At 35.6% G+C, this 57671-nt stretch carries 54 protein-coding genes and 1 tRNA gene (2 of these 55 running past the window's edge); 19 read left to right on the forward strand and 36 right to left on the reverse strand.

Annotation, left to right across the window (positions count from 1 at the left end):
- Positions 1-2946 carry the 5' portion of a hypothetical protein gene (locus tag VUJ46_RS01980; RefSeq protein WP_326983339.1) on the reverse strand. The gene continues 252 nt to the left of window position 1, outside the view, so only the first 2946 of its 3198 coding nucleotides appear in the window; it begins with the start codon at positions 2944-2946; its stop codon lies beyond the left edge, outside the window.
- Positions 2947-2964: 18 nt separating this feature from the next.
- Positions 2965-3672 (reverse strand): hypothetical protein, encoded by a 708-nt coding sequence (locus VUJ46_RS01985; protein WP_326983340.1) that lies wholly within the window; start codon positions 3670-3672, stop codon positions 2965-2967.
- Between the two features lie 1172 nt (positions 3673-4844).
- Here VUJ46_RS01985 and VUJ46_RS01990 point away from each other — a divergent pair.
- Both VUJ46_RS01990 and VUJ46_RS01995 read left to right on the forward strand, forming a co-directional pair.
- Positions 4845-5156, forward strand: coding sequence for a hypothetical protein (locus VUJ46_RS01990; RefSeq protein ID WP_326983341.1), 312 nt, complete (start codon positions 4845-4847; stop codon positions 5154-5156).
- 39 nt (positions 5157-5195) lie between these two features.
- Entirely contained in the window at positions 5196-5492 is a 297-nt protein-coding gene (locus VUJ46_RS01995; RefSeq protein ID WP_326983342.1) for a transposase, read from the forward strand.
- Positions 5493-6020: 528 nt separating this feature from the next.
- On the opposite strand, the gene VUJ46_RS02000 is transcribed toward VUJ46_RS01995, so the two are convergent.
- Positions 6021-6440, reverse strand: a complete 420-nt coding sequence (locus VUJ46_RS02000; protein WP_326983343.1) for a VOC family protein — start codon at positions 6438-6440, stop codon at positions 6021-6023.
- 79 nt (positions 6441-6519) lie between these two features.
- Positions 6520-7029 (reverse strand): GNAT family N-acetyltransferase, encoded by a 510-nt coding sequence (locus VUJ46_RS02005; RefSeq protein ID WP_326983344.1) that lies wholly within the window; start codon positions 7027-7029, stop codon positions 6520-6522.
- 113 nt (positions 7030-7142) lie between these two features.
- Here VUJ46_RS02005 and VUJ46_RS02010 point away from each other — a divergent pair, with 113 nt between their 5' ends.
- Positions 7143-8579: an aminotransferase-like domain-containing protein gene (locus VUJ46_RS02010; protein ID WP_326983345.1), complete on the forward strand. Its 1437-nt coding sequence runs from the start codon at positions 7143-7145 to the stop codon at positions 8577-8579.
- A gap of 261 nt (positions 8580-8840) precedes the next feature.
- Here VUJ46_RS02010 and bglX read toward each other — a convergent pair whose 3' ends face one another.
- The 4 genes from bglX to VUJ46_RS02030 all read right to left on the reverse strand — a co-directional run bounded on the left by bglX (position 8841) and on the right by VUJ46_RS02030 (position 15067).
- On the reverse strand, positions 8841-11135 hold the full coding sequence (gene bglX, locus VUJ46_RS02015) for a beta-glucosidase BglX (RefSeq protein ID WP_326983346.1): 2295 nt from the start codon (positions 11133-11135) through the stop codon (positions 8841-8843).
- A 272-nt stretch (positions 11136-11407) separates the two neighbouring features.
- A complete protein-coding gene (locus tag VUJ46_RS02020) occupies positions 11408-11893 on the reverse strand; it encodes a RidA family protein (RefSeq protein WP_326983347.1) in 486 nt (161 codons plus the stop codon).
- A gap of 134 nt (positions 11894-12027) precedes the next feature.
- Positions 12028-13656, reverse strand: a complete 1629-nt coding sequence (locus VUJ46_RS02025) for a DUF6377 domain-containing protein (RefSeq protein ID WP_326983348.1) — start codon at positions 13654-13656, stop codon at positions 12028-12030.
- 232 nt (positions 13657-13888) lie between these two features.
- Positions 13889-15067, reverse strand: a complete 1179-nt coding sequence (locus tag VUJ46_RS02030; RefSeq protein ID WP_326983349.1) for an aminotransferase class I/II-fold pyridoxal phosphate-dependent enzyme — start codon at positions 15065-15067, stop codon at positions 13889-13891.
- Between the two features lie 224 nt (positions 15068-15291).
- Here VUJ46_RS02030 and VUJ46_RS02035 point away from each other — a divergent pair, with 224 nt between their 5' ends.
- The 6 genes from VUJ46_RS02035 to VUJ46_RS02060 all read left to right on the forward strand — a co-directional run bounded on the left by VUJ46_RS02035 (position 15292) and on the right by VUJ46_RS02060 (position 19242).
- Positions 15292-15456 carry a hypothetical protein gene (locus VUJ46_RS02035; RefSeq protein ID WP_326983350.1) on the forward strand — a complete coding sequence of 55 codons (165 nt, stop codon included), beginning with the start codon at positions 15292-15294 and terminating at the stop codon, positions 15454-15456.
- Between the two features lie 126 nt (positions 15457-15582).
- Entirely contained in the window at positions 15583-16101 is a 519-nt protein-coding gene (locus tag VUJ46_RS02040; protein ID WP_326983351.1) for a hypothetical protein, read from the forward strand.
- Between the two features lie 82 nt (positions 16102-16183).
- Positions 16184-17236 (forward strand): M28 family metallopeptidase, encoded by a 1053-nt coding sequence (locus tag VUJ46_RS02045; protein WP_326983352.1) that lies wholly within the window; start codon positions 16184-16186, stop codon positions 17234-17236.
- Between the two features lie 95 nt (positions 17237-17331).
- The gene (locus VUJ46_RS02050) at positions 17332-17697 is read left to right on the forward strand and encodes a glyoxalase (protein WP_326983353.1); all 366 of its coding nucleotides are present in this window, start codon (positions 17332-17334) and stop codon (positions 17695-17697) included.
- A gap of 40 nt (positions 17698-17737) precedes the next feature.
- Positions 17738-18238, forward strand: coding sequence for an endonuclease V (locus tag VUJ46_RS02055; protein WP_326983354.1), 501 nt, complete (start codon positions 17738-17740; stop codon positions 18236-18238).
- 206 nt (positions 18239-18444) lie between these two features.
- Positions 18445-19242, forward strand: coding sequence for a T9SS type A sorting domain-containing protein (locus VUJ46_RS02060; RefSeq protein WP_326983355.1), 798 nt, complete (start codon positions 18445-18447; stop codon positions 19240-19242).
- Between the two features lie 93 nt (positions 19243-19335).
- Here the strand turns inward: VUJ46_RS02060 and VUJ46_RS02065 are convergent, their stop codons facing one another.
- Both VUJ46_RS02065 and VUJ46_RS02070 read right to left on the reverse strand, forming a co-directional pair.
- The gene (locus VUJ46_RS02065; protein ID WP_326983356.1) at positions 19336-20283 is read right to left on the reverse strand and encodes a 3',5'-cyclic-nucleotide phosphodiesterase; all 948 of its coding nucleotides are present in this window, start codon (positions 20281-20283) and stop codon (positions 19336-19338) included.
- A gap of 135 nt (positions 20284-20418) precedes the next feature.
- A complete protein-coding gene (locus VUJ46_RS02070; RefSeq protein ID WP_326983357.1) occupies positions 20419-20817 on the reverse strand; it encodes a VOC family protein in 399 nt (132 codons plus the stop codon).
- Between the two features lie 142 nt (positions 20818-20959).
- Here VUJ46_RS02070 and VUJ46_RS02075 point away from each other — a divergent pair, with 142 nt between their 5' ends.
- Both VUJ46_RS02075 and VUJ46_RS02080 read left to right on the forward strand, forming a co-directional pair.
- Positions 20960-21757, forward strand: a complete 798-nt coding sequence (locus tag VUJ46_RS02075) for an SDR family oxidoreductase (protein WP_326983358.1) — start codon at positions 20960-20962, stop codon at positions 21755-21757.
- Positions 21758-21914: 157 nt separating this feature from the next.
- Positions 21915-22829 (forward strand): helix-turn-helix domain-containing protein, encoded by a 915-nt coding sequence (locus VUJ46_RS02080; protein ID WP_326983359.1) that lies wholly within the window; start codon positions 21915-21917, stop codon positions 22827-22829.
- On the opposite strand, the gene VUJ46_RS02085 is transcribed toward VUJ46_RS02080, so the two are convergent.
- From VUJ46_RS02085 to uvrA, 8 genes are all read right to left on the reverse strand, one after another.
- Positions 22826-23740 carry a hypothetical protein gene (locus VUJ46_RS02085; RefSeq protein ID WP_326983360.1) on the reverse strand — a complete coding sequence of 305 codons (915 nt, stop codon included), beginning with the start codon at positions 23738-23740 and terminating at the stop codon, positions 22826-22828. The genes VUJ46_RS02080 and VUJ46_RS02085 overlap by 4 nt on opposite strands.
- Before the next feature lie 143 nt (positions 23741-23883).
- The gene (locus VUJ46_RS02090; protein WP_326983361.1) at positions 23884-24201 is read right to left on the reverse strand and encodes a hypothetical protein; all 318 of its coding nucleotides are present in this window, start codon (positions 24199-24201) and stop codon (positions 23884-23886) included.
- 13 nt (positions 24202-24214) lie between these two features.
- Positions 24215-24973 (reverse strand): hypothetical protein, encoded by a 759-nt coding sequence (locus VUJ46_RS02095; RefSeq protein WP_326983362.1) that lies wholly within the window; start codon positions 24971-24973, stop codon positions 24215-24217.
- Between the two features lie 26 nt (positions 24974-24999).
- Positions 25000-26004: a hypothetical protein gene (locus VUJ46_RS02100; RefSeq protein WP_326983363.1), complete on the reverse strand. Its 1005-nt coding sequence runs from the start codon at positions 26002-26004 to the stop codon at positions 25000-25002.
- A gap of 80 nt (positions 26005-26084) precedes the next feature.
- Positions 26085-26156: transfer RNA gene (locus VUJ46_RS02105), tRNA-Arg, on the reverse strand.
- 36 nt (positions 26157-26192) lie between these two features.
- The gene (locus tag VUJ46_RS02110; RefSeq protein WP_326983364.1) at positions 26193-27626 is read right to left on the reverse strand and encodes a S41 family peptidase; all 1434 of its coding nucleotides are present in this window, start codon (positions 27624-27626) and stop codon (positions 26193-26195) included.
- 1632 nt (positions 27627-29258) lie between these two features.
- A complete protein-coding gene (locus VUJ46_RS02115; RefSeq protein WP_326983365.1) occupies positions 29259-30023 on the reverse strand; it encodes an alpha/beta hydrolase in 765 nt (254 codons plus the stop codon).
- Between the two features lie 68 nt (positions 30024-30091).
- Positions 30092-32884, reverse strand: a complete 2793-nt coding sequence (gene uvrA, locus VUJ46_RS02120; RefSeq protein ID WP_326983366.1) for an excinuclease ABC subunit UvrA — start codon at positions 32882-32884, stop codon at positions 30092-30094.
- Between the two features lie 510 nt (positions 32885-33394).
- On the opposite strand from uvrA, the gene VUJ46_RS22960 reads away from it, so the two are divergent.
- The 3 genes from VUJ46_RS22960 to VUJ46_RS02130 all read left to right on the forward strand — a co-directional run bounded on the left by VUJ46_RS22960 (position 33395) and on the right by VUJ46_RS02130 (position 36124).
- Positions 33395-33511: a hypothetical protein gene (locus VUJ46_RS22960; RefSeq protein ID WP_442784948.1), complete on the forward strand. Its 117-nt coding sequence runs from the start codon at positions 33395-33397 to the stop codon at positions 33509-33511.
- An 11-nt stretch (positions 33512-33522) separates the two neighbouring features.
- The gene (locus VUJ46_RS02125; protein ID WP_326983367.1) at positions 33523-35331 is read left to right on the forward strand and encodes a TonB-dependent receptor plug domain-containing protein; all 1809 of its coding nucleotides are present in this window, start codon (positions 33523-33525) and stop codon (positions 35329-35331) included.
- A gap of 76 nt (positions 35332-35407) precedes the next feature.
- Positions 35408-36124, forward strand: coding sequence for a DUF2490 domain-containing protein (locus VUJ46_RS02130; RefSeq protein WP_326983368.1), 717 nt, complete (start codon positions 35408-35410; stop codon positions 36122-36124).
- Here the strand turns inward: VUJ46_RS02130 and VUJ46_RS02135 are convergent.
- From VUJ46_RS02135 to VUJ46_RS02190, 12 genes are all read right to left on the reverse strand, one after another.
- Positions 36121-36567, reverse strand: coding sequence for a phosphohydrolase (locus tag VUJ46_RS02135; protein ID WP_326983369.1), 447 nt, complete (start codon positions 36565-36567; stop codon positions 36121-36123). The two genes, VUJ46_RS02130 and VUJ46_RS02135, sit on opposite strands and share 4 nt — an antisense overlap.
- Positions 36568-36774: 207 nt before the next feature.
- Entirely contained in the window at positions 36775-37110 is a 336-nt protein-coding gene (locus tag VUJ46_RS02140; RefSeq protein WP_326983370.1) for a YegP family protein, read from the reverse strand.
- Positions 37111-37543: 433 nt separating this feature from the next.
- The gene (locus tag VUJ46_RS02145; RefSeq protein WP_326983371.1) at positions 37544-39322 is read right to left on the reverse strand and encodes an acyl-CoA dehydrogenase family protein; all 1779 of its coding nucleotides are present in this window, start codon (positions 39320-39322) and stop codon (positions 37544-37546) included.
- Positions 39323-39444: 122 nt separating this feature from the next.
- Positions 39445-39819 carry a four helix bundle protein gene (locus VUJ46_RS02150; protein ID WP_326985066.1) on the reverse strand — a complete coding sequence of 125 codons (375 nt, stop codon included), beginning with the start codon at positions 39817-39819 and terminating at the stop codon, positions 39445-39447.
- A gap of 53 nt (positions 39820-39872) precedes the next feature.
- Positions 39873-41051, reverse strand: coding sequence for a thiolase family protein (locus VUJ46_RS02155; protein ID WP_326983372.1), 1179 nt, complete (start codon positions 41049-41051; stop codon positions 39873-39875).
- Between the two features lie 48 nt (positions 41052-41099).
- Entirely contained in the window at positions 41100-41453 is a 354-nt protein-coding gene (locus VUJ46_RS02160; RefSeq protein WP_326983373.1) for a four helix bundle protein, read from the reverse strand.
- A gap of 39 nt (positions 41454-41492) precedes the next feature.
- A complete protein-coding gene (locus VUJ46_RS02165; protein ID WP_326983374.1) occupies positions 41493-43886 on the reverse strand; it encodes a 3-hydroxyacyl-CoA dehydrogenase/enoyl-CoA hydratase family protein in 2394 nt (797 codons plus the stop codon).
- Between the two features lie 91 nt (positions 43887-43977).
- Entirely contained in the window at positions 43978-44427 is a 450-nt protein-coding gene (locus tag VUJ46_RS02170; RefSeq protein WP_326983375.1) for a MarR family winged helix-turn-helix transcriptional regulator, read from the reverse strand.
- 167 nt (positions 44428-44594) lie between these two features.
- Positions 44595-45518 carry an ABC transporter ATP-binding protein gene (locus VUJ46_RS02175; protein WP_326983376.1) on the reverse strand — a complete coding sequence of 308 codons (924 nt, stop codon included), beginning with the start codon at positions 45516-45518 and terminating at the stop codon, positions 44595-44597.
- Between the two features lie 405 nt (positions 45519-45923).
- Positions 45924-46301, reverse strand: a complete 378-nt coding sequence (locus tag VUJ46_RS02180; RefSeq protein WP_326983377.1) for a GxxExxY protein — start codon at positions 46299-46301, stop codon at positions 45924-45926.
- 137 nt (positions 46302-46438) lie between these two features.
- Positions 46439-47410 (reverse strand): iron ABC transporter permease, encoded by a 972-nt coding sequence (locus VUJ46_RS02185; RefSeq protein ID WP_326983378.1) that lies wholly within the window; start codon positions 47408-47410, stop codon positions 46439-46441.
- Positions 47411-47426: 16 nt separating this feature from the next.
- A complete protein-coding gene (locus VUJ46_RS02190; RefSeq protein WP_326983379.1) occupies positions 47427-47987 on the reverse strand; it encodes a TlpA family protein disulfide reductase in 561 nt (186 codons plus the stop codon).
- A 32-nt stretch (positions 47988-48019) separates the two neighbouring features.
- On the opposite strand from VUJ46_RS02190, the gene VUJ46_RS02195 reads away from it, so the two are divergent.
- Both VUJ46_RS02195 and VUJ46_RS02200 read left to right on the forward strand, forming a co-directional pair.
- The gene (locus VUJ46_RS02195; protein WP_326983380.1) at positions 48020-49144 is read left to right on the forward strand and encodes a ferredoxin--NADP reductase; all 1125 of its coding nucleotides are present in this window, start codon (positions 48020-48022) and stop codon (positions 49142-49144) included.
- A 2-nt stretch (positions 49145-49146) separates the two neighbouring features.
- Positions 49147-49758 carry a SanA/YdcF family protein gene (locus tag VUJ46_RS02200; RefSeq protein WP_442784949.1) on the forward strand — a complete coding sequence of 204 codons (612 nt, stop codon included), beginning with the start codon at positions 49147-49149 and terminating at the stop codon, positions 49756-49758.
- Between the two features lie 2 nt (positions 49759-49760).
- Here the strand turns inward: VUJ46_RS02200 and tamL are convergent, their stop codons facing one another.
- The gene (gene tamL, locus VUJ46_RS02205; RefSeq protein ID WP_326983382.1) at positions 49761-52361 is read right to left on the reverse strand and encodes a translocation and assembly module lipoprotein TamL; all 2601 of its coding nucleotides are present in this window, start codon (positions 52359-52361) and stop codon (positions 49761-49763) included.
- Here tamL and VUJ46_RS02210 point away from each other — a divergent pair.
- Entirely contained in the window at positions 52347-53069 is a 723-nt protein-coding gene (locus tag VUJ46_RS02210; RefSeq protein ID WP_326983383.1) for a TrmH family RNA methyltransferase, read from the forward strand. The two genes, tamL and VUJ46_RS02210, sit on opposite strands and share 15 nt — an antisense overlap.
- Before the next feature lie 92 nt (positions 53070-53161).
- Here VUJ46_RS02210 and VUJ46_RS02215 read toward each other — a convergent pair whose 3' ends face one another.
- The 5 genes from VUJ46_RS02215 to porQ all read right to left on the reverse strand — a co-directional run bounded on the left by VUJ46_RS02215 (position 53162) and on the right by porQ (position 56259).
- Complete coding sequence (locus VUJ46_RS02215) at positions 53162-53659, reverse strand: phosphoribosyl-ATP pyrophosphatase (RefSeq protein ID WP_326983384.1); 498 nt, start codon at positions 53657-53659, stop codon at positions 53162-53164.
- 3 nt (positions 53660-53662) lie between these two features.
- Positions 53663-53971: a phage holin family protein gene (locus VUJ46_RS02220; RefSeq protein WP_326983385.1), complete on the reverse strand. Its 309-nt coding sequence runs from the start codon at positions 53969-53971 to the stop codon at positions 53663-53665.
- Positions 53972-54050: 79 nt separating this feature from the next.
- A complete protein-coding gene (locus VUJ46_RS02225) occupies positions 54051-54401 on the reverse strand; it encodes a YtxH domain-containing protein (RefSeq protein WP_326983386.1) in 351 nt (116 codons plus the stop codon).
- Between the two features lie 95 nt (positions 54402-54496).
- Positions 54497-55171 carry a (d)CMP kinase gene (gene cmk, locus VUJ46_RS02230; RefSeq protein WP_326983387.1) on the reverse strand — a complete coding sequence of 225 codons (675 nt, stop codon included), beginning with the start codon at positions 55169-55171 and terminating at the stop codon, positions 54497-54499.
- A gap of 95 nt (positions 55172-55266) precedes the next feature.
- On the reverse strand, positions 55267-56259 hold the full coding sequence (porQ, locus tag VUJ46_RS02235; protein ID WP_326983388.1) for a type IX secretion system protein PorQ: 993 nt from the start codon (positions 56257-56259) through the stop codon (positions 55267-55269).
- A gap of 407 nt (positions 56260-56666) precedes the next feature.
- Here porQ and pyrH point away from each other — a divergent pair, with 407 nt between their 5' ends.
- Positions 56667-57374, forward strand: coding sequence for a UMP kinase (pyrH, locus tag VUJ46_RS02240; protein ID WP_326983389.1), 708 nt, complete (start codon positions 56667-56669; stop codon positions 57372-57374).
- A gap of 143 nt (positions 57375-57517) precedes the next feature.
- Positions 57518-57671, forward strand: partial view of a ribosome recycling factor gene (frr, locus tag VUJ46_RS02245; RefSeq protein ID WP_326983390.1) — the beginning only. Its footprint extends 401 nt past the window's final position; the window shows 154 of its 555 coding nt (coding positions 1-154); it begins with the start codon at positions 57518-57520; its stop codon lies beyond the right edge, outside the window.

The raw sequence follows: 57671 nt of genomic DNA on the forward strand, positions 1-57671 counted from the left end.
GGCATCTTTTTCTGCATAAGCGAATGAAAGGTGATAAGCCGTGCATGGTTCAAGTACATTCACAGAAAGGGGAGATGACAGACACAGCGATTGCTCATCCTGTACCACATCGAAATAAGGGATTACAGAAACATCATAGACATAGGTTTTATTACCCAGCAGATTGGCAGAAACCACATTGTTAAGACGCAATTCCACGCGGTCAAATGTTGCTCCGATTCCATCGAGTATTACTGCTGTCTTCTGAGCTGCCTGATTGGCGATGAGTTTAAGCAGATCCAGCTTAATGATCTGCGAGTCTGAAGCGCGGATTTCGTCCCCTACAGGTACATTTCCCAAATATCGCTGAATGGTGAATCCTCCCAATACATTAACATCAAGAATGGAGATTCCTTCCGAACTCATGACAATTCTCACTTTATCTCCGGGTCTTGCCACATCTTTAAACTTAACGGTCAGCACCTGCTTATTCAGTACGCTTACGGAGGTATTAAAGATAGCTGCGGTGTCATAATTCGGCGTTCCGTGTAGAGGGGAGGAACTGTTATTAACGGCATCTGCTGCCAAATAAGGGTATAAAACACCTGAAAGAGAAGTGGCAACACCGAGTCCCGCATCCTGAACTCCGTAAAGCACATCTTTGGCCGAATGATTCAGAAGAACTGGTGCGCTTGCGTTTCCTGGAATTTCAGCACTACTCACTGAAAGATTGGCCTCACAAGCCTGTGCCTGTGTCAGAGGAATTCTGTCATCGATATACATTCCATATATCCTTGCAGAGTTAAAAAGCCCTAAAACACTTCCTATTAATACTCTTACCCCACCATATTCGATCGCATTTCCTGAAGCGTCTCTAGGGATAAATGAAACATCGATGGTATTGCTTCCTACCAATAAATTCAGAAGATCGAGTTCGCCGATAGATCGTACCGGACCCACGGGGGTTCCGTTTTTATCAAGCGTCTGAAGGGTAATGCCTCCAAGCAGCTGTAAAACCCCGTAATCCTGACCTAATTTAATCGTCATGGGAGTCCCGGCCGGAATCGGACTTGTTAAAGCTCCCGCAAAGCCGAGATCAAGCCATGAATTTCCTATTCCTGCCAGAGAAAGAGCATTAAAAATTGTTCCGTAGGTAGATAGATCATTATCTATTGCTTTTTCCGTATTGGTACTTCCTCCGGTTAAGACAGCACCGGCACTTTTCAGGTTAGCCATACGCTGAACGTATCGGTACTCACATTCTTGTTTATCATATACGTATACCGTAATTCTCTTGACAATGTCACAGTTTCCTGCAGAATTTACTGCTTTGGCGTAATAATTATAGGTCCCTATTTTGGGAAAATGAACGGTCTGTCCGGTTACGTCAAGATTGGTCAGCTCGTCATAAATCCTTACTGCGGTACTTCCCGGTAGCTGGCTCAGATAATGAGAGGCACTGAATACAGTGGATGCATCTGCAATGCCATCAAAATTAGCATCCAGAGGCATGCTTATGCTTGCTGCTCCGGTGATCTGATACTGCTTATCTTCCACAGCCATAAATGCAATGTATTCTCCGGAACAATAATTGGGGTCGCTGATTCCTTTTATATAATAGGTGCCAAGCGGCTGCCATCTGTTAGCTTGCTTTTCAGCGGCTGTTTTGAATGGAATTTCCTTCTGGTTGCTGTCTACGATAATATATCCGTCAGATGCAGCATTATAATTCGGGATCAACTGTGTAATGTCAAATTTTCTTGTTCTGATGTTATTGTTTAAAAACTCCAGAGAGCATACCTTTCTCTGATCAGGAGCGTCGTCCACAAAGGCTACATCATATACCCTGATGTCCTCCGCATTGACCAGATTAACAGAAAGAGGTTTGAAAATACGGATGCCCACCTTGTCAAAAGGGAGTATTTTTCCGTTGGCATCCCTTGGGGCAGCAAGAAAACTGAAATCTGCATTGTTCTGATTCAAAAGCCCAAGAAGATCAAGACCCAGAACACTGGAGTCCAGCTTCACTGATGAAACTTCTGCTCCGTCTTTATAAAAAACAATGGAAGACTGGCTGGCCACATCCAGCTTTAAAAGACCTGAAGGCATGCGTAGCTTAAACCGTACTGCTTTTTCCTGTGAAGCTTTGGGTAAGTGGAAAAGCTGTTCCACCGTACCTGAAGCATTTAAATTCAGCAGTGAAGTTATTCCAATCCTTGAATAGGTGGTGAGATCATTGTCTATGGCCAAGTGAGAATTGGAAACCGGCTCAGAATTGATAAGACTCAAAAGTCCTCCTGCTGCAGTATAGGAGGTAAGCAGAGAAACATTGCAGTCTGATAGATTATCTTTAAAATAATAAGAATCATAAACTTTGAAATTATTAACCCCTCCGAACAAGAGTGAAAAAGTAGTTTTGTCATTTACTTCAATGGTTTTCACAGCCTGCTTAGGATAGAAGACGGCATAATAATTCTGGGATGCATCTTTAGCAATGGTAATTTTATCCTGATTGACATTTGAGTTTGTCGTGGATACAGCGATTACATTACCTCCGGCCTCGTTTTTCAGCGTGAAAGAAGTCACGTGTTCGCCCCCGATAACAACACCCAGTACTCCTTTGAGCAGATTTCCCAAACTTCCTCCAAGTAGTGCGTCAAGAAGTCCGGTTTCATTGGAATTTACTTTTAAATAAAACTTGGAATTGGCAGGTATATAATCACTGCTGTTGCTGTATCCCATTGTTAAAGTTCCTGAATAACCCAACAGTCCAAGCGCTGTACCTCCGTAACTGTTGACCTGTGCAAAGGTGTTTACATCCGTATCATTGGCATTGCCGGGAGCCGTTACATTAGGTCCTGACGAGGTGTTGGGACGTATCTTAACCGCTGTTGTCTGGCTAAATAGCGCATTGGCCGAAAACAGACAGGTGAAGAGAAGAAGTCCTCTTTTTATTGTATTTCTCATATTCTTATGTTGCATCCGTTACTTCATCACAAAAACAATGTTCACAAAAGAATAATCGGTTCCGTTGCCGATAACATCGTAGGTAAGAATACCATTTTCATCAATACTTAAATTAGCCATTGAGGTCGTGTCATAATCCGTTACATAGTAATACAGCTGGTTGGCATTCGGAATCACGGTAATGGTTTCGGGAGCGTTGGTGCTTTTTACAAAAGTCGTTCTGGGCTCCGTCCCGATGCTACCTCCTGTGGTAGAATTGCTGACAAATTTTTTATTGGTAAACTGAGCCCTGTATTCCGCATAAAGATTTCTTTTCAAACCTGTCCCCGTGGCGGAAGTATTGAATACGATCGAAGGCATATAAAAAAAACGTATAGGACTGTCCAGACTTGTCTGTACTTTCACCCATTTCCCATTAGTATCCAGTGAGGGTTCAAAATAGTAATACCCCGGAGACTTGATATCTGCAGTCTTACCTTCTGCAGCGGAGGTAACGCCTGATGTAATATAAACCAGAGTAGCCAGCTGATTATTTGTATACACCTGATCTTTTGCTTTCAGTTCATCACCTGTCAATCTTGGCGGGATAACCCCGTCGACTTTAGTAGATACGCCTGATTCTTTCACGTGAAGAGTGGCTTGAGGATTGGGTGTATTAATCCCTACTTGAGCTGTCAAAGCGGCGGAAGTAAGTAATCCAACGAATACAAAATACGTTTTGTTCATAACTTTATTGATTTTTAAAAATAATTTCAATGGTTTACAAACGACAGTTTCCATGATCTCCAACTTTTTCAATAAATTAACAATTAATAAATCTCATTGCAGTGATAAAAATACAGCTGTTTTGCGTGTTGTTTTATCGTTCTGTCAAATTTTTTGATTTAATAATTGGAATAGCATATGCCGCACGGAAGAGTTCACAGCATAAAATAGCGGGACGATTTTCTTGTTTGAACAAAAAATATCAGAACTCATCTTAAGTCGTTTCATGGTATTCTGTTAGTTTTCGGCGCTAAGATAAGGATTTTTATGAAAAAAAATGTGTTTTATCCATTTTTTATAGGAAATTTTTAACTTTTTTAATAGATTTTGTGATTTAAGTATATGAAGTCATTTAAACTTTTAATATAAAACGGCTTCTTTATTTTTGTGTTGCGAAACATAAAAAACAAATCAAGCCGATGTTGTACCAAGTACTAGACAAAGATATAATAGAAAATGAAGTAGTACTTAATCTTCCCAAGCCAAAACGAGGATTTTTTCCCAAAGCCCCCTCTTGCTGAAATCGTAAATTGCATATTATGGATCCGTTTCAAAACTTGGGGAGAAATTGTTTAGATGTATTTTTAGCTACAAATGCACGAATATTTTTATTTCCCGCAGATTGCAGAGATTTTCACAGATGCTGCTGTCTTTGTTGGTTGTTCGCAAGGACGCAAAGATATTTTTTAATACTCTATGTTTTTAAGTCGCAAGGATTTTATCAAAGATAAAATTGAGGGCTGCATATTATCGCCACGAATGCACGAATTTTATTCCCCGCAGATCACAGATTCAGAACACGTCAGTGAAAAATCAAAGATTTTCCACAGATGATATCGTTGATTTTCTTTGCATCACCTTTCCTTCAGGTTTTTTATCAATAGAACGGCCTGGTGAGACTTAAAACGGGAGTTGTCAAAAAACTTGGTGGGGCTTCGTGTTCAATATGTAAAGTGTAAGGAAAAGAATCCGCTTCATTTGCAAAATCTGCGAGAGCAAAAAATTTCATCTTACATGATCTAAACTTTTTTGCCTGGCCCCCAACTTTTGTACTTGATTGCATATTATACAAACTGAAAACAGTTGTCCAATGGGCTTATTTACCTGTAAAAAGTCTTTTTGAAGAGACTGTTTTGAGCTATCAAAGTGTTTTCTGTCATTTTCGTAAATGGTGTGTAAAAAATATTTGGCAAGATTGCTGGATACAGCTATTATCAAAAAATAAATCGAAATTAGATTTATCCAGTGCAGATTTAGACGGGAGTCATACATCGGCATTACGGGGAGGAGAAGAGCTCGCTTATCAAGGGCGAAAAAATAGAAAGACCAGTACTTCGCTTTATTTTACGGATAGAGAGGGACTTTCTTTAGCCATGTCAGCCCCTATTGCAGGAAATCATAATGATCTGTATCATATTGAAATTTATTTTGATCAAATCACTTAAACATTAGAAAAGGCAGATATTGCTGTACAGGAATTATTTATGAATGCTGACGCAGGATTTGATGCTCAAAACTTCAGAAAGCATTGTGAAAATAAAGATATTATAGCTAATATTGCTTTCAATAAGCGTAATGGCGCAGATACAGACGAGATTTATTTTGATGAGCTTTTATACCATCAAAGATATACTATAGAAAGAACAAATGCTTGGTTAGACAGCTTTAGATCATTGCTCAATAGGTTTGATACTACTGTATCTAGTTGGAAATCTTTTAATTATTTAGCATTTATGGTCATTGCACTAAGAAAGTTTTATAGCACAAAAAAGTTTAAATGACTTCTATTATTGTTTATTAAGCGGTATCACTATACGTTGAATGGGTTGGGGGTAAAGTGCTGGAAGCAGAATGTTTTTTCCGGTTGATAAGAGGGAAGCGGTTTATTTATGACACTGTAAAAAGAAACTCCGGATTAAGAATCATGATTTCCTGACAGCCTCTTTTGACACACATACTTCCACTAAACTTAATCCATTGAAACAAAATACCACTAACCTGAGTTCGATCCATAAAATATTTTACCAGATCAATAGGGACGGGCTTCAGCCCGTCTAAAAAAGATGAGATTCCTAGAGGCCTTAGCCGAAATTTATATTCAATTTGTACCAAAGCCCCTATTTGATTTGGGATTTTATCATTGGGCTGAAGTTACGCTATTGGCGTGTGTTAATGGTCTTGAAATCACTGTTTTAAATCATTTATTTTAATCTAACTCAGGTTAGGACTCATTGGGGAGTAATAAAAAGCCCCGTGAAACCATTCGGTCACAGAGCTTATAAGGAGTATACCCGTTTTTATCAAGGCTGTTAATTTTCGTTCATTTTGGCACTAAACTTTTCAACCGCTTCTTTTGAAACAGGAGTAAAGAAATTAATAAGATTTCCATCGGGATCTCTGAAAAGCATTGATTTATTCCCCCATGGCATAACCGTAGGTTCCTGAACCACGGAACTTGAAAGATAATCTTTCAGCCTCTTAAATTCCAGATCTACATCATGGACCAAAAACTCAGTAATTGTACTTTGGTTAGAGGCGGCCCGCGCAATATGATCTCCACCAAAAAGTGCTAGGGTTGCAGTGCTCCCGATCGCAATGGAGCTGTTCGCGGTTTGAAGCTCTGCAAAATCCGGTGTATATCGAGTAGCCTTAAAACCTGTAATTTTTTCGTAAAAGACGATCAGGGTATCGACCTTAGTCGTAATAATTCTTGTGGATACAATAGTCATTTTAAAAATTTTTAACAGAACAAAGGTAATCCGGTATCAGGACAACAGTCTGTCAGTAGTATTGAAAATGTTTTCTTTGCTATTTTATTTTTACAAAAGACATGAGGTAACATGGGAGCGAGAAAGGTTCAGCTGTCGTGTCCTGTAGTATCTCAAAACCTGACTTTTCAAAAAAAGCAACCAGAGGATCATGTTTTAAAATGTTAATCCATATCATATCTGTAAAAGAAGAAGCCTGAATGGTCTTTTTTAAAAGGGACTCCGCTACTTCAGAGGAACGGTATTCCGGAAGAACGGCAAAAGAGATCTGTGTTGCCCTCTTTTCGGGATGTAAAGGATGTACAGAGCCACTTTTCAGGATGCTGTAACCCAAAGGCTTTTCGTTTTCATAAGCGATAATAAGCTGAGTGGAAAGATCGTTTAAGTCGTTAATTTTCTGGCGGTGATCAAAATGGTCTTCCATATACCGCTCAAGAACTTCTGCTGTGGCGAATTCCTGATGAAGGGCGATAAAGGAAGGTTCTTCCACTGCAAAATAATCATTAACACCTTGATCTGAACCTACCGTAAATTTTGAGATGATTTCCATGAATTTTTTTTTCAAAGCTAAGCCGATTCAGTGATTAAATAACGGTACAGTTTGAAAATATTAATCAGTACAGATTTGTATTTTGTACATTTGGAGAATACAGCCAGTAAGCCATGCAGCAATACAGATATGAAATATTCACTTCGGTGATTGAAAAACAAATTAAAAGCGGGATTTTGAAATATGGTGACCGCCTGCCATCTGTTCGGGAGATGAAAGAAAAGTACGGATTGAGTAGAACTTCAGTTCAGAGCGGATATGAATATCTTATCATGAAAGGATGGGTTCACAGCAGCCCGCGTTCCGGCTATTTCGTGGCCTATAGAAATGATAGGATGTTACCTTCTGATCAGCGTACTGCGATTGTCAAAGATCCGGTGTTCACTGAAAATATGATATTGACTTCAGCAAGAAATAAACCTTCAGCTTTTTCTTCATTTAATAATACGGCGCCGGGAGATCCCCTCATTCCTCAAAAGCTTATCCTCAAAACTATGCAGCAGGTAATCCGGAAAAAAGGTGCCTCACTTCTGCGGTATTATCCGGTTGCCGGCTCAGAGGAACTCCGTCATTTAATTGCAGAACGTATGACCGGCTATGGTACACCTATGAGCCGGGATGAACTGATTATTACAGACGGTGCCCTGCAGTCCTTATTTATTGCCTTACATGCGGTCGTTAAAGAAGGTGATTGTATTGCCGTTGAGAGCCCTTGTGTTTTTTCTGTGCTCGAAGTTATTACCAGCCTGAAATGTAAGGTTATTGAAATTCCGGTTCATTTCAGCAGAGGCTTTGATCTTGAATCTTTTCGGAAACTCTGTGAAGTTCATTATATAAGATGTCTGGTTGTAACGGCAAACTTTCATAACCCCACGGGAACTTTGATGTCGGATGAGGTCAAAGAAGCCTTGGCCGACCTTGCGGGAGATCTTAGAATTCCGGTTATAGAAAATGATATCTATGGAGATATTTTTTTTTCTGATACGAGACCACGCTGTATAAAATCCTTTGACAAAAAGGGTTTCGTGATGACTGTCTCTTCATTTTCAAAAACCCTGAGCCCCGGAATCCGGTTAGGCTGGCTGAATACAGGCAGATTTTATGCCAAGGTTGAAATGTCACGATTTTCACTGGGACGTACCGTTGCCCCCATTTACCAGGAGCTAATGATTGAACTGTTGAAAAAAAATAGCTACGACCGACATTTAAGGTCTTTCAGAAAAAATATTCATCAGCAGTCAGTGCTTATAATAAATGCCTTAAGAAGCGCTTTCCCCCAATCTTCATGTTTTCATCAGCCGGAAGGGGGATACAGTATCTGGGCAGAGATGCCTGAGAATCTGGATATGGACAGGTTTTATAATTATTGTGAGGAACACCGGATTTTATTTACGCCCGGAGCTACTTTTTCTTTAACCAGAAATTATCAAAAATGTTTCAGAATCGTTTTTGCCGAATATATGACTCCGGAAAGTATTAACCTGATAGAAAAAGCCGGAAGAAAGGCCGTAGAGCTGCTCACTGAGCACTTTAACCGTAAACAGATATAAAAGTAATACACTCATTCATCCTGCAGAACAGGCCGGTCTTTGCACGGAATTTACGGTGGAAAGCGATGGGTTTCTTTTGAATTGTCCTATGTCCAATAAAATGAGACGCAAAATAAATCCAAGAGAAAAAATACCTAACTAACTGTATCGCCCCAGATTTTTGCGTCTCAAAAAACAACTGTATAAAAATGTTGCTTTTGTGATAGCCGATAAAAAAAAACGGTTATTCACGAAGCAACTATATAATTGAAGAAATTATATCTATTGTAAAGTGAACTTCGCCTTTTTTACATCCTGACTGTTCGTTCCGATCATCACATCGAAGTCTCCGGGCTCTGTCACAAATTCCAAATCGTAGTTGTAGAATTTTAAAAGTTCAGGAGTGATTTTGAAAGTTACGGTTTTTGTTTCACCTGGTTTTAAAGCAATTTTTTCAAAACCTTTCAATTCTTTTACAGGGCGAGTAATGCTTCCTACAGTATCACGAATGTATAATTGAACGACTTCCTGACCTTGTAAAGAACCTTTGTTGGTTACGTCAATACTTGCGGTAATTGTTCCGTTTTGATCGATTTTATTGGAACTTAATTTAATATTTCCATATTCAAATTTCGTATAACTCAAACCATAACCGAAAGGATAAAGCGGATCGTTGCTCACATCAATATAATTCGATCTGAATTTCTCAAACCATTTTCCGTCAGCTAATGGTCTTCCGGTATTTTTATGATTATAATAAATCGGGATTTGTCCGACATTCTGAGGAAAGGTCATCGGTAATTTTCCGCTTGGGTTTACGTCTCCAAACAAAACATCTGCAATCGCTGGACCGGCTTCGGAACCTCCAAACCAAACATTCAGAATCGCCGGAACATTTTTTTGCTCCCAGTTTAAAGTTAAAGGTCTTCCGTCAAATACCACCAAAACAACAGGCTTTCCTGTTTTTACTAATTCGGCTAACAATTTCTGCTGAACCTCAGGAATATTAAGATCTGTTCTGCTGCTGGATTCCCCGCTAAATTCCGAAGATTCTCCCAAAGCAGCCACGATAACATCTGATTTTGAAGCGATGTCAAGTGCTTCTTTAATCATCTCTTCATCACTGCGCTTTTCATTTTCTCTTCCCAAACCACGTTCAAACATCGTTGCTCTTTTTTCAAGATCAGCATCAGCAGTCAAATGACTTCCTTTTGCATAAAGAACTTTCACGTTTTTCCCTGCAACCGACTGAATTCCTTCAACCAAAGTCGATGGTTTTTTCAAATCTACAGAAACGCTCCATGTTCCTGGCATATTGGATCGTGTATTAGCCAATGGACCGACAACTGCTATGGTTCCTTGTTTTTTTAATGGAAGAACATTGTCATTTTTCAGCAAAACGAAACTTTCTGCAGCAATTTTTCTAGCAAATTCTCTGTTTTCAGGCGTGTAAATGTCTTTTGCGGGTCGTTTTGTATCAATATATTTATAAGGATTGCTGAATAATCCCATTTTATATTTCGCTTCCAGAATGTAACGGCACGATTTATCGATGTCGGCTGTACTTACTTTTCCTTCGTCAAAAGATTTTTTTAAAGTGGCTAAATAACTTTCGCTTACCATATCCAGATCAACTCCCGCTTTCAGAGCTCTAGCAGAAACAGTTTGCAAATCTCCGATTCCGTGATCTACCATTTCACTCACTCCGGTATAATCGGTCATAATAAAGCCTGTGAAGCCCCACTGTTTTCTCAATACATCATCCAGAAGCCATTTGTTGGCAGAAGCAGGAATTCCATCAATATCATTAAATGAAGTCATTACACTTCCTACCCCCGCATCAACCGCCGCTTTGTATGGATACATATATTCATTGAACATTCTCTGGCGGCTCATATCCACCGTATTATAATCTCTTCCCGCCTCACTGGCACCATATAAAGCGTAATGCTTCACATTCGCCATAATCTGGGAGTTGGTTTTATACGTGTTGTCGCCCTGATAACCTTTTACTAACGCTTTGGCAATTTCACCGCCTAAAAACGGATCTTCACCATTTCCTTCAGAAACTCGTCCCCAACGTGGATCTCTCGAAACATCAACCATCGGACTGAAAGTTAAGCTAATTCCGTCTGCGCTTACTTCTTTTGCTGCGATTCTAGCAGACTGTTCGATCGCTTTTGGATTCCACGTTGCTGCCAATCCTAAAGGTATCGGGAAGCCTGTTTCGTAACCGTGAATAACATCCAGCGCAAAAAACAACGGAATTTTCAAACGGCTTTCTTCCACCGCCACTTTCTGGATTTCCTTAATTTTTTCAACACCTTTCAGATTAAGAATAGCCCCTACATTTCCTTTTCTTACCTTATCTGCAATGTTGCTGTTTTTAGCCTGTCCCGTCGTTACATCTCCGCCGCCCGGAAAATTAAGCTGACCAATTTTCTCTTCAATCGTCATTTTACTCATCAGTTCGGTGATGAATTTATCCATTTTTACCTTTTCAGATGGAGCAATAGTCTGAGCATCTACTTTGAATATACTTGCCGCAATACAAGCCGCGATAACAACCCTTTTCATTATTAAAAAAATATAAATTAAATGTTAAGTGAACCGTTCAGGGCAAAACTAAAATTTATAACAAACGAAATCGGGATGGAAAGCTAAAAAGTAGTGGTTTTAAAATTTAAATATTTGAAAATTAATTAGTTGTTTAAATTTATAAGATTGAAAATGTAGCGGTTTTATAAAAAAACAGATTGAATTGAAGTCATTTTTTCGATGATTTTATCTCTTTTTTGAACCAATTTTCTGACTGAGTTCCTAAATTTTCACTAAAATGGAAAGCCCGGTTATTTTTTCAAAAAAGCGATAGCATCCACTTCGATCATCATTCCGTCCAAAGCCAATCTTGGAACAGGAATTAATGTGCTTGCCGGGAAATTATTATTTTTCCAGGTATTGCGCATTTCTTCAGACCAGATTTTTAGTTTTTCCTGATCGTGGTCAACGATTAAAATCGTGATCTTAAGAACGTCTTTTACGCCAAGTCCATATTCTTTAAGGACAGCTTCGAGATTTTTTAACGAATATTTTACCTGCGTTCTGAAATCGGAGGAAAGATGATGATCCAGATCTTCACCACCGCTTTGCCCGGAAATGAAAACATATTGACCTTCCGTATTATTTGTAGTAGAATGCGAAAAAGCAAAAGGGGTAGGATCAAAAAGAGCAGTCGGATTTTTATTAGAAATTGAACTCGTTTTTGCAGTTTTATTTTTTTGTGAAAAAGCAAGAATTCCCAGGCAGAGAAATGATAATTGGAATAGTTTGTTCATTGTCTTATGTAAATATAAGCGCAAATGTAGGTGGGTATTATTTTGAAAAAATATACATATGTTGAGAGATTTTATTTTTATCAATGCTATATTTCCCGAATTCTATCATCTCATTTGAATTTTTATGAGTCAAATTATTTAGAAGCGATTTCTCCAATATTAGAAACCTCATTTTCAAACTGATCTCGCGATACCGCCGCCTTATTTCTGGTTTTGGTTCTGTAATTGTAAATCGTACTTAATGAATATCTGAGGAAAGCCGCGATTTTTACACTGTCGGTAATCCCTAATCGGATAAGCGCGAAAATCCTGAGTTCGGTATTTAAAAGTTCACCTTTTTTCAGAATAATTTTTTCTTCAGGAACGAGCAAAGAATTAAAATCATTAACAAAACTAGGATAAAGATTCAGGAAAATCTGATCGAAGTTTCTATACAGTTCTTCCAGTTCGTTTTCGATAATTGTATTCGATTTTAATGCTTTAAAAAGATCATCTAACTGGTTTTCTTTTGCTTTTTTATTTAAATTTTTACGATAATCTTCAATTTTATTGATGTAAGTGGAGCAGGTATCGAAAAAATACGCAATATATTCTTCTTTAATATGATTAGACTCTGACAATTGCTGATTCAGTTGCTGCAACTGATTATTGGTGTTGGTAATTTCAGCATTGGAAAGTGCTAGTTGATCGGTCGTTTCGGAGAGTTGTTCTTTGATCTTCGTTACTTTTTTCATCTGTCGGTAAATATAAACGATCAAAAAAGCAAGAATCAGAGTCAATAAACTGATCAGAATAAGATAGAGTTTCAACTGACTTTTAGACTCCGTTTCCTTGTCAACATATGCCTTATTGATGATGGAGTACATTTCCGAAATATTCAGCGTTCTGAATTTTACATTACAAAAAATAGCATCCTCAATAGCAGATTTTGTGAGGCGATAAGCGTTGTCGATATCTCCATTGTGATAAAAAATTAGGGCTAAGTTTTGATAAGAAGCATTGTCTTTTATCGCATTTTGAGTATCGGTAATGGCTGAAATAAGATAATATTTTAATTCATCATCCTGTTTGTTGTTCAGTTTGTAAACGTCACCTAAAAGATAAGCCGACATGGCGTAATCCAGGTTTTTTTTCTTGGATTCATTGATTAAATTATGAAGGGTTTTTTCAGCATCATCTAATTTTCCTTCATGAATAAATTTTTGAGAAAGATTGATTTTATACTGAACAGAAGACTTTGGAAGTACCATCAAAAGTGAATCGCGATACAATTCAATATTTTTTATTCCGTTAACATCATGAATATTGGTAGTATAATGCTCGAAAAATTTACTGTAAGTATCGTAATAATTTGCCTCCGTACTTTTATCTAATTTTTTTTTATTGATGCTTTTCAACAGATTTTCAGACTCTTTGTATTTTCCTAAAGTAGAGTAGAGATGAGCGAGCTGAAGACTCGATTCTGCTTTCATTTTAGAATTGTCAAGCTGTTCTGAAAGATCTATGTTTTTTTTAACATAATGGACCGCGGAATCAATTTGATATTGCTTGTACAGCTTATAAATATTCTCATTATTACGATACTGCTGTTCTGCATTCTGAAAATTATTTCTTTTTAGCCGGTCAATGGCTTCCTCTTTTTTTTTACTGTAGACTTCTTTCCTGCTGATTTCCAGATCGAGGGTTTTCAAAAGTTCCTGATTGGTTTGAGAAAAAACGGCAGTATAAGTGACGAAGCAAAGAAAAATTGAAATAACTTTCATGAAGATAAGATTTACACTGGTTTTGACATCAGCAACTGCAAAATTAGCTATTATTTTGGAAATGAAAAGATAGAGCTTTGATGAAGAAGAGGTGTGAGGTGAAACGGAAAATGACAATGGATACAGAATTATTGTAAAATGCTGGGAAGAATCTCTGTTGTTGGTTTGCTGGCGAAAGGTTGGCAGTCAGTATTTTAACTCTGATTGTGCATAAGAGCTCATTGAAATGTTTTCACAGTACATTTCGTAAATGTTCAAGTGCGCGGATGATCATCTCATCCTTACGGGCAAAGCTAAATCTCAGGTAGTCAGAATTAGTGGCTCCTTTGTAGAAAGCAGAAAGAGGAAGGCAGGCTACCTTTTTTTCGGTGGTGAGCCATCTTGAAAATTCAATATCAGATTTTATTTTGGATACAGCTCTGAAGTTAACGACCTGAAAGATACTACCCTCGGAGGTCTGTTCCACAAACAGAGGGGTATCTTTAAGCATCTGGTTAAAAATATCTCTTTTTTTCTGCATTAATTTCTGATTTTCAGAGGGATCAAATATTTCCAGGTATTTGGCAACAGCATATTGTCCGGGGGTATTGGCACCATAGGAAATATATTGCTGGTAGCATCTGAATCTCTGCGTCAATTCTTCTGAGGCTAACAAATAACTTACTTTCCAGCCGGTGGTATGAAACATTTTTCCAAATGAAAAAATACAGAATGTCCTTTTTCGTAGCTCAGGGTGAAGAAACGAACTATAATGCGAAGCCCCGTCGAAACAATAAATATCATAAATTTCCTCCGAAATAAGATAGATTTCCCGATCCTTAATTAATTCATACAATTTTTCCCAATCTTGTTTTGTCCATATTTTTCCTGTCGGATTTTGAGGTGAATTGACGATAATGGCTTTCGTTTTTTCAGATAGACAATTTTCAAGAAGATCCCAGTGCACGGTAAAATCACTTTCGAGATTATAATAAACAGGAGTGCCGCCATTCATCACGATGCAGGGTGCATAGGTATAGTAAGAAGGCTGGATGATAATAACTTCATCTCCTTGATTTAAAATGCATTTAAGTGAGGTATGTAAAGCAAAAGTAGAACATGGCAGAATCGTGATTTCATTTTCTTGAATGGATAAGCTGTTTTTTCTTTTAATATTATATTCAATAATATTTGTAACCAGGAGAGGATTTCCTGCGAGTGGTTCGTAATGGTGATGGTTTAGAGCAGCGGCTTCCTTAAGATATTCTTTCAAACGGTCATCAATGTCAAAATCGGGAAGACCTAACGAGAGATCAAAACTTTGGTGTTTAAATGCCAGTTCCGACATTTCGGTGAAAAACGTATATTGATTAAACTGATTCATATTTTCCATATCTCCTGCAATTATTTCAAATATAATAAAAATTGACATTCCATGTTTTTTTAAAAAATTTATATCATTTGTTTAATGATATTCGGTGGAATGGACTGGAATTTTGTTGAAATGTTAAATGGATCGTGTGTCCCTGAAAAAAATATTATGTACCACATTTTAATTTTCAGCCCCGGACTGGTATGCTTTTCGTTAGGATATTTTTAAGTTTTATTAAATAAACCTTAAATAGATTCACCATACAATCACCAAAATATTATATTATGAAAGTATCTACACCCTCAGAAAACATCACTTCGTATTTCAATAGGGAAATCGAGCGTCAGAAGGCAATTAAGGCATTGGAAAAGGCTAAAACAATCAAACGGAAAGTCGTTTTCCTGCCGATGGGAGCCACCGGAAATTTAAATATCAGAGAAGTCTTTTAGTTCGTTATTATCTCGTAAAATAAGCTGCTTTCGGGCAGCTTATTTTCATGTAGTCATGTTACTAAGTTTTAATATCTTTATACCGTCAATCATTAATACGATATTATGAAAATTAAACCGGCTAGGATGTTGTTAATTGCAAGTTTTCAATTATTAAGTATTTCTGTTTTCTCACAGAATAATGCCAATTTAAGCACTTTACTGGATAAAAATTCAGAATTTATTTTACCACAAACACAGGAAAATATTTCAAAAGTTTTAAAAATAAAACCTGAAATTTCTGTAGATGCCAATGAGGAAAAGTATGCTTCCTGGCGTACAAAATCAGGCCTCGAACTGTACAGCAGTTTAGGAAACGGTAAGATAAACGAAATATTTTTTGATATTCCTGATGATCAATTTATTATTGTAAGTGGGTTGCCATACCAACTGACCATCAATAAAACAACTGCTCAGGAGGTCAAGGCTACGTTTGCCAAATACAATCCTAAAAGTGAAAAATTGGGTGAGGACAGTTCGTTTTCGGGAGGTTCAAAATTAACGGTAAAAAAAGGAAAAAATTATCTGACCTTGCTTTTTGACCGTAAAAATCTTTTAAAATCTCTCAGCATCACGGAAAGCATTATTGATCCGGCAGCAAATTAATCGATCATGCGGAAAGATCCGTTAACTATCCCTCAATGTGATCTTTCTAAAATTGTTACTTTTAAATAAAATTTAATTAATAATGAAAAAAATACTCATACCACTATTTTCGGTTGCTGTGATGGTAAGTTGCGGAACTGCAAATGTTTCAAACGACGGAAATACCTCACAAAATTCTACTTCAACAAAAGTTCAAGGTGATAAAGCATTTCTATCTGCATATAAGGAGATTAAGGCTGATGACTTAAAGAAGAATTTATATGTAATTGCTTCGGATGAAATGGAAGGTAGAGATACGGGAAGTCCGGGACAGAAGAAGGCTGGTGAGTATATGATTAATTATTATAAAAACTTGGGAATTTCTTATCCGAAAGCCTTGGGATCGTATTATCAGAAGGTTCCTGCTGATTTTATGAAGAAAAGAGGTGGCGGAAATTTACCAGACTCTGAAAATATTTTAGCTTTTATTGAAGGAAGCGAAAAACCTAACGAAATTGTTGTTGTATCTGCGCATTACGATCACGTAGGAACTAAAAACGGAGTGGTTTATAATGGAGCAGACGACGATGGAAGCGGAACGGTTGCTGTGATGGAAATTGCCAAAGCTTTTCAAAGTGCTAAAAAAGCTGGGAAAGGTCCGAAAAGATCAATTCTTTTTCTTCACGTGACGGGAGAGGAGCATGGCTTATTCGGTTCTGAGTTTTATACCGATAATCCGGTTTTTCCGCTTGCCAATACAGTTGTTGATTTGAATATCGATATGATTGGTCGTGATGATCCTGAGAATAGAGGGAAACAGTATGTGTATGTTATTGGTTCTGAAATGTTAAGCTCTGAATTGAAGGTGATTAACGAAGCTGCCAATAAAAAAACAAACAATCTTGAACTGAATTATAAATACGACGATCCTAAGGATCCTGAGCAATTGTATTATCGTTCAGATCACTATAATTTTGCTAAAAATAATGTGCCTGTAGCATTTTTCTTTGACGGAATTCACGAAGATTACCACAAGCCAACGGATGATGTAGAGAAGATTGATTATCCGTTATTGCAAAAGAGAACACAATTGGTTTTCGCGACTGCTTGGGAAATTGCCAACAGAGAAGCCCGAATTGTTGTTGATAAAAAATAAAGGAATGAAAATGTTTAAGATTTAAACACGCTCTAAAATATAATAATAAAGCCCATGAGGGAATATCTTCTGTGCTTTTAATACAATCAGACAGCATGCAAAATGTAAAATCAATCCGTCCTTTCATCGGTTCACAAAACTTTGAAGAAAGCCGGAATTTTTATAAAGATCTCGGTTTTGAAGAAATTATTTTAGAACCAAAACTATCATTATTTACATGGCAAAGTATCAATTTTTATCTTCAGGATGCCTACGTGCAAGATTGGGTAGATAATACGATGCTTTTTATTGAAGTAGAAAATACAGACGATTTTTGGGAACATCTTTTAAGTTTAAATCTTACCGAAAAATATAAAAATGTAAAGCTAACTCCCGCTCGTACAATGCCTTGGGGAAAAGAATGTTTCGTTCACGATCCTGCGGGAATTTTGTGGCATTTTGGAGAGTTTTTCAAACAATAATTAAAATTTTACAAACTAATAACTATCACTATAATCTACAATGATTTACGCTTTCGACACTTACTATTACGATGATTACGCCAATACAATCTGTATTGCTTTTAAAGACTGGAATTCTGAACAGGAAACAGAAATTTTCACTGAAAAAACGCCCATCACTTCTGATTATGAAAGTGGTGCTTTTTACAAGCGAGAATTGCCTTGCATTTTAAGTTTATTAAATAAAATCAATCTTGAAAGTAATGACATTATCATCGTTGATGGATACGTTACTTTGAATGATGAAGGTAAAATAGGATTGGGAGGTTATCTTTATGAAGCTTTAGAACAAAAGTATCCAATTGTGGGGATTGCCAAAAATGGTTTTGCATCACCTGATGCCCAGAGAAGGGAAATTTTTCGTGGAGAAAGTAAAACCCCCTTATTCCTTACAGCTAAAGGAGCTGATGTTGATGAAATCAAACCTAAAGTAGAGCAGATGGACGGTGATTTCCGTATTCCGACCTTGTTAAAAAAGCTTGATCAGTTAACAAGGCTGTAATTTAATATTCTTACAAAGGATTTATTATCGCTTAAAAGCATCAATTCGATGAAATATGGATTACAGTTTCATCGAATTTATTTTATAACATTCTCATAAACAGATCTATTCTTTTAAATGTTATTTTACTGATAAATATCATAAGTTTCTTATTTTTATTAATTCTAAATAAATATAAATTTGTCATCAGTAAAAACAAAGTATTCATGAAGGAATTATCTCTACTGTTTTCATTGGGCTTTTGTGTGGCGATGCATGCACAAGGTCAGTATTGCCAGCCAACCTTTCAGTATGGTTCGGATAGCAATATGATAACTCAGGTTACATTTGGATCTATCAGTAAAACCTCTCCGTTTCAGTCGGGAAGTACGCCGGTATATGAAGATTTTACCAGTCTTTCGGCAGATGTAGTGACAGGAAATAGTTATGAGATTGCTGTTAAAGGACCTTCGAGCAGTTTTCCAAGTGACGTGACGGTTTTTATAGACTTTAATCAGAACGGAAGCTTCGATGATGCCGGTGAAAGCTTTTATATAGGGCGTTTAGCATCTGCTAATCCTGCGAATGCATTTACGGTAACTGGGCAGATTGCAATTCCTGCGGATGCTGTGGCGGGAACCACGAGAATGAGAGTTCTTAAGAATTCAAATGTCGCAGCGTATTCAGATGCCAATGCAGCCAGTACAATCACCAGTGCGTGTCAGAGTTTAAGATCGGGGCAGGCGGAAGATTATACCATAAACATTGCATTAGGGGCACTGTCAACTGTTGAAACTCAAAGGAACAGTGGTCTGAAAATATATCCTAATCCAACAAAGGATATTGTGTATATTCAGACCTCAGAAAGACCGGAGAGATACGAGGTATACAATTTGGCAGGTCAAAAAATTTCGGAAGGAAAAGATCATTGGATCGACATGAATAATTTTTCAGCAGGAACTTATTTAATTAAAATTCAGACTAAAAACCATAAAATCATTACAGAAAAAGTGATCAAAAAGTAAAAACACATATCTAATCATATCCATATCAATTTTTGTTTTTTTCAAACCGGCGAGCCATATTCGCCGGTTTATTTTTATGTTTAAATCTAGATATTACAATACAATTTTTTCTCCCTGAACCGGAAAAATATAGTTTGCATTTGGGTTTTTCTGATCTTTTAATTGCTGTTTCATTTTTTCAATATTATCATCCACAGGTTTCATGTGAGTGATGATGACAGGTACCTGCTTCAACTTTTCGGGCTTACAGAAAGTATTTAACGTATTTAATTCTTCTTGCAGTAATTTTGGAGTTAAATGACCAAACAAAGCTTTTTCAGGCTGTTCATTCGGAAATGAAACTTCGATTAAAATTCCTTTCAACTGATTAGAATTGATAAGCGGAGCCACCTGTTTCCACAAATTTTGAAGTTTGTCGCTTTGCTCTACGCGGTCACTGCCTGTATCTCCAAGATAAAGCAAATACTCTTTTCCGTGACGAAGCAGAAAGGCGGTGCTTTCATAAGGTTTTACATGACTTAAAGGAAAAGCTGTAACCTCCATTTCTGTATTGGTAACAGGTATTTCTGTCCCTGATGTAAGGGTAACCAAACTGTATTTATTAAGACGGGGAGCGTCTCCGGCATTGGTGAAATTCGCCCAGGTTCTCCACGAAAAATGATCCTCTGCCAAAATTTTAGCAACCGGCGGTAATGCATAAATATATTTCTTAGAATCATCCGGACTGTTGATAACCATTCCGCTTACATGATCGAGATGCCCGTGAGAGATCATATATCCTTTAATATTATTTTGAAGGACTTCTGCAGCCGTTTTGCCGGAAAAATTTCCTTTTTCGATAGCTTTCTGAATTCCTGCACGTAAAGTTCCGGCATCTAACGCGACATAATTTTCAGAATTTAACGGTGCCGCCATATAGCTGGAAAGATTACTTTCGTCACCGCCTCCGTAAGTACCTAAAGGGATGATTTTAAAACTGTTTTGTGCTGAATAAAGAGCGGCCGACATAAGCATTGCCAGACCAAATACTTTTTTTATCATAGAATGATCGATATGTATTGTATGAATTTTCAAAAAAAGATAAACCATACAATGAATGTAACTTAAAAAAACTTCTGCAAAATTAGGAATTTACATTGGTTCGGCTTAGGAAAGCATATCATTTTAATGTTAAAATTACATTCCCGGCCAATACAGCACATTAAATTTATGATGGTCAGGATCGGAGAAGCCAAAGGTATAACCTTCACCAATCTCATAAGGTTCAGCGAATACTTTTCCACCAGCTTGTATTACTTGTTCTTTCCATGCATTAACTTCTTTTTTACTGTCAGCAGAAATACTGAATATAATTTCGTTATCGGATTGTAAATCTGAAAATTTTAACTTGGCATTGCTTTCAATAATATGCTTCAGGAAAAAATTAATGATAAAATTATTTTCACCGAAAGAAAAACTTACGAGTTCTTTGGATTCCTCGGAACCACTGACTGTAAAGCCTAATGTGGTATAGAAATCTCTTGTTCTTTTTAAGTCTGAAACGGCAAGATTTGCCCATATTCGTTTCGTTTTCATAAGGTTTGAATTTAAATTAATTGATAAACAAAGAATGAAATTTTTAGACCAATTCATTTTGGCTACATCATCATCCGTTTTGGCAACTTTAATGTTTTCGTAAGTGCAGACCTTTGTCATGTAAAATTTAAACAATAAAAAAATGAAAACAATTTTCATCACAGGAGCCTCAACAGGTTTAGGAAAAACAACAGCAAAATTATTTCAAAGCAGAGGATGGAACGTGATTGCAACCATGAGAAATCCGGATGCTGAAACAGAGCTTACTCAATTGGAAAACGTGACACTTCTTCCGTTAGACGTTACGAATCTGGAACAAATAAAATCTACGATACACAAAGCGCTGGAGATTACGGATATTGATTTGGTCTTTAACAATGCAGGATACGGCTTGATCGGTCCATTAGAATCTTTAAGCGATGACCAGATTATCCGTCAACTGGATACGAATTTATTAGGCGTCATTCGTGTGACCAAAGAATTTATCCCTTATTTCAGAGAAAGAAAAAGAGGAATGTTTATTACCACAACATCTATTGGCGGATTGGTTACTTTCCCTATTTCATCAACTTATCATGCAACAAAATGGGCACTGGAAGGATGGAGCGAAAGTCTTGCCTTTGAATTGAATACTTTTGGAATTGATGTAAAAACCGTTTCTCCGGGAGGAATTAAAACCGATTTTATTACAAGATCTTTGGATATGGGAACCCACCCGGAATATCAGGGAATGATTGATAAAATGATGTCGGGAACGGATGCTATGATGGAAACTGCTTCTGAGCCGGAAGTAATCGCTGAAGTGGTATATGAGGCGGCTACAGATGGTAAAAAACAGTTGAGATATCAGGCTGGGGAAGATGCAAAAGCTTTATTTGCACAGCGTATAGAGTTGGGAGCTGAAGCTTTCAGAGAAGAATTTGGAAAACAGTTTATTTAAAAAATAATGTGAAAGTAGAGTGTGTTAGGGTATTAGAGTATTAGTGTCAGAGGGTTTAAGTATATTTAAAAGATGTCTACTACTAAAACGCTAATACTCTCAAACACTCAAACACTCAAACTCAAAAACTCTCCCACATAATTCATACCTTTATATTATGGAAAAAAAAGATCATTCTCCATTGAAAATTTCGGCGATTGCTGAATTACACACGATTTTACAGCTTCCGAAGCCGCTTCATCCGCTAATCAGTTTGGTGAACAATACAGAAATGGAAGTCGATAAATGTTATCTCGACCGCAGTTTTACCTTAGGTTTTTATAAAGTTTCCTATAAATTTTCTGAAAACGGGAAAATGGGCTACGGACAGGGCTATTATGATTTTAATGAAGGCGGAATGATGTTTACCGCTCCGAATCAGGTGCTGGCAACGGATGAAAATGCGAAGTATTTCGGATATACTTTATTTATTCATCCTGATTTTTTAAGAAATTATCCTTTAGCGAAAAATATCAGGAATTACGGTTTCTTTTCTTATGATACGAATGAAGCCCTGCATTTATCTGACAAGGAAAAAACATTGATTGTCGGGCTACTTGAAAATATTAATGATGAACTGAATACAGCTATTGATGAAGTAAGTCAGGATGTAATCATTTCTTATATTGAGGTTTTATTGAATTACAGCAACCGTTTTTATAAAAGACAGTTTATCACAAGAAAAGTGGTAAACCATAATGTTTTAACCCAAATGGATGACCTTCTGAATGATTATTTTAATCAACAGGAAACACTGAATAAAGGTTTGCCGACCGTAGAATTTTTGGCTTCAGCATTAAATTTATCGCCTCATTATTTAAGTGATATGCTTAGAAACCTGACAGGTCAAAATGCCCAGAAACACATCCACGAAAAACTCATTGAGAAAGCCAAAGAATACCTTACAACAACGAATTTTTCGGTATCGGAAGTCGCCTATCAGTTAGGATTTGAGCATTCGCAGTCTTTCAATAAATTATTTAAAAAGAAAACAAATACCACTCCCTTAAGCTATAAACAGTCTTTTAATTAATCCAATGGCCTTCCATAAGGATAGTGCAGCCATTCATTAACGAAATAATACACTTTCTCGCGGTCTTCAGGCATTGAAATCAGCTGTTTAATGATTTCCGTGGTTTCACTTTTAGGATTTTCTTTGATGAAACGATGGTATTCCTGAAGATTTTCAGGTGTAAATCCTCCTTCATCATTTTGTGTTGAACTGTTATCGGAGCCTAAAAGATAAGCATATCTATACCTCTGAAGTTCTTCATGAACCTTGGTTTTAAGTTGGGAAGCCGGAAATTCCTGAAGAAATTTTTCGCGAACTTCAACACGTTTCGCCACATCTTTCCAAGGAATGGATATAGCAGCATCCGACTGGAATAAGACCTTATCTTCCTCAGTGATCATATTCAGGTAATTCTGATAATCCGCCGTCAGTTTACCGTTAAAAATAGCATAATAAAAATCGGGAAACATCCGAAGCTCGGTATACGCTTCTCCTACATCCCAGAACTCAATTCCTGTCTGTGTATAGCGGTTTACCAGTTTTTTATACTTTTCCGGAACCTTCAGGGTGGTTGTCTCTGTATCCGGATTATATTGATTAAACTGAAAAAAATCATCCAGAAGATTGGTTCTTTTCAGCGTTAATAAGGCCAAAGCAGAATCATTTTCCTTTTTATAATGCTCATAGATGAGGTCATTCTTTTGTGGTGACGAACCATTCAGAATACTGATAATTTCACTCTTCCGATGTTGAATATGATCTAAAATTTCATCTTCCGATTTTGAAGCATCCAAAAAAACAGGAGGCAAGGGAAAGCTGGTTTGAGTATTGTTGACCTTTATTTCTTCTTCGGGTTTCCCTGCTACTTTTTCTTCTTTTTTACAGGAATGAAACAGAGAGATTAATGCAACGCTTACTATAATTTTTTTCATGGATTTAATTGTAGATATTTAAAATTTGTGCTTAACAGTCATGCATTTCATACTGTACGTTATCGTATTTTTCTTCGTAAGGTTTTATGGTTTTGCTGTTGGTCGGCACTTTTTTCAGATTAACATTTAATTTCTTATTGCCGTCAGGAGATATCCAAGAAGCCTTTTAATGTTTCACCCACTTTTTTTACGCTTATGATTCCGGTAATGCCACCTTCTACCATAACCAGGCGGTTTTCTTCATCATCCGAAATGTCCAGATACAGCCAGTTGCTTACCTTATCATATTTATACATTCCTGAATAATTTGTTGTCGGACAGCCGGAAACTTCCTCCACAAGATACAGCGTCACAGGAAATTGATCAATTGTTCCTTTAAAAAGATGTTTCTTGATTTCCTGAGCTGATATTTTGCTAAAGCAGAATAAAGCAGCTGCGATTAATAAAGTTTTTATTTTCATAATTAAATATTTTTTATTTCCACCATTGTCTTTTTTCCATTTTTTTGCCGAGTTCGTAGTCTTTTTCAGTCTCTCCGGCAAGATTTAAAATATAATATTTCCAGCCTTTGTCCCAATATTTCGGATCCGGTGAAAATTCGCCGGCACCCATGTCCAGATTTCCGCTGTCAGGAATTCTAAAATCTCCGAATCTTACTTTTTTGGACTGATGGGTTTTAAAGCTTGTCCATGTTCCTTTAAACTGATTATTATGGAAGCTGTCGGCATAAGAGGACAGGGAATTATATTCTATACCTTTCTTTTGATCCCATATAAATTTAACCTTCAGTTCCCCTTTAAATACTCCGGTAGCTGAAAGCTTGGAATCTTCTTTAAATTCAGCTTTGCATAAGGCATAACCTTCCCATACATTCGGCAAGTCAATATTTTTGAAAATTTCTGATTGAGTGACAGATAAAGTCCCTTTAAAACTTCGGATGTTATTTTTTACCATTGTTTTTCCTTCAATAGTATACTCGTAAGGATTTTTTACACTTCTTTCAATTTTGGTAAAATGAATATAAAATCTCTGATAATCCTCTCCAATATATCCTATAGGTTCAGGGCGCTGAATGATTACTTCCGGTTCTTCATAATTGGAAAAGGAAGCTGCATTAATGATTTTTGAAATATCATAGTTTCCGATTTCAGAATAAAAATTTTTATTGGTGTTCTGAGCATGGGTAAAACAGATGCTTAGAAATAAAAAAAGAGTCGATAATTGAATATTCATGTGTTGGTGTTTTTGTAAGTAGAATTTTATTTTTTATTAAAAATGATTTTACTGAGGTCAATTTCATAGGAAGAATCATCTTCATAAGTGATTTTCAAAGTGTGTTCGGTCACAAGTTCTATATTTTTATTACAAAAATGGGCGCAACTTTCGACAATAACCGGGAAGTAGAGCTTTTTCTTTTTATCGTAAGCTAAAAGATCTCCCCGAAAGTAGGTTCCTATAATATAACGGTCGTTTTCAATACTATTTTCAGGTGTTCCCAAAATTGAAAACAGATCTTCTTTGTAATAGGTAGAATAGATCCTGTCCAATTCCCCGATATTTCCAGCGCCAAAATGAGTCTCCTGACCATTATCTTTCGCCCATTTCTCCTGATAGTTTTTATAATTATTCGGATTTTTCTCGCTTAAGGTGGGATGATAAATAAGTTTCGATTCTTTTGCCAGTTGATAAAGAAGACTCCGGATCGGTTTATTATTTTTTATTTTCTGATCTTCAGTAAAATCACCTTTTATACATTCATCACAAGAAGAAGTGGGATAGCCTGAATACATGAGTTCAGCATAATCGTCTGTATTATTTTTATTGATTGCCCAAAACTGAACCATTTGATCAGGTATCGCTTTTCCCATATTTTCTGTATGGGCTGAAAGAAGAAGATAATGGGCATCATTCAACTGGTGGGATGAAATACTGGCGCTGTCAATGCTGAAGTATGACCATTCTATTGCAGCCAGGTCTCTGCTTTTTATTTTCTTAAAATGATTATTTTCAAAACGGAATTGCTCTACCTTAAGGATATTTAGTGTATCTGCGTATAGATATTTTCCTCGGGGCTCTTTGCTTTGAACCCAAATTCTAAAAATACCATCTTTATTCTTTTCTATAAAAATGCTATTTCTGGATAAACTGTCAGGTATTTGAAAATTTTCAACCAAATTTTTATCGACAACTTCCGTTCGAGTTGATTTTTCCTTTGTACAGGAAATTAATACAGAAGCAATAAGAATAAGTATAACTTTTTTCATGTGTTCTTTGGATATTGCTAAGATAAGATATTTTCCAAAATAAACGGAATACTGTCTGTATTGATGTTTCTAAGCTTTTGTGATCTCATCAGGGATCGAACCTGAATCTAAAGTTTAGGAAACTTTCGTTCTATCCATTGAACTATGAGACCTCACCGCTTAAAATTACAATTTTTTGTCGAAAAAGTTTACTCTAAAATCCATTTTGAAGCAGACAAAATATCTGCATCCGTATTACTTTCTTTGATAGATTCAACGGGATAATCGGGTTGTATTTTTTCGGTATATTCCTTTCCGTTTCTATCCATTTCAAATGAAGCGGCCAAGTGGAACGTTTTGCCATCACTTAATTGATAATCTTGGTTGGCACTTGTATAACCCGCGGAAGGCTGTCCGAAAGTTTTAACATTGCTTTTTCCGATAAATGAAATCGCAGTGGCTTCTCCGCTACTGGCTGTTCTGGGACCAATTAAAACGGCAATTTTCTGGTTAGGATTTTTAATGCTGTAAGGATTTGGAACTTTAATGTCGTATGATTTACCATCCTGATATTTCCAAGATTTCTTTTTGCTGCCATCGGTAAAATATCCTAAAATTCCATTTCCAATCAACGGACCGAGACCTACAATCATCGGGTACATATTTCCTCCGGTATTGGTTCTTAAATCTACGATCCAGCCTTTTACCGAATTTTCAGAATCCAGCTTTTTGATCATCTGCTGAATTTTTTCAGCAAAAGCATTGCCTACCTCTTTATTTACCGAAGAATAAGCCGGAACCATGACGTAGCCAATATTCTGATCGATCAATTTACTTTCAGGCTCTTTTCCAATAAAATTAGATGTTCTTTTTTGCTCTGCCTTTTCTTTATTATCAATGAAAGAGTGGTTATCTCCGACATTTTTTAATGCCTTCAGAATATATTGCAAAGCTGGTGTAGTATCTTCAGCAGTCTGCATATTCATAGAGATTTTCTGAAGATTTGCATCAAGAAGTTTCCAATCTATTTTTTCTTTATAGATTGAATTTTTCTTAACGATATTTTTAAACTCATTAATATAGTCCAACGCAATTTTAGAGGAAGGAATAGTTGAAAAAGGAACTTCTGTAACGGCAAAATCATCAAACCATACTTTACCGCTTCCCGACAGCAAACCTCCCATCACAAAATATTGGGTATCGTCATCTACTGTAAATTCTAAAGTATACTTTTTCCAATCGGTATTCACCATAATTTTATTCTGCATGGAGGAATTAGCAAAGTCGATCATTGTTTTTTCATCTTTCCTAACCTGATTCCAGAATATAATATCACCGTTTATATTTTCAGATTTTATATAAGTGCTGAGTTCAATGTTTCTCAAGCCTTTTCCGGGAACAGAAACCCGTTGGGAAAAAGTCTGTACCTGATCCGAGGTTGCATTTTCTGCTGATATCGTCAAAGATCGCGATCCCGAGTGGCTAGTGGAAGAGTCTGCTTTTATCTGGTAAGGATTGCCTGCTTTGTATTTCCAGCCTGAGGCAATTCCGTTTTCTATTGATTCAAATCCTGGGTTTGTTATCTGAGCCTGCATCGATAATCCGCCAAAGACAGCGAAGATGCTTAGAATAATATATTTCATTAGTTTTTTAAAACTTAAAAATAAAATATTGTCATGAAATACGGGAGTATTTATGAAAATTTAACTTGAATTCAATACTGAATTTATCGCCACGAATTCGCGAATATTTTTTATTTCCACGGATCGCTCAGATTTTCACACGTACTGCTGTCTTTGTTGGTTTTTCGCAAAGACGCAAAGATATTTTTTAATACTCAATGTTTTTAAGGCGCAAGGATTTTATCAAAGATAAAATTGAGGACAGTATATTATGGCTACGAATTCGCGAATATTTTTATTTCCCACGGATAGCACAGATTTTCACACGTACTGCTGTCTTTGTTGGTTTTTCGCAGAGACGCAAAGATTTTTTTTAATACTTGATGTTTTTAAGGCGCAAGGATTTTATCAAAGATAAAATTGAGGGCAGTATATTATCGCCACGGATACTCGAATATTTTTATTCCCCACAGATCGTGCAGATTTTCAAAGATGCTGCTCTATTTGTTGGTTTTTCGCAAAGCCGCAAAGATATTTTTTAATACTCAATGTTTTTAAGGCGCAAGGATTTTATCAAAGATAAAATTGAGGGCAGTATATTATGGCTACGAATACGCGAATATTTTTATTTCCCACCGATCGCTCAGATTTTCACATGTACTGCTGTCTTTGTTGGTTTTTCGCAGAGACGCAAAGATTTTTTTTAATACTTGATGTTTTTAAGGCGCAAGGATTTTATCAAAGATAAAATTGAGGGCAGTATATTATCGCCACGGATACTCGAATATTTTTATTCCCCACAGATCGTGCAGATTTTCAAAGATGCTGCTCTATTTGTTGGTTTTTCGCAAAGCCGCAAAGATATTTTTTAATGCTTTATGTTTTTAAGTCGCAAGGATTTTATCAAAGATAAAATTGAGGGCTGCATATTATCGCCACAGATACTCGAATATTTTTATTCCCCACAGATCCGGCTCTATTTGTTGGTTTTTCGCAAAGCCGCAAAGATATTTTTTAATGCTTTATGTTTTTAAGTCGCAAGAATTTTATCAAAGATAAAATTGAGAGCTGCATATTATCGCCACGGATGCTCGAATATTTTTATTTCCCACAGATCGCCTTTAGATTTTCCACAGATGGTATCGTTGATTTTCTTTGTTTAACCTTTGCGGTCTTTTATAGGTAGAAAGGTTTGGTGAGACTTAAAACGGGAGTTGTCAAAAAACTTGGCGGGGCTTCGTGTTCAATATGTAAAGTGTAAGGAAAAGAATCTGCATCATCTGCAAAATCTGCGAGAGCAAAAAATCTCACCTTATAGTATCTAAACTCTTTTGCCTGGTCCCCAACTTTTGTACTTGATCCCCCAAAGTTCTGATACTGGTCTGTAACTTTAGAATCAAATATCAAGTAATAAAAAGAACCCGCTCTTTAGAAGCGGATTCAGTAGATAAAACATCTCATTTTTTTAATTAGACAACAATAAAAAAGCACAGCCGACAATGCTGTGCTTAAATTTTTATAAATTTAATTGCAATTTCAAAGCTGAAAAAAGCAAAAATTGAGTTCATTTCAGATTTATTACATAGTAAATGTAGTGAATATTTTAATTGCTTTTATGAATTTAATGTTAAAGTTTTTTAGGTGCTTGTTATTTTAATTTTCATGCAAATATTTCAAAATACAACCAGTTAGTGTTTTTCTTTCTTCTTCAGAAGCTTTATCATCCATATGACCGTGATTGATGTTCGTTGTCTGAATGGTCATTTTAAACTTTTTAGCTTCTTCTTCATTTGGTAAAACTCCTTCATCTGCTGGATAATCATTGGATCGTAAAGAGTATATTTTGGGTTTTGAAGTTCGTGGAAGATACATTCTGCGGTTATCCATTGCAATGATTTTATATACTTTTTGAGGATATTTATCTGCAAAGAGTGCGACCATATCTGCTCCGTTTGAATGCCCAATTAATGTGAGGTGAGCATAATCAAGCTCAGGTTTAGATTTTTTTAATTCAGTGATAATGAATGAGATATTTTCGGCTCCTCTTTCCCAGAAGGGCATTCTTACAACTTGCAGATTTCCTTCGAGTGGTAGTAGTTCATCGCTTGGCAATTCATGTTGAATACTTACTACAAAATAACCATTTGAGGCAAGATAATTCGTTAAATATGAATAGATGAGATAATCGCCTCCTTTATTCTGGCCATATCCATGATTAAAAATAATAACCTGCTGCTTTGAGTTTTTCTTATTCTGTTTAGAATGGAAATAGGCTACAGGAATTTTACGGTTCCTATTGTTGTCTACTAAGGTTAATGTATCAACTTTTACATCGTTACTATTATTGATGCTTTTCTGATTAAAACAATTGATTAATAAAAAGATAAGGGAAATAAAAAGCGAAAATTTGTATTTCATAAAAGTCATTTGTTAAAAGGAAAATAAATTTAAACAAAAAAGAGAGTCAAAACGACTCTCTTTCTATTTTAATTCTCCAGCTTTTCTTTAATATACTTCGCTGTGTGAGATTTTTTACTTTTTGCTAACTCTTCCGGTGTTCCGGTGAAAACTACTTCTCCGCCGTGTTTTCCGGCTTCCGGACCAATGTCGATGATATAATCTGCTGATTTAATAATATCCGGTTGATGTTCAATAACAATCACAGAATGCCCTAAATCAATCAAAGCCTGCAAAGACTTCAACAACTTCTGAATATCATGGAAATGAAGACCTGTAGAAGGTTCATCGAAAATAAACAACGTTTTATCTGTCGTTACCCCTTTTACCAGGAAGGAAGCCAATTTCACACGCTGCGCTTCACCTCCGGAAAGGGTAGAAGAGCTCTGTCCCAACTGCAAGTAGCCCAAACCAACGTCCTGCAAAGGCTTCAATTTGGTTGCAATTTTGTCTTCATGGTTATCTCTGAAAAATTCTAACGCTTCGTCAACGGTCATGTGAAGGATGTCCGAAATGTTTTTTTCGTCGTACTTCACTTCCAGAATTTCGTTTTTGAAACGGGTTCCTTTACAAACCTCGCATTCAAGCTCGATATCTGCCATGAACTGCATCGAAACATTGATCACACCTTCACCTTTACATTCATCGCATCTTCCTCCATCAACGTTGAAAGAGAAATGTTTAGGCTTATAACCCATCATTTTTGAAACCTTTTGTTTCGCGAAAAGATCTCTGATGTCATCATAAGCTTTTAAATATGTTACAGGATTAGAACGAGACGATTTTCCGATCGGGTTTTGGTCGATCAATTCAATATGCTGGATCAGTTTTTTCGGAAATTCCACAGAATCATAATCTCCTTTTTTTCCGCCCATTCCTAACTGAATCTGAATATCATTCGTTAAAATTTCCTTCATCAAAGTAGATTTTCCACTTCCTGAAACTCCGGAAATTACAGCAAGGCTTTCCAAAGGAACATCAACGTCAATATTCTTTAAATTATTTTGTCGAGCACCTTTTATATGAATCCATTCTTTTGCTTTTCTTCGCTTTTTCGGAACTTCAATTTCTAATCTTCCGGTTAAATATTTCGAAGTTAAAGTATCCGCATCTTTCAGTTCTTTATAATCTCCGGCAAAAACCAGTTCGCCTCCAAGATAACCTGCTTCAGGACCAATATCAATGATATAATCGGCCGCTTTCATCACGTCTTCATCGTGTTCTACAACGATTACGGTATTTCCAAGATCACGAAGATTCTGCAAAACTTCAATTAAATTTTCAGTGTCTCGCGAGTGAAGTCCAATCGAAGGTTCATCCAAGATATAAATAGATCCCACCAAAGAACTTCCCAAACTTGTCGCTAAGTTAATTCTCTGACTTTCACCTCCGGAAAGCGTGTTTGATGTTCTGTTTAACGTTAAATATCCTAAGCCAACTTTTAATAAAAATTCAAGTCTGGTGGTAATTTCGTATAATAATCTTTTCGCAACTTCCTGATCGTGTTGCGATAGTTTTAAACTGTTAATTAAAGGGAAAAGTTCATCCAAAGGAAGCTCGATCATCGATTGGATATTATGTCCGTCGATTTTTACCCAGCTCGTTTCTTCACGCAATCTCAACCCTTCACAAGTCGGACAAAGCGTTTTGCCGCGATAACGGGAAAGCATTACACGATATTGGATCTTATATAAATTTTCCTCCAACATTTTGAAGAAATTATCAATCGAAGGAAAGCTGCTTTTTCCGTCTCCTTTCCAGAGATATTTTTTCTGGTCTTTGGATAATTGATGGTAAGGCTTATGAATAGGAAAATCTTTTGCTTTTTTAATGAAATCTTTTTTCCATTCGCTCATACTTTCGCCTTTCCAGGAAGCAACCGCATCTTCAAAAATCGATAACGTTTTATTTGGAATAACTAAATCTTCATCAATTCCAATCACTTTTCCGTAACCTTCACAAGTCGGACAAGCGCCGTAAGGATTATTAAAGCTGAAAAAATGAACATTCGGCTCTAAAAATTCAATTCCGTCAAGTTCAAATTTATTTGAAAATTCCTTGATTTTTCCGGTATCCGTATTTTTTAGTGAACAATAGCCACGACCCTCATAAAAAGCCATTTGGATAGAATCTGCCAAACGCTGAAGGAAACTTTCGTCTTCTTCATACGAAAAACGATCGATCACCAAATTGATTTCCATTCCTTTTTCGGGAGTAAAACCAAAACTTTCTAAATCTTCGATTCCTGCTACATTTCCATTGATTTCTAATCTTGTGAAACCTGCCAGCTTTAAGACATTTAAATTTTCATTAAAGTTCGCAGCGTCATATTCATAAGGTGCAGTCAGTAAAAAAGAAACGTCTTTTTTGGAAGATTTAATAAAATCTACAACGTCCGTCACCGAATCTTTTTTCACTTCTTCACCTGAAACCGGAGAAAATGTTTTCCCGATTCTTGCGAAAAGAAGTTTCATATAATCATAAATTTCCGTAGAAGTTCCCACTGTAGATCGGGGATTCGAAGAAATTACCTTTTGCTGGATTGCGATCGAAGGTGCCAAACCTTTAATATCGTCAACTTTCGGTTTTTCTAATTTTCCCAAAAACTGACGGGCGTAAGAGCTTAAACTCTCAACATATCTTCTCTGTCCTTCAGCATAAATGGTATCAAAAGCCAATGAAGATTTTCCGCTTCCGGAAACTCCTGTAATGACAATTAATTTATTTTTCGGGATGAGAACATCTATGTGTTTCAGATTGTTAAGGTGTGCATTCTTAACTAAAATCTGCTTTTTAATATCTATATCTGTTGTATTAGCCATAGTAAAATTAAGACTAACAAAAATACGAATTTTTAGCGGATTTTTTATGATTTGATTCAATTGATTTTTAATATGAATCAAAGATAAATTGCACTCGCTGTTTTAGAATTTACAGTAACATTTACATTTAAATAATAAGAATTTTCACAGTGAAACTATTAGATCTTGTTTGTAAAATGTTAAAGTTGAAAAATATATTTAATGATTAAGAATGGCAGGTTAATTCAAAATACATTAGACAGAGAAATATTATAAAATTAAAAAATTCATAACGATAAGGTTTTTAAAAGGTTGAATATTTGAAATATTTCAATCAAAAGAGAGATTTTATTGCAAATTGTTGATAGTCAATGTTAAATTTTATGATATTTATTACTTTTTATGATTGTGGTATTGTTTGGTATTTTAAAATTTGTTAAAATTGTATTCATAAATATGTAATATATAAATGAGAAAGTTATTCAGAGATCTTGTTACACATTTAATGAGAAAAAGATAAAGAAATTTACAATTACTTCCCAAGATGCAGTGTCGTACTGCATCTTTTTTTATGACAATTATCATTTTCTTGTTTTACAGAACTCCAGTACTTTTGGGGTTTGCAAAAAAGAAACTAATCTGCAATAAACTATTTGGGTATGATCAAAAAACTAGGAAGTATTTTTTTCGTTGGTTCTGCACTTTTCATGAATGCTCAGGAAAAGAGTTCAGACATCGAAACGATTGAAATTCAGGGGAAATTTATTTCTACACCTTATAAATCCGCTAATCAGAATATTACGGTTATTACAAAGGAAGAGATTGCCAATTCTCCTGCAAAAAGTATCGACGAAATGCTTCAGCAAGTTGCCGGAATGGATATCAGAAGGAGAGGAGCCAATGGGGTTCAGAGTGATGTGGCTTTCCGGGGAAGTTCTTTTGAACAGGTTTTACTTTTGATCAACGGAATCAGGATGAATGATTCTCAAACCGGACATAATTCCTTAAATATTCCTGTAGATTTAGAAGATGTTGAAAGAATTGAGGTAATAAAAGGTCCTGCTGCAAGAAGATTCGGGCAAAATGCCTATGCGGGAGCCATTAATATTATCACGAAGATCGATCAGGGTAAAAAAGTAAAGATTAGTGCCGAAGCAGGTGATTATGAGACCTATGGTTTTGGAATGAATGCCAATTTGGGAGGTGAAAAATTTTCTAATTCATTAAATATAAATTCCAACAGTTCGCAGGGATATATGCATAATACGGATTATGAGATTCGTAATGCTTTTTATCAGAGTCAGCTGAAAATCAAGGATGGAGATTTGAGATTGCAGGCTGGTTTTTCAGAGAAGAAATTTGGGGCCAACGGTTTTTATTCTTCTCCAAAGGCGACGGAGCAATATGAAGAAATGCAGGCTTCCATCATCAGTTTAGCCCACAGGCAGAGTTTTGGAAAGCTTAAATTAAACTCAAATGTATATTGGCGAAGAGGGCAGGATATGTATTTGTATATTCGTGATAAACCTGACGTGTACCGAAATATGCACATTGGAAATAATGTTGGTGGAGAGGTAAATTCCAGCTATAATTGGGCTTTGGGAACTACCGGTTTGGGTGTTGAATTAAGAAAAGAATTTCTTGCAAGTAATAATTTAGGCAACAGAGATCGTTTTGTATCACAGGTTTTCTTTGAACATTATTTTTCTTTCTTTGATAAAAAACTGAATATTTCTCCGGGAATTTCTTGGGCGAATTATTCTAATGAAGGTAATTTTTTCTATCCCGGTTTAGATGTTGGGTATAACTTTAATGAAAACAATAAGGTATACGGAAATGTTTCTAAAGTTCATCGCGTTCCTACGTTTACCGATCTTTATTACTCAAGCAATACAGAAAAAGGGAATGAGTCATTAGTTCCTGAAAATGCCGTGTATGCGGAAGTTGGTTATCAATATCAAACCAAGAACCTTTTAGCAAAAGTAAGCGGATTTTTAAGAAGCTCTAATAATTCTATCGACTGGATGAAAATGACGATCGATGATCCTATTTGGTATGCTCAAAACGTTGGCGATATCGAGACGAAAGGAGTCGAAGTAGAGGTGAATCATCAGTTGATGAGCTGGTTGAAATATTCATTAGGATATACTTATTTAGATAATGATTTTAAGCAACCTAAAGATTTTGTTTCAAGATATACTTTAGATAATTTGAAACATCAGATTGTAGCAAAATTGCAGACGACTTTCCTGAAACATTTTACCAATGAAGTGGTTTATCGATATAATGACAGACTGAACCAATCGAGTTATAATCTGGTGGATGAAAAGCTGACTTTCAATCAAAAAGATTTTTCGGTTTACGTTTTAATTAACAATTTAACGAATACAAAATATTCCGAAGCGTTTGGTGTGAAAATGCCGCAAAGGTGGTTTCATATTGGCTTTACGTACAATATTCAATATTAAATTAATGTTAATTGAGAATGAATTAAAGTTAATATTACGAAATTGTTAATTCAATTACATTTGCAAAAATTTTTTAATGAAACTGTTTGTAAGTCTTGGTTTACTTTTAAGTGTTACATTTTTTAAAGCTCAGGAACATATTTCCAGCTTCAATGCCCTGACGGTTACTTACAAATTTCATCCAAAATTTTTCCTTTTCGCAGAAGGTCAGATGAGAGGAATTGAAGAATATTCTTACCCTGATTATTACGAAATAAAAGGAGGTTTAGGATATAATCTTACCAAAAATCACAAACCGTTCGTTGGTTTGGGAAGATATGCAACTTATAAAGATCACGCTATCAATAAAGAAGAATTTCGAGTTTGGCTTCAGGATGTGATTGATTTCAAAAAAGGAATTGTAAAGTTTGAAAACAGATTTCGTGTTGAAAAATCATGGTTTTATGAACCTCAGACCGATAAAAGTTCTGAGAGAATGCGTTACCGTTATCGTTTGAATATTTCGGTTCCTTTAAATTCCAAGAAAATCGGGCCGGGAACTCTTTTTGCCAATGCGTATGACGAAATGTTTGTGGTAACACCTACAAAACCAGCATTCGCAAGAAATAGGGTTTATGGAGGTTTAGGGTATCAAATCGATGAAAACTTCGGTATTTTAGGCGGTTATCTTTGGCAAAGAGAATTTGAGGCAAAAGGCAATAAAAACGTACATTTTGTATACCTTGCTTTAAACATCAATATTGACGATACAAATCCTCCTGCCAAAACCTACCATTTCCCTGGAGCAGATTAATATTTGTCAATCAAATAATGATAAGCTTTCAGGTATTTGTTGAATCTTTTAATGTCCTTGGGAATCAGTTCTCCGGTCACTCTTCGAAGATCCATATTGTCACGAAGGTCATTTAACTTTACGGCAACGGCCAGAGGTGATCTTTCGGTCCTTCTGACAAACTCATCGTAGCTTTCATCTGGGTCAAATTTTGTTAAACAGCTGATTGCGAAAACAATATACTCCGGAAAACCTTCGTTTCTCAGAAAATCCAGACTGAATTCAACAGGATGATCTTCCACCACATCATGCAAAACCCCGACAATTTTTTCGTCCATCGTTTTACCATATTCCATAACTCTCATTACGTGAGCAATATATGGCGCATGGTATTTGTCTTTCTGACCTTTATGTGCCTTATCGGCAATTTTTATAGCTTTATTTAGTAATTCTTCTTTTGTCATCCCATTTTGGAAATAGAGTACAAAAATAAAAAATGCCACAACATTTTGAAGATTTTTTTCACGAATTATTTTACATAATATTCATGTTTTGTTTCATCTTGCTTCTCAAGCATTTTAAATGATATTTTTAAGTTTTTTTTAATGAATAAAATAAATTTCAATTATATCAAAAGAAAAAGCCCCAAAATTTGAGGCTGTATTTATCAATTAATTATTTGTTTCATCTTCTACATAAGCATTTGGAGCATTATTTTTTACTGAATCAATGCCGTTTTCCATTCCATTATCAGATTCGTACATTTGGCTGGTTCCGATAATTTGCCCGTTAGATGCTTTTAAGCTGAAGAAACAACGGTTATCTTTTGCTTTATTTCTTTCAAATTTTGAGTCGTCCTGTGAATTTTTCTTTACAGACTCAATTCCTTTCTGACATGATACTTTCGTACTGTAGCCCTGACTGGTAAGAATGACCTGGCCGTTGCCTGCTTTCAGATTAAATTGATAATCGTCGTTGGTTCTTTTGGAGATAATAAATTTTCCCATGGTTCGTATATGAGATTTTATGATTTAGTTTTCCATAAAAATAATAAATTTTATTTTAAGTTTCCTACAGGTTCGGCTTTTAGTCAAAAGAAATCAACTGTTTTATAATTCGGCGCTTAGAGATTTCTTTTAAGATTTTCGGGAAATAAAGTGTTCGTGTGAAAATAAACAAAGGAGTGTCTGGTTTCTTATCATGTTTTCTTTTTGAATCTACCTTGAAAACTTCTAAGTGTCTAAATATCAGTATGTCGGGAAAGCCCCGATGCATAAGTATTCAGTGATGCTATAGCTCTGAAAGGGCTAAATAATTTAAAGAAAATTTCAAAGATAAAATGGTAGTCATACTCCATATAATTTTCTGACTTAAAGAGGACTGAAAATCAAAAACGCCCCAAAAATTGAGACGTTTTGAAATCAAATTTATTTAATGAGCTTAATATGCTCCTTTTTCAATATAATGCGCAGCCACTTTTTCAGTTAAAGCCACAACATTCGGGTTGTTTGTATATTTTGTAAATCTTCTTAAACCTGAAAGCATCATTCTTTGCTCATCACCTTCAGCGAAAGAAACAATTCCTTCTTTTGCAGAAGTAATGATTTTTTCAACTGCTTTATAAAGATTTAACTGAGCCATTGCCGCTTCCACAGAATCCGCAGAGAAGTGTTTTTCTGCTCTTAAAACTGCTGATTCTGCCATGTAGATCTGATTAAGAATTTCAGAAGCATTCAGTAATAAATGTTGCTGTTTCTCAATGTCCATCATATATTTTTGAAGTGCAGCACCTGAAACCATTAAGAAAACTTTCTTAAGATTGGCGATTATTGCTTTTTCTTCACTCATCAATTCAGAATAATCAGGAACTTCAAATGATGGAATTCCCATTAGTTCTTTGCTGATCGCCATTGCCGGAGATAATAAATCTAATTCTCCCTTCATGGCTCTTTTAATCAGCATTCCAACCGCAAGAAGTCTGTTGATTTCATTGGTTCCTTCATAGATTCTACCGATTCTGGCATCTCTCCAAGCAGATTCCATCGGTGTATCTTCTGAGAATCCCATTCCACCATAAATCTGGATTCCTTCATCAGCGGTATTTTGCGTAAGATCTGAAACGAAAACTTTAAGAATTGAAGCTTCTACAGCGAACTCTTCAACACCTTTTAATTCGGCTTGTTGATGATCCATTCCGCCTGCAACCAATTCTGCAATTTTATCTTCAACATTTTTTGCTAAACGGTAAGATCCAGCTTCACTTACGAAAACTCCGGTTGACATTTCAGCAATTTTCTTTCTGATGGCTCCGAAAGTTGAAATTGAAACTCCAAATTGCTTTCTTTCGTTTGAATATTGAATAGAATGGTTTAAAATTCTTCTTTGTCCGTCAAGGTTTGCAGCAGCTAATTTGATTCTTCCGACATTTAAAGCATTCAAAGCGATTTTGAAACCGTTGTTTCTTTCGCCCAGCATATTTTCAACAGGAATTTTCATATCATTGAAGAAAACCTGACGCGTAGAAGACGAACGAATTCCCAATTTATGCTCTTCTTCACCAAATGATAAGCTGTTCGGATCTTCTAATTCAGAACGGTTGATCACAAAACCTGTGATGTTTTTGTCATCATCGATTTTTGCAAACAAAGTAAATGTATCCGCAAAACCTGCATTGGAAATCCACATTTTCTGTCCGTTGATGATGTAATGTTTTCCGTCTTCAGATAGTTTTGCTCTTGTTTTTCCTGAATTAGCATCAGAACCTGCATCCGGTTCAGTCAAACAATAAGCCCCAAATTTTGTTCCTGCCGCTAAATCCGGAAGGTATTTCTTTTTTAATTCTTCACTTCCATAAAGTAGAGTGGGAAGCGTTCCGATTCCTGTATGTGCTCCATAAGCGGTTGCTAAAGATCCGTTTCCTCCTGAAACATAATCACAAGCCAGCATTGTGCTCACGAATCCCATTCCAAGACCTCCATATTCTTCTGGAACTGTGATTCCTAATAACCCCATTTCGCCAAGCTGACGCATTTTTTCTTCCGTTAACGCATAATCTTTTTTCTCAAAACGATCGTGCTGCGGAATAACTTCTCTATCTATAAATTCTTTCGCAGAATCGCGAAGCATTCTTTGTTCTTCACTCAGTTCTTCCAAACTGAAAATTTCGTTTGCAGGAATTTCTTTGATTAAAAATTCTCCACCTTTTACTATATTTCCCATTTAATATTTGATTTTTTTTTCTTATTTTTTTTTAGACTATTTAGATAATAGACGGATTGAGGATAGACTTTTTAGTTCCCTATAAAAATCAATGGATCGTCTATTTTCTATCAATCTATTATCTATTTATCTGGTTTGTTAAGCATATTTTGAAATACCATTGTTGCCCTTTGAAATTCTTCAATTTTAATTTCAAAGAATTCACATTTTTCATCAGATAAATATTTTCTATGATTTGCTAACAATATTTGTGTTTGCAATTCAAACGATGAACCTAAAGAAATATCTAAAAAATGACTAAAAGACTTATTTGTTCTACTTGAACCTTCGGCTATATTTGAAGGAATGGAGATTGAGCATCGATCTATTTGACTTTTCAAACCATACTTTTCATAAGTTGGAAATGTATCGGTAAGGTCTAACGTGTGCCTTGATATTTCCATACCCATTTGCCAAATTTTAAGCTTTTTAAAATTGTGTCTTTTAAAATCATTCATCATTTCCTGTATGTTTCTAATCTATAATCTATCTGTCTATTCTCTTTTCGTCTTTAAAGCAATTCAAATATACTCGCTGCTCCCTGTCCTGTTCCAACACACATAGAAACCATTCCGTATTTGTTTCCGCGTTTTCTCATTTCGTCAAGAAGCTGAACGGTTAATTTTGTTCCGGTACATCCAAGTGGGTGACCAAGAGCGATTGCTCCTCCGTTTACATTTAAAATATCAGGATTTAATCCTAATTCTTTTTTAATAGCAACAGATTGAGAAGCAAAAGCTTCGTTTAATTCGATTAATTCAATATCTTTTAATTCTAATCCGGCTTGTTTCAACGCTTTTGGAATCGCATAAATCGGTCCCATTCCCATGATTCTTGGTTCAAGTCCTGCAGCTGCATAAGCGACTAATCTTGCTTCAGGTTGCAATCCTAATTCTTTTACCATTTCTTCGCTCATGACCATCACGAAAGCTGCTCCGTCACTCATCTGAGAAGAGTTTCCGGCTGTTACACTTCCTCCGTTAGCGAAAACCGGTCTTAATTTAGCCAAACCAGCCAAAGATGTATCTGCTCTTGGGCCTTCATCAACAGAGAAATCAAACTTTTTAGTCTGCATTTTCTGATTTTCATCCAAGAAATTATATTCAACAGGAATCGGAACAATCTGATTCGCAAATTTACCTTCCTGATTCGCTTTTAAAGCTTTCATGTGAGATTCAAAAGCAAACTGATCCTGTTCTTCTCTGGTAATATTGTATTGTTTTGCAACTTCTTCTGCCGTGTAACCCATTCCCCAATAATAATCAGGGTTTGTTTTGGCGATATCTGTTTCCGGAACCGGTTTGTAACCACCCATCGGAATATAAGACATTGATTCTGTACCTCCTGCAATAATACAATCAGCCATTCCTGCCTGAATTTTTGCAGAAGCAATCGCAATCGCCTCACTTCCTGATGCACAATATCTGTTAACAGTAACTCCGGGAACTTTGTCTGTATTTAAACCCATCAGGGAAATCAAACGAGCCACATTTAAGCCTTGTTCAGCTTCCGGCATTGCGTTTCCTACGATAAGGTCATCGATTCTGTTTTTGTCTAATTGCGGAAGTTCAGCCATTAATTTTTCAATTACGGTTGCCGCCATTACATCGGGTCTTGTAAATCTTAAACTCCCTTTTGGAGCTTTTCCAACGGCAGTTCTGAAACCCTTTACTATATATGCTGTTTTCATTTAGTTGTATTAATGTATTTACGTAAAATGTATTTATGATTAAAATGTTTAAGTATTAAATTTCTGCTTCAATTTTGCCAACATATTTTGTATATGCTTTATTTCAGAATAAATAATATTAAAATCATCATTTTTAAAGAATCCCAAATCGTTAGCAATTAAGATTTGAGTTTCAAATTCGAATGAAGAGCCTAATGCAATATTCAGAAAATGTGAAAATTGAGCGTTTGTATCTCGTCCTGCACCTTCAGAAATATTAGAAGGGATTGAATATAGACTCCTTCTTGATTGTGAAGTCAATCCAAACATTTCATCTTTTGGAAAATTATTAGAAGCCAAGTAAAATATTTTACAAAGTTTCATCGATTTTGTCCAAACTTCTAAATCTCTAAAGTTGTGCATCGTTAATACATTAATACTTTTTACATTTTACAGAAAAATCTAGTTTCTTAGTGGTTTACCATTCTGTAACATATACTGAATTCTCTCCAACGTTTTTCTCTCCCCACAAAGCTGTAAGAAAGTTTCTCTTTCAAGATTCAATAAATATTGTTCAGTTACAACAGTTGGTTCAGAAAGATTTCCTCCGACCATAACGTTGGCTAATTTATCTGCGATTTTTTTGTCATGCTCAGAGATATAATTTCCGGTTAACATTTGGTCGGTTCCTACGTAGAACATTCCTAATGCATCTTTACCTAAAACTTTTACTTTTTGCTCGATAGGTTGAGTATAGCCTTGTTCAGCCAATAATTTTGCTACTTTTTTAGCTTCTGCAATCTGTCTGTTTTTGCTTACGGAAACGATATCTTTTCCCTTTTCAAGAATTCCCATATCGTAGGCTTCGTAAGCGGAAGTTGCTACTTTACCCATAGCGATATTCATGAAAGCCTCACGAAGTCTGTTGTTTTTAACATCGTCGTTGTGGAATTCTCTTGAAGTTCTCAAAGTCAATTCTTTCGTTCCACCACCACCGGGAATTACACCAACTCCGGTTTCAACCAGTCCGATGTATGTTTCTGCGGCTGCAACCACTCTGTCAGCGTGCATGGTCATTTCGCAACCGCCCCCAAGCGTCATTCCGTGAGGGGCAACGACAACAGGAATAGAGGAGTAGCGAACTCTCATCATGGATTTTTGGAAATAGGCAATGGCCATATTCAAATCATCCCAATCCTGTTCGATTGCCATCATTAAAATCATCGCTAAATTCGCTCCCACAGAGAAATTTGTCCCTTGATTTCCGACAACTAAACCGTCGTATTCTTTTTCAGCTAAATCAATCGCTCTGTTCAAGCCATCCAAAACTTCGCCTCCCAGAGAGTTCATTTTAGAACGAATCTCAAAATTGATAATTCCATCGCCTAAATCTTCGATGGCAGCACCTGAATTGCTCCAAAGCGTTTTATTTTTTCTGATATTATCTAAAATAATGAAAGCATCCTGTCCCGGAATTTTATTATATTCTCCTGAATTTTTATCAACATAAATGCTTTGTCCTTCATCATTAACTTTATAGAAAGTCTCAACATTTCTTACCCAGTCTGAAACCTGATAACCTGCTTCTGTCGCTAATTCAATACCTTTTTGAACGCCAACAGCATCCCAGATTTCAAACGGTCCGTTTTCCCAACCGAAACCTGCTCTCATGGCATCATCGATTTTGTAAACTTCATCAGAAATTTCAGGAACTTTATGCGACACATAAGCGAATAATGCTCCTAAAGATTTTCTGTAAAGCTCTCCTGCTTTGTCTTTTCCACCAATTAATACTTTAAATCTGTCAATTGGCTTATCAATATTTTTAGTTAATTCTAAAGTAGGGAAAGAAGATTTTCCTTGAAGTTCGTATTCCAACGTATCAAGATTTAACCCGTGAATTTCAGATTTTCCTTCTGCGTTTTTCACTTTTTTATAGAAACCTTGTTCAGTTTTAGAACCTAACCATTTATTATCAACCATTTTCTGGATATAATCAGGAAGGGCAAAAACATTATTGAAATCGTTGGCTTCAACACCGCTTTGACGAACACCGTTTGCAACCATCACTAAAGTATCTAAACCAACAACATCTGCAGTTCTGAACGTCGCAGATTTTGGACGACCGATTACCGGACCTGTCAATTTATCAACTTCAGAAACCGTTAAACCTAATTTCTGAACATTATGAAGCAAATCCATCATCGAGAAAACCCCGATTCTGTTCGCAATAAATGCCGGAGTATCTTTGGCTAAAACAGTTGTTTTTCCTAAGAATTTTGCTCCGTAGTTCATATAGAAATCAATGATTTCCGGATTGGTGTCGTTTGTTGGAATAATCTCTAAAAGAGGAAGATATCTCACAGGGTTAAAAAAGTGTGTTCCCGCAAAATAATGCTTGAAATCATCACTTCTCCCTTCCACCAACATATTAATCGGAATTCCGGAAGTGTTTGAAGAAACTAAAGTTCCGGGTTTTCTGAACTGTTCGATTTTTTCGTAGACTGATTTTTTAATGTCGAGTCTTTCAACCACCACTTCAATAATCCAGTCTGTATTTTTTATTTTAGGTAAATCATCGTCAAAGTTTCCAACCTTAATTCTATCCGCAAATTTTGGAGAATAGAGTAGTGCCGGACTCGATTTCTTCAGTTTCTCAAAGTTTTCTGAAGCGATTCTGTTTCTTACCGCTTTATCATCTTTGGTCAAACCTTTTTTCTGCTCTGCTTCAGTCAGTTCAAAAGGAACGATATCCAAGAGCGAAACTTCTACACCAATGTTGGCAAAGTGCGCCGCAATACCGCTTCCCATAATTCCTGAACCAAGAACTGTAACGTGTTTGATTCTTCTTTTCATTTGATTTATTATTTGTAATTGTATTAATTCTTTTATCATTCTGAATAAAATGAATAGATTTTTCCTTCATCAGAATAATTGACTTTAGATTCTATTTTCTGTTGTTTAAATCCGTTGCAATCTTCATGATTTCGGTCATTACTTCCTTAAAAGTTTCCAGTTTTTCGGGAGCAATTTTCTCCATGATTCTCTTGTTGAAATTTACAACAACTTCTTTAGACATGTTTCTGGAATTTAAACCTTTATCTGTAAGTTTAATGATCACTTCACGTTTATCGGTTGTTGTTTTTTCCTTATAAATATATCCGTTGTCCTCGAGAAGTTTAATGATTCTTGTAAGGGAAGTTGGTTCGATAGCCATTTTTGGACCTAAATTCGTACTTCTTGTTCCTTCTTTCGGGTCGATTTTAAGAAGAGTAAGGGCTTGAACAGCCGTAGAATCGTGCTCCTGTGCCAATTCTGTGTACATTTTTGAAACAGCTAACCAAGTCTGCTTCAAAATTAGATCTACATTTTCTATTTTATCCTTGTTATTATCCATCAAAATTTTGTTGAAATGGTTATATTCAAATGTAGTAAATATTATGCATGCATAGTATTTATTAACGTTAAAATTTGTTAATAATCTGATAATAAATAGATTAAATTATATGATTAGCATAATACTATGCATGCATAGTATGTGGATTAAATAAATAAAACCGCGTATTAGTAAATGGTTTTCACGAAATTAATGATTTCCTCAAAGGATTCGCATTGTTGTTTTGAAGAATCGTTGGAAATTAACCAAAAGTTGTTTTGAAATTCAAAATGTAGAGAAGAAAGATCTTTTTGAAAATTTTTTTGAAGCAAAGAATACAACATTTCTTTATAAAAATCCGGTGCGATGATTTTTGGCGCTACAAAATTGTCATTCATTTGAAACAAAGAAGCATTCGTTAATTCTTCATGTTGAAGCAAAATATCTTCTACAATTCCGGAATACAAGTGATTGTCTTTTACATACCAAATCTTGTCTGCAAATTCCTTTGCCAAACGCCAATCGTGAGAAGAAAAAAGGATTAACTTGTTTTGTTCCTGAGCTAATTTTCGAAGCGTTTTTAAAATGATTATTTTATTTTTTTCATCTAAATGCGTCGTTGGTTCATCAAGAATAATGATAGGAGAGTTTTGTGTTAAAGCTCTTCCAATAAAAGCTTTTTGAAGATTTCCATCCGAAAGGTTTTTAAGTAACGTAGTTTTGTATTGAACCAAATCCAGTTCTTCTATAATATGTGAAACTTCCTCTCGATCTTCTTTTTTAAGTTCAAAATAAAAAGGATAATAGATGTATTTTCCCAACGAAATCAAATCTTCAACCGTATAATTTTGCGGAATAATAGACTTTGAAAAAACAACCGCAATATGTTCTGCAATTTCTTTAACAGAAAGATTTTTAACATTTTTATTATCAATAGAAATTTCTCCGCCCAAAATCGGAATCTGATGTAAAATAGATTTTATTAAAGTTGTTTTTCCGACACCGTTGTTACCAATCAACAAGCATACTTCTCCTAAATTCAAATAGGCATTTGCATTTGAAATTAAAGTTTTGTTGTAGCCGATGTTTGCTTGGTTGATTTGTAGGTGCATTTAATTCTTTTTAATAAAAGTGTTAAAAATGAGTATCAATAAAAATATGAAAATTGGCATAATACTAAAGAATAGATATAAGAATTTATTCTTTTTAGATTTGCTTAAGCTATGGTATCCTAAAATAACTGATCCAATCATCGAAAATGGAAAACCTATAAATAAATGAAATAGTTGTGAAGAACTATAAATCCAATGTAATGAGTGGTTTAATCTAAATTGATTTCCCAACTGAAGTAATAGAAAACTAGACACAAACAAAAGTATATTTGTAATAATTAATTGTTTCTGTGTTATTCTGATTCTCATTTTGTTGGTTTATCGCAAAGGAGCAAAGTTTCTTTTACAAAAATAATGTTTTAAGACACAAAGAATTTGACTTTGTCAAATTTTAATGCTGGCTATTTATACAAAGTTGATAATTCGCGTTACTCCATTTTTGAAAAGATCACTTTGAAAATTCATTAATAATCCTAATTTACAATCTGTCATTTTCAGATAAGTTAAAAGTTGGGCTTTATGAGTTGTATTGATATAATCAACTGTTTTTATTTCTAAAATTAATTTGTTCTCAACAATCATGTCTAATCTGAAAGCATTTTCAATTTTTAATTCTTCATAGATAATTGGAAATAGTTTTTGTTTTTCAACGAAAAGTCCGGCTTTTGTTAATTCATAAAACAGACATTCCTCATAAACATGTTCAAATAATCCAGCTCCAAGTTTCTTGTGTATTTTTAGTCCTGTCTCAAAAACTACTTTTGATAATTCATTTTCTGTCATTTGTGTTGCGTTTTATTTTACACTAATTTGAATAATACAAATATGCAGTTTCAAATTTTATCAAAGATAAAATCCTTGCGTCTTAAAACGAAAGATTATAAAAATAACTTTGCGTCTTTGCGATAAACCAACAAAAATTAAACTTTATTTTGTTTCAAAAGCATCATTAAAATGACAGGAATTCCAAAAACAGAGCTTATCACATTCAACGGAATCTGCGTTTTTTCTGCGATAATTGAGAAAAGAAGCATAATCAACATTCCTAAAAACATATTCAAAATCCATTGTTGCCAAAGTTTAGAGGGATTATAAACCAATCTGCAAAAATGCGGAACAATAATTCCGATGAATAAGATAGGTCCTAGAAATGCTGTAATAGAAGCCGAAAGCAGGGAAGAGGCGGCAATGATAAAAATTTTTAATTGATTCAGATTCACACCCAAACTTTGTGCGTAAGATGTTCCCAGAGAATTTCCAATCAATGGTTTTATGGTTTTAAAACAAATAAATAATCCGATTAAAACTAAAATCGACAAAACATAAATCTGATTCCTCGTTACCATATTATTTGCTCCGAAAGACCATAAAATATAGTTTTTCAGACTTTGATTTTCGGCGTAAAATTGCAACAACGAAACAATTGCTCCCGCAAAAGCTGAAACTAAAAAACCAAAAATAATCAGATAAGATTTATCCTGAAATTTATTCGACATGGAAAGCAAAACCAACATCAATAATAAACTTCCTGCAATCGCAGCCAAACTTAAAAAGCTGTTTTGAAGAAATTCTGGAATCAGAATATCGTGCGAGAAAAAAATATAAAAAGCAACCGATAAGCTGGCGATAGAAGTAATTCCCAAAATGTCAGGTCCTGCAAGCGGATTCTGAAAATATTCCTGCATTAAAAACCCTGATGTCGGAATGGAAATTCCTGCCAAAATTATCACTAAAACACGGTTTACCCGTATTTCCGCAATCTGACTATTGGAAGATTCTGAAAAAAAATCCTGAATATTTAAACTTAAAAATCCTGTGTTTAAATTAATAACTGCCATGAAAACAATTGCGATCATTAAAAGCAAACACAGGATTCTGAATTGAGTTGACATTATAATAAAGTCAAATTTATTGTAAGAAAGAATTGATTTTTTTATCCAATTCACCTTCTGTCATCATTCCTAGAAATTCTTCCGTTTTATCACCTTTTCTGAAATAAGTGAAAGGAATAGATCTTCCGTCCCATTGTTTGAAGTTTTTCGGGAAGAAATTTTCATCAAGTTTTTCTCCGTCAAGCAAAACAATGTTTTGCGCCAATCCGTTTTCATTAGCAAACCTTTTAACAGCACTGTTCCATTCTTTCTTTTCATCCAAATTAACGAAAGTGAATTTTACAGGTTTTCCTTTTAATTCCTGAATCTTATTCTTAAAATGAGGAATTTCTCTCATGCATGGTCCGCACCATGTCGCAAAGAAATTAGTTACGTACAGTGTATCATTATTTTTTGCTAAATAATCACTGATCTTTTCGGGAGCAATTTCTGGAGAGGTGAATGCACTGCCTGTGGCATCAGTATTTTCTGCTACAGAAAGAGAATCTTCAGCGGTGGGATTATCATTTTTCGTACTTTCTTTTTTACAACTTGCCACGGCAAACAGAACGAGGGTGGATAAAATTATCTTCTTCATAAATTATTTTTTATCTATTTTTGAATTGAAGTATGGAACAACAAATCTATAAAGGGAAACTTACGCAGTTTCATTGGCTAAAAATAACGAAAAAGGAAGAACTGACCAAAAATACTTTTTCTTTGGAGTTTGAAATTCCTGAGCATTTGAAGGAAAATTTTGAATTTGATGCAGGACAGTTTGTAAGTCTTAAATTTCAGTCTCATGGTGAAGAAATCATTAATGATTATTCAATGACCTCAGCGCCTTATGAGAAAAAAATAGCGTTGGGAATAAAAGTAAATTCACCTGAAGGAGCAACTTCTGAACTGTTCAAAAATTACAATGTTGGAGACGAATTGCAGGTTAGTGAGCCGAGTGGAAGATTTACTTTAATTTCAAAGCCAAGCGAATTTCGGACAATTGTTGGGTTTGCCGCAGGAATTGGAATCACACCTATTTTAAGTCATTTTAAAAATATTCTTCATAATGAACCTCGAACACGATTGTTTTTATTTTATGGAAATAAAAGTTCAGAGGATTTAATTTATAGAGAAACTTTGGATAATCTTGCAAGAACTTGCGGAGACAGACTGCAGATTTTTTATTTTTATTCAAGAGAGAAAACGGAGAATAATTTCTTTTACGGAAGGCTTGATGAGAAAAAATTAGCTTTAATTATTAATCAAATTCTGCATTTAGACGATACTGATGAAGAATCTACTATTTGGGATGCAGTAGACGATGTTTTGATCTGCGGAAAGGGAGAAATGATTAAATCGCTTGCCAATGCATGCTATCATCATGGAATTCCGAAGAAAAATATTCACTTTGAGCTTTTCCAGGAATTTAATGATGATATTTATCCGTTAGAAAAAGAGTTTCCATTAATTAAAAATGTAGAAATAGAGTTTAAAATGCTCGGGAAGGAATATCATACCGAACTTCCAAACAATGAAGAGAGGATTCTACAGCAATTGCTGGTTCAGAAATTTGAAGTTCCTTACTCATGTAAATCAGGAATATGCGGAAGTTGCGAATGTGTTTTGGAAGAAGGGGAAGTCGAGTTGCTGGAAAATGAATATTTAACAGAGAAAGAAGCCGAAAAAGGTCATATCTTAGCATGTATGTCGATAGCGAAAACTAAAAAAATAAAGCTTAACTTTGATCTGACTTGAGAATCATAAGAAACATATTTAATTTAGGTCGTATATCAATAGAAATTGGTATCCTCATCATATGTCTTGCCAATGCGTGGGTATTTGCGTTAACAGACGGAAGAACCTATACTAAAATTTCTAAAATCCCACCACGGGAAGTGGCTTTGGTTTTGGGTACTTCTCCAAAAATGAAATCCGGTGTTTCGAATCCCTATTTTACGAAAAGAATGGATGCCACTGCTTTATTATATCATCACGGTAAAATAAAAAAAATCATTGTAAGCGGTGAAAAAAGCAAAGGCTATAATGAACCGGCTGCCATGAAAAACTATTTGGTCTATCAGGAGGGGGTTCCTGAAGATATTATTGTTGAAGACCCTAAAGGTTTTAATACTTATAAAAGTATTTTACGCTGCAAAGATGTTTATAAGGAAAAAAATGTAATTATCGTTTCGCAGGGATTTCATAATCTGAGAGCTCTTCTTTTTGCCAGAAATAACAATATGAATGCCTTAGGTTTTGATGCCCAGGATGTCACAAAGCCCGAAAGCTACTACAGAAACCAGTTTCGTGAGATACTCGCCAGAACGGTTGCTGTAGTATATTTCGCATTGGGGATTTCGCCGGATTAGAATTAGAAAGGGTATCCGAATGCGATATTCAGTGTTGGTTTGAACGGATTGAAATTACTGAATCTCCATTTTTCACCACTCGGTTTGTTGGGATCATAAATTTTATAGGCCAAATCAACCCTCAGGGTGATATAAGCAACATTTACTCTTAAGCCAAATCCGCTGCCGACTCCCATTTGCCCAAGGAATTTATTGAATTTAAATTCACCTCCATAGCCGTCGTTGTAGCTTTTCAGGCTCCAGGTATTCCCAATATCAGTGAACAGTGCTCCTTCGTACATATCGGTGAAAGGCACTCGTAATTCTATATTGGTTGTCAGTTTAATATTATCAGTCATGTAGGTACGTACTCTTTCATCAACCTGGGAATCTGCAGGTCCCAGACCGCCAAAAGCGACCCATGCACGGATGTCATTGGATCCACCATTAAAATAAGATCTTACAATCGGCATATCTTTAGAATTTCCGTAAGGAATACCCACCCCTACAAACTGGCGTAATACCAATGTGTTTCTGTTGAACTTAAAATATTTTCTCGTATCGATATCAAATTTAACAAACTGCGCATAAGGGATGCCGAAAATGGTTCGCTGCGGACTGGTAACAATCCCACCGCCATCATTTCTTTTCTGATTGAAAATACTTAAGGCATTTCCTGCAAGTTCAACTTTTCCGTTAAAATAAAAGGCATTCGGATAGTCTTTTTTACCAATTTCATTGTATACAAAATTATAGATGAAGGAGGAAATAAGAACATCCTGAGTTTGCCGGTCTTTATTAACCAGTGTTCCTCTGAAGGCAGTATAAAGATCCTGACCGTCTGCATCGAGTGTTCCCTGATAGGTTTTGTCTTCTGTAATTTTTTGGGATACTTCATCACGGGTAAGTAGACCTGCTTTAAAATCATCCCTTACCACCGGATCATAAGCGAAGTAATCCTGAAAAATTTCTTCTCTTACCGCATTGTCATTGACAAAGTAGTCGTAGTAAGCAGATTTATTTTTTGTTAAACTCAACTGGGTATTAAATATGGTCAGTTTATGATAAACCTGGTCATTTACATTCGCCTGATAGTTGAGTCCCGTGTTGAAATTAACCCTCCCAAGGCCAATATTATTCTGGATGGAGGCACCGAGAACAATGGATGATGTCGGCGTATATCTTTTCGGGATGAATTTATAATAGTCAAAGGGAAGAAGAAGTCTCGGAAAGTTCAGTGAAGCCTGTGCTGAAAGTTCGTATGCGAGCACTCTTTTATTAATATCCTGTGTACTTCTTATTGATCCAAATGTTCCTGAAAGGCTTGTTGAAAGGTTCTCCATACCTCTGAATACATTCCTTGTTGTTAAATCAATTGAAGGAGATACCCCAAGATTCAGAAGTTGGGAATAGTTGACATCGGTTCCTACCTTAAGTTCATATTTAGGAAGTGGTTTCAGTAAATAAAGAACATCTACAATACTGTCGTTAGGAGAGGTTCCTCCGCCATGTCTCAGGGAATCTCTGGCTTTCAGAATGCTGAAGTTGTTCATGGTCAGGAAATTTCTCTTGGTGACATCGAGTTTTTTCTGATCATAGATCTGCTTGCTGTCGATGATAATAGCACGCCACAGCGACGAACTTTTATAGTTGTTGTTCATTTTGTGAAAACGAACTCTTCTTAAGCTGTCTTTTTTTGTATTGTTTGGAAAATCGCCGGCTTCATTCACAACAGCGACATCAATATTTCCAATGGTTGCTACTTTATAGGGGGTATCCAGAGAATCTTTGTGAATTTCAAGAGTCAGTGGAACCTGTTTTCTGCTTTTCAGTGAATCTGCCACGAAATACACTTCTTCATTGGAATTGTTGAATCTGTAATATCCATTCTTACGCATTAATTCATTAATCCGGGTTACTTCTTTTTCAAGGACGGTCTGATCCAAAATCTGGCCAGCCTTTATATTGGTTTCCCACATCGATTGCTTATAGACTTCCTTGATTTTTGGATCCGGAATATTAAAGTAATAATCTTTTATATAGGTGGCATCATTATGTTTAACGAAATATTTTACGGCTGCTTTTTTTGCTGTAGAGTCAATATTATGTTTAAATTTAACTTCAGAATCCCAAAAACCTCTATAAGTTAATCTTTTTTCGATAGATTCAGCACTTTTTTCAGTTCTGGTCTGATCCAAAATTACGGGCGGACTTCCCCAATTATGGTATAATCTGTCCATCAATAAACTTTTCCCTACACTACTTTTCATATTATATTTAATGAAAAGGGAATCTCTTAATTTTTGATTTCGCATTTCATTAGGATATGTCATGTATTCGTTAAGAAGGGTGTCATACTTGGGATTGGCAGCATTGTAAAATAATAAGCCTAATGGCATGAACAGCAATTGTTTTTTATTGGGTTTCTGCTGTACATAATTTTTAAGCTCTTCATCAAAACTTTCTTTTTTATCTTCAAACTCAAAACTGTTCTTGGTCAGCAGATATTCACCATCAGGAACTTTCTTCGTCGTACTACAAGCATACAGGAGACCAACAAATGTTGCAAATGAAATAATTTTATAATACTTTTGAGGAGAATTCTTATAATGCTTACAGCTCATACAATAAAAATTTTACAGTCTTTAGATAAAAAGAAGTTCAGACAAAAATACAATTTGTTTTTGGTTGAAGGTAATAAAATCATTTGTGAACTTTTTAATTCTAACTTTAAAATTAAAGAAATATTATCTACCGATCCGCAAAAATTGGACCGTACAGATGTGCCTATTACTCATATCTCTGAAAATGAGTTGAAAAAAATTAGTTTCCTGCAACACCCAAAAGATTCTGTAGCGGTTTGCTATCTGAATGAAGAGGAAAAACAGGAAGATAAAAATATTCAATTGGTTTTGGATGGTATTCAGGATCCGGGAAATTTAGGAACAATTATCCGTTTGGCAGATTGGTTTGGAATCGAACAGATCATTTGCAGCGAAGATACTGTAGATCTTTATAATCCGAAAGTAATCATGGCAAGTATGGGTTCTTTTACCAGAGTAAATGTGGTCTACACGAATTTGGCAGAATATCTTTCCACAACCGAAAATACAAATATAGGAACCGATATGGAAGGTGAGAATATTTACACATTTGAGAAACCCGAGAAGATTAATCTGATATTAGGAAATGAAGGGCAAGGAATGCGTCCCGAGACTGAAAGACTTCTTCAACAGCGTATTTCGATTCCAAGATTTGGAAAATCCCGGTCTACAGAAAGTCTTAATGTTTCTATGGCTGCCGGAATTATTTTGGGACAGCTCTTTCGATAGAGAAAATAGAGTTTTAGAGTTATAGGGTGGGAGTGTTTGAGTTTAGAAAAAATAAAAATCTAAAATCCTCCAACTCTATAACTCTAAAAACATTATATAAGTTGTTCTAAGCTGGATACACTTTTATTTTTCTGATAGCTTTCCAGTTGTTTTCTCACATATTTTAAAGCAATTGGAGCAAGATAAATCATGGCAGCTCCCAGAAGTTTTTTCTTCCAGTTAGAGCTTTTCATATTCTTTTTGGCATAATTTCCTACCAAAGCGGTTACGCCAAGCCTTACAACGCTATCTAAAGCATTTCCTGTAAAAGCTGAACCTGCAATGCCTATGGCTGTATTTTTGTTCAGTAAAATGTCTTTTACTTCTGAGGTAACCTGTTTGGCTATAACATCTTTTCGGATCACCACTTTCTCTTCACCGTTTTCGTCTACCTTTTCCTGAAGATACTGATCTGTCATCCCATTGGTAAAGGCGCTTAAACTCTCTTTTGTGTTTTTAAATGTCAAAAGATTTTCAAGATCATCAATCTCACCTTTCAACAACTTCTTCTTTATTCTTAATTCATTTAAATTTTCGTAATTTCTCCCCATAGTTTAGTGGTTTAAAAATTTAATAACACCGTCTGCGACACTATTTACAATCCTATTTTTAAAGATAACGATAAAAATCATGATTACAAAATAAAAAGCAGCCACAATCAGAAAGCCGAAAGAAGTATTATTCAGTGCTTTACCGATAAGAAATGCTATTCCAAAATTGAAAAGAACAATAAAAAAGGCAAAAGCAACAAGCAGTACTACGAAATAGGCAATCATTCCAGCAGAAAGGGAAGACTTTTCAGTGGCCTCTATTTTTAAGAGGTCAATTCTTTTTGATGCGTATTCTTTAATAGTCTCTATCATTGTTTTTTTTTAAAGTTACAAAAAAAGGAACTTTAATTGTCAAAGCTCCTTTTACTAATTTAATCAGGGATTAAATTATTTATTTTTTAAGATCGTTTAATTCTGCCTCAACATCTTTAACCACATTGGTTGTCTGAGACACAATTTGATCTTTATACTTATCGTAACCATCTTTTACCGTGTGCGCAACACTGTTAGCTGTTTCCTTGAAAGTAGAAGAAATATTGTTATACTGATCTTTTACCTTTTCTGAAACCTCTCCATATTTGTCCTTCGCCTGATCTTTTAGATCGTTGGCTTTAGTTTTAATTTTTTTTCTTGTTTCTTTTCCTTCTTCGGGAGCGTAAAGCATTCCTAAAATTACACCTGCTGCAGCACCTGCAAGAAGTCCCGCTAATATACCTGCTGTATTGTTTCCTTTTCTAGACATTTTTCGTTTTTTTAATAGTTAATAAAGATTAGTTTCTATATGCTTAAAGTCTACAATTAATATACCAAAGGAGGTCGATGTCGCAATAAATGTTGTTAAATCGTTTGAATGTGAGATAAAATTGCGTCTATGGTTTCTCTTTTGGTAAGATTGGTATTGTCGATGACAATGGCATCATCTGCCTGCCTTAATGGCGCAATTTCTCTTTCGCTGTCAATTTTGTCACGTTCGATCAGGTTATGTTTCACCTGTTGTTCATCTGCCTCAATACCAAGGCTCAGGAGTTCCAGATATCTTCTTTTGGTTCTTTCATCGATGCTTGCTGTAAGGAAAAATTTGAATTCGGCATTAGGCAGAACCACAGTTCCGATATCTCTTCCATCCATAATGATTCCTCCTTTTTCCGCTAAGTTACGTTGAGACTGCAGTAGAAAATCTCTTACCTCCTTCTGCTTGGCCACCAGACTTACATTATCGGACACTTCGTTGGTTCTGATTTGTTTTGAAATATCTATGTGATTAAGAAAAAGAATTAATTCTCCTTTATTGTTTTTAAATTCAAGATCGATTTGTTCTAAACTTGAGAAAAGTTTTGCTAAATCTATAGAGCCCGATTCGTTTGTGCAGTTTTGTAATGCAAACCACGTAACCCCCCGGTAAAGAGCGCCCGTATCCAGATGAATAAGTCCTAATTTATCGGCAATAACTTTTGAGATTGAACTTTTTCCGGTAGACGAGTACCCATCGATAGCAATTACAGGTTTTTTCATTCCGCAAATTTCAAGAATTTTTCTTAAAAACCAAGAAAACCTTAAGAAAATCTCTTAAGGTTTTTGTTTTATATTGTTTTACAATGTTATCTGAATTAATATCCTGCGTGGCTGCTTAAATCAACTGAGACTCCTATCTGGTTGACATTAGATGCGTTATGGTAACGGATGTGCGCGTAGTCCAAACGGAATCTCGCAATCTTAATTCCAAAACCACCCGAAAGTCCGGAGAAGTTTCTTTGATCTGCCACTGCCAGTTCGTTTCCTCTTTTTACATTATATCCCAATCGGATATTGAAATTTTTCTCAGGAAAGAGTTCTGCACCTACAGAAAAGTGATCGGCAATTTTTCTTCCTACATTCACTTCCTGCCCGTTTACATTATAATCTGAGGAAATATCAAACTCCTGTAAATCGTGGGCGGTAATCGTAATAGCCAAAGGAATTGCTTTCAGGGTTCTTGTATATCCAAGATCTATTCTGAAAGGAAGATTTTCTCTGGTTCCGTTAAAAGATTTAAACTGATATCCGAAATTTCTAAGAACCAAAGAGGCAACTTCTTTACTTTTCTTGTTATGATAGGTAATTCCGGCAGTTCCCGCAATGGCAGAAGAAGTATAATTATCTATTTTTGATGTGATAAAATTCAGCCCTCCGCCAATAGTCCAGTCTTCCTCGAACTGATAGGCATATCCCGCTCCGATGGCAACATCAGAGGCAGAAAATGTTCCGTTTTCGTAACCGCTTTCGTCTGTTCTAGGGATATTTCCGTAGCTCATATACCGTGCATTTACGGTGGCCATATGACCGTTATCAAAGTCTCTGGCGTATGCTATGGTTCCGTATTTAGAATCTGCCAGATAAGCAGCTCCGTTAACAGACAGCTGTTTATCAGAATCTCTATTTAACAACGCCGGGTTTGCAATCGCAAAGGAAGCATCATAATCTCGTATGGTAATTGCATCTCCACCCAAGGCAGCCTGTCTTGCAGACACAGGAATGTTTAAGAAAGGATAAACATTTGCTCCCGTTTGTGCATAAGAAACAATTCCTGACAGAAATAATGAAAAAATGACAATTTTCTTCAATTCAGTTTATTATTAATGCAAAAATAATCCTTTTTCGTACTTTTCAAAATATTTATGACATTATTTATACGTAAATATTTAAGTTTTGTGAAAATTGTGGTTTTTTGTCAACATCATTCCATTTATTTTGAATACTAGAGGGATTTAAACAAATTTAAAATTAATTATGGCTTAGCATAAAAAAAAATGGAGTTTCAATTAAGCAAGATTTATTATCAAATAAGAAATAGAAGAGGCTTTATTTAAAGTAAATTCAAATTATTTATCATTAAAAAGCCTTTGTTGGAGGTGTAAAATGGTACTTTTAAAATTTATAATCTATAATATAGAATCAACCTTATTAATGATTATATTTGCAAAGTCAAATTTTGACGCATTCTAACGAAAAAAAGTTATTTAAAATAAAGATGAAATATAAAAGAATCCTTCTTAAGCTAAGTGGTGAGGCCTTAATGGGTAACAGACAGTATGGTATTGATACTGACAGGCTGCAGGAATATGCTGCTGAAATAAAAAAAGTGGTAGAAAAAGGCTGTGAAGTTGCCATTGTAATTGGAGGAGGAAATATTTTCCGTGGAGTAGCGGGTGCTGCAAAAGGGATGGACAGAGTGCAGGGAGATTATATGGGAATGCTTGCAACGGTAATCAACGGGATGGCGCTACAAGGTGCTTTGGAAGATGCAGGCGTGAAAACAAGACTTCAATCTGCTATCGAAATGGACAAAGTAGCGGAACCTTTCATCAAAAGAAGAGCAGTAAGACATCTTGAAAAAGGTAGAGTGGTAATTTTCGGAGCCGGAACGGGTAACCCTTATTTTACAACAGATACGGCAGCAACGCTTAGAGCAATCGAAATTGGTGCTGATGTTATTTTGAAAGGAACGAGAGTAGACGGTATCTACGACAGCGATCCTGAAAAAAATGCTGACGCGGTAAAATATAATTCTTTATCTTTCGACGAAGTTTATGCTAAAAATCTTAAAGTAATGGATATGACGGCATTTACTTTAAGCCACGAAAATAAATTGCCAATTATTGTTTTTGATATGAATAAAGACGGTAATTTAGAAAAAATTGTAGACGGAGATAATGTTGGTACTTTAGTTGACTTATAAGTTAATAACCAAGTAAAAAGTAAAAAGAGCCAAGTGGAATGAAAACTACAAAGTTTATAAGTAAATGAACTTTTTACTTTTAACCTGTTTCTTTTTACTTGAATCATTTATAAATGTGTAATTTATCAAATTTTTATTATATAATGGAAGAATTAGATCTTATAGTAGAATCTGTACAGCAGGACATGGAAGCAGCTATTAAGCACTTGGATCATGCATTTCAAAGAATCAGAGCGGGGCGTGCGTCTACAAGTATGGTTCAGGATGTGATGGTAGAGTATTACGGGGCTCCGACTC

Origin of the sequence: Chryseobacterium sp. MYb264, assembly GCF_035974275.1 — a bacterium.
In the GTDB taxonomy this organism is placed as follows: domain Bacteria; phylum Bacteroidota; class Bacteroidia; order Flavobacteriales; family Weeksellaceae; genus Chryseobacterium.

Bases quoted from the DNA above. Each gene is read 5' to 3' on its own strand.
- VUJ46_RS02140 (WP_326983370.1), bottom strand. From the start codon at position 37,110: ATGGGAAAATTTATTATCTCCAAAAGAACCAACGACGATTATCAATTT.
- VUJ46_RS02220 (WP_326983385.1), bottom strand. From the start codon at position 53,971: ATGATAGAGACTATTAAAGAATACGCATCAAAAAGAATTGACCTCTTA.
- VUJ46_RS02020 (WP_326983347.1), bottom strand. From the start codon at position 11,893: ATGAACAAACTATTCCAATTATCATTTCTCTGCCTGGGAATTCTTGCT.
- VUJ46_RS02085 (WP_326983360.1), bottom strand. From the start codon at position 23,740: ATGAAAAAAATTATAGTAAGCGTTGCATTAATCTCTCTGTTTCATTCC.
- VUJ46_RS02195 (WP_326983380.1), top strand. From the start codon at position 48,020: ATGGAACAACAAATCTATAAAGGGAAACTTACGCAGTTTCATTGGCTA.
- VUJ46_RS02185 (WP_326983378.1), bottom strand. From the start codon at position 47,410: ATGTCAACTCAATTCAGAATCCTGTGTTTGCTTTTAATGATCGCAATT.
- VUJ46_RS02210 (WP_326983383.1), top strand. From the start codon at position 52,347: ATGCTTACAGCTCATACAATAAAAATTTTACAGTCTTTAGATAAAAAG.
- uvrA (WP_326983366.1), bottom strand. From the start codon at position 32,884: ATGGCTAATACAACAGATATAGATATTAAAAAGCAGATTTTAGTTAAG.
- VUJ46_RS02170 (WP_326983375.1), bottom strand. From the start codon at position 44,427: ATGGATAATAACAAGGATAAAATAGAAAATGTAGATCTAATTTTGAAG.
- VUJ46_RS02090 (WP_326983361.1), bottom strand. From the start codon at position 24,201: ATGAAAATAAAAACTTTATTAATCGCAGCTGCTTTATTCTGCTTTAGC.
- VUJ46_RS02005 (WP_326983344.1), bottom strand. From the start codon at position 7,029: ATGGAAATCATCTCAAAATTTACGGTAGGTTCAGATCAAGGTGTTAAT.
- bglX (WP_326983346.1), bottom strand. From the start codon at position 11,135: ATGAAAAGGGTTGTTATCGCGGCTTGTATTGCGGCAAGTATATTCAAA.
- VUJ46_RS02110 (WP_326983364.1), bottom strand. From the start codon at position 27,626: ATGAAATATATTATTCTAAGCATCTTCGCTGTCTTTGGCGGATTATCG.
- VUJ46_RS02010 (WP_326983345.1), top strand. From the start codon at position 7,143: ATGCAGCAATACAGATATGAAATATTCACTTCGGTGATTGAAAAACAA.
- VUJ46_RS02135 (WP_326983369.1), bottom strand. From the start codon at position 36,567: ATGACAAAAGAAGAATTACTAAATAAAGCTATAAAAATTGCCGATAAG.
- VUJ46_RS02025 (WP_326983348.1), bottom strand. From the start codon at position 13,656: ATGAAAGTTATTTCAATTTTTCTTTGCTTCGTCACTTATACTGCCGTT.
- VUJ46_RS02125 (WP_326983367.1), top strand. From the start codon at position 33,523: ATGATCAAAAAACTAGGAAGTATTTTTTTCGTTGGTTCTGCACTTTTC.
- VUJ46_RS02145 (WP_326983371.1), bottom strand. From the start codon at position 39,322: ATGGGAAATATAGTAAAAGGTGGAGAATTTTTAATCAAAGAAATTCCT.
- VUJ46_RS02035 (WP_326983350.1), top strand. From the start codon at position 15,292: ATGAAAGTATCTACACCCTCAGAAAACATCACTTCGTATTTCAATAGG.
- VUJ46_RS01995 (WP_326983342.1), top strand. From the start codon at position 5,196: ATGAATGCTGACGCAGGATTTGATGCTCAAAACTTCAGAAAGCATTGT.
- VUJ46_RS02165 (WP_326983374.1), bottom strand. From the start codon at position 43,886: ATGAAAAGAAGAATCAAACACGTTACAGTTCTTGGTTCAGGAATTATG.
- VUJ46_RS02180 (WP_326983377.1), bottom strand. From the start codon at position 46,301: ATGACAGAAAATGAATTATCAAAAGTAGTTTTTGAGACAGGACTAAAA.
- pyrH (WP_326983389.1), top strand. From the start codon at position 56,667: ATGAAATATAAAAGAATCCTTCTTAAGCTAAGTGGTGAGGCCTTAATG.
- VUJ46_RS01985 (WP_326983340.1), bottom strand. From the start codon at position 3,672: ATGAACAAAACGTATTTTGTATTCGTTGGATTACTTACTTCCGCCGCT.
- VUJ46_RS02030 (WP_326983349.1), bottom strand. From the start codon at position 15,067: ATGTCAATTTTTATTATATTTGAAATAATTGCAGGAGATATGGAAAAT.
- VUJ46_RS02155 (WP_326983372.1), bottom strand. From the start codon at position 41,051: ATGAAAACAGCATATATAGTAAAGGGTTTCAGAACTGCCGTTGGAAAA.
- VUJ46_RS02150 (WP_326985066.1), bottom strand. From the start codon at position 39,819: ATGAATGATTTTAAAAGACACAATTTTAAAAAGCTTAAAATTTGGCAA.
- VUJ46_RS02190 (WP_326983379.1), bottom strand. From the start codon at position 47,987: ATGAAGAAGATAATTTTATCCACCCTCGTTCTGTTTGCCGTGGCAAGT.
- VUJ46_RS02160 (WP_326983373.1), bottom strand. From the start codon at position 41,453: ATGCACAACTTTAGAGATTTAGAAGTTTGGACAAAATCGATGAAACTT.
- VUJ46_RS02115 (WP_326983365.1), bottom strand. From the start codon at position 30,023: ATGAAATACAAATTTTCGCTTTTTATTTCCCTTATCTTTTTATTAATC.
- VUJ46_RS02055 (WP_326983354.1), top strand. From the start codon at position 17,738: ATGATTTACGCTTTCGACACTTACTATTACGATGATTACGCCAATACA.
- VUJ46_RS02130 (WP_326983368.1), top strand. From the start codon at position 35,408: ATGAAACTGTTTGTAAGTCTTGGTTTACTTTTAAGTGTTACATTTTTT.
- VUJ46_RS02070 (WP_326983357.1), bottom strand. From the start codon at position 20,817: ATGAAAACGAAACGAATATGGGCAAATCTTGCCGTTTCAGACTTAAAA.
- VUJ46_RS02095 (WP_326983362.1), bottom strand. From the start codon at position 24,973: ATGAATATTCAATTATCGACTCTTTTTTTATTTCTAAGCATCTGTTTT.
- VUJ46_RS02215 (WP_326983384.1), bottom strand. From the start codon at position 53,659: ATGGGGAGAAATTACGAAAATTTAAATGAATTAAGAATAAAGAAGAAG.
- VUJ46_RS02040 (WP_326983351.1), top strand. From the start codon at position 15,583: ATGTTGTTAATTGCAAGTTTTCAATTATTAAGTATTTCTGTTTTCTCA.
- VUJ46_RS02100 (WP_326983363.1), bottom strand. From the start codon at position 26,004: ATGAAAAAAGTTATACTTATTCTTATTGCTTCTGTATTAATTTCCTGT.
- VUJ46_RS02225 (WP_326983386.1), bottom strand. From the start codon at position 54,401: ATGTCTAGAAAAGGAAACAATACAGCAGGTATATTAGCGGGACTTCTT.
- cmk (WP_326983387.1), bottom strand. From the start codon at position 55,171: ATGAAAAAACCTGTAATTGCTATCGATGGGTACTCGTCTACCGGAAAA.
- VUJ46_RS02050 (WP_326983353.1), top strand. From the start codon at position 17,332: ATGCAAAATGTAAAATCAATCCGTCCTTTCATCGGTTCACAAAACTTT.
- VUJ46_RS02065 (WP_326983356.1), bottom strand. From the start codon at position 20,283: ATGATAAAAAAAGTATTTGGTCTGGCAATGCTTATGTCGGCCGCTCTT.
- VUJ46_RS02080 (WP_326983359.1), top strand. From the start codon at position 21,915: ATGGAAAAAAAAGATCATTCTCCATTGAAAATTTCGGCGATTGCTGAA.
- VUJ46_RS02175 (WP_326983376.1), bottom strand. From the start codon at position 45,518: ATGCACCTACAAATCAACCAAGCAAACATCGGCTACAACAAAACTTTA.
- VUJ46_RS02045 (WP_326983352.1), top strand. From the start codon at position 16,184: ATGAAAAAAATACTCATACCACTATTTTCGGTTGCTGTGATGGTAAGT.
- VUJ46_RS02060 (WP_326983355.1), top strand. From the start codon at position 18,445: ATGAAGGAATTATCTCTACTGTTTTCATTGGGCTTTTGTGTGGCGATG.
- VUJ46_RS02075 (WP_326983358.1), top strand. From the start codon at position 20,960: ATGAAAACAATTTTCATCACAGGAGCCTCAACAGGTTTAGGAAAAACA.
- tamL (WP_326983382.1), bottom strand. From the start codon at position 52,361: ATGAGCTGTAAGCATTATAAGAATTCTCCTCAAAAGTATTATAAAATT.
- VUJ46_RS02000 (WP_326983343.1), bottom strand. From the start codon at position 6,440: ATGACTATTGTATCCACAAGAATTATTACGACTAAGGTCGATACCCTG.